At 35.6% G+C, this 57,671-nt stretch carries 41 protein-coding genes, 1 tRNA gene and 1 pseudogene (2 of these 43 running past the window's edge); 30 read left to right on the top strand and 13 right to left on the bottom strand.

Annotation, left to right across the window (positions count from 1 at the left end; translation table 11 throughout):
* From cas6 to MHB44_RS15945, 10 genes are all read left to right on the top strand, one after another.
* Nucleotides 1–215: the end of a CRISPR system precrRNA processing endoribonuclease RAMP protein Cas6 gene (gene cas6, locus MHB44_RS15990; protein ID WP_341299989.1), read on the top strand. Its footprint begins 691 nt before the window's first position; 215 of the gene's 906 nt are visible here — the last part of the coding sequence; the start codon falls outside the window, past its left edge; the stop codon is at nt 213–215.
* A gap of 13 nt (nt 216–228) precedes the next feature.
* Nucleotides 229–1,044, top strand: a complete 816-nt coding sequence (locus MHB44_RS15985) for a DUF6602 domain-containing protein (protein WP_341299988.1) — start codon at nt 229–231, stop codon at nt 1,042–1,044.
* Nucleotides 1,041–3,407, top strand: a complete 2,367-nt coding sequence (locus tag MHB44_RS15980) for a DUF6602 domain-containing protein (RefSeq protein WP_341299987.1) — start codon at nt 1,041–1,043, stop codon at nt 3,405–3,407. Before MHB44_RS15985 ends, MHB44_RS15980 begins: the two co-directional genes overlap by 4 nt.
* Nucleotides 3,373–5,445 (top strand): RAMP superfamily CRISPR-associated protein, encoded by a 2,073-nt coding sequence (locus tag MHB44_RS15975; protein ID WP_341299986.1) that lies wholly within the window; start codon nt 3,373–3,375, stop codon nt 5,443–5,445. Before MHB44_RS15980 ends, MHB44_RS15975 begins: the two co-directional genes overlap by 35 nt.
* Entirely contained in the window at nt 5,432–6,706 is a 1,275-nt protein-coding gene (locus tag MHB44_RS15970; RefSeq protein ID WP_341299985.1) for an RAMP superfamily CRISPR-associated protein, read from the top strand. The genes MHB44_RS15975 and MHB44_RS15970 overlap by 14 nt, the downstream gene beginning before the upstream one ends.
* Complete coding sequence (gene csx19 / locus MHB44_RS15965) at nt 6,703–7,257, top strand: CRISPR-associated protein Csx19 (protein WP_341299984.1); 555 nt, start codon at nt 6,703–6,705, stop codon at nt 7,255–7,257. The genes MHB44_RS15970 and csx19 overlap by 4 nt, the downstream gene beginning before the upstream one ends.
* A complete protein-coding gene (locus tag MHB44_RS15960) occupies nt 7,247–8,947 on the top strand; it encodes a TIGR03986 family CRISPR-associated RAMP protein (protein ID WP_341299983.1) in 1,701 nt (566 codons plus the stop codon). The genes csx19 and MHB44_RS15960 overlap by 11 nt, the downstream gene beginning before the upstream one ends.
* Before the next feature lie 178 nt (nt 8,948–9,125).
* On the top strand, nt 9,126–10,586 hold the full coding sequence (locus MHB44_RS15955) for a YdiU family protein (protein ID WP_341299982.1): 1,461 nt from the start codon (nt 9,126–9,128) through the stop codon (nt 10,584–10,586).
* Between the two features lie 95 nt (nt 10,587–10,681).
* Entirely contained in the window at nt 10,682–10,831 is a 150-nt protein-coding gene (locus tag MHB44_RS15950; protein WP_083448608.1) for a DUF2639 domain-containing protein, read from the top strand.
* Nucleotides 10,832–10,882: 51 nt separating this feature from the next.
* Entirely contained in the window at nt 10,883–11,539 is a 657-nt protein-coding gene (locus tag MHB44_RS15945; RefSeq protein WP_341299981.1) for a DUF2071 domain-containing protein, read from the top strand.
* Here the strand turns inward: MHB44_RS15945 and MHB44_RS15940 are convergent.
* The gene (locus tag MHB44_RS15940; RefSeq protein ID WP_341299980.1) at nt 11,536–12,282 is read right to left on the bottom strand and encodes an SDR family oxidoreductase; all 747 of its coding nucleotides are present in this window, start codon (nt 12,280–12,282) and stop codon (nt 11,536–11,538) included. The two genes, MHB44_RS15945 and MHB44_RS15940, sit on opposite strands and share 4 nt — an antisense overlap.
* Before the next feature lie 243 nt (nt 12,283–12,525).
* On the opposite strand from MHB44_RS15940, the gene MHB44_RS15935 reads away from it, so the two are divergent.
* The 5 genes from MHB44_RS15935 to MHB44_RS15915 all read left to right on the top strand — a co-directional run bounded on the left by MHB44_RS15935 (nt 12,526) and on the right by MHB44_RS15915 (nt 15,071).
* Nucleotides 12,526–12,599, top strand: a tRNA-Arg gene (locus MHB44_RS15935).
* 319 nt (nt 12,600–12,918) lie between these two features.
* On the top strand, nt 12,919–13,515 hold the full coding sequence (locus MHB44_RS15930) for a hypothetical protein (RefSeq protein ID WP_341299979.1): 597 nt from the start codon (nt 12,919–12,921) through the stop codon (nt 13,513–13,515).
* Between the two features lie 204 nt (nt 13,516–13,719).
* Nucleotides 13,720–14,337 (top strand): hypothetical protein, encoded by a 618-nt coding sequence (locus tag MHB44_RS15925; RefSeq protein ID WP_341299978.1) that lies wholly within the window; start codon nt 13,720–13,722, stop codon nt 14,335–14,337.
* Between the two features lie 307 nt (nt 14,338–14,644).
* Nucleotides 14,645–14,860, top strand: a complete 216-nt coding sequence (locus tag MHB44_RS15920) for a hypothetical protein (RefSeq protein WP_341299977.1) — start codon at nt 14,645–14,647, stop codon at nt 14,858–14,860.
* A gap of 64 nt (nt 14,861–14,924) precedes the next feature.
* Entirely contained in the window at nt 14,925–15,071 is a 147-nt protein-coding gene (locus MHB44_RS15915) for a hypothetical protein (protein ID WP_341299976.1), read from the top strand.
* Between the two features lie 684 nt (nt 15,072–15,755).
* Here the strand turns inward: MHB44_RS15915 and MHB44_RS15910 are convergent.
* The 4 genes from MHB44_RS15910 to MHB44_RS15895 all read right to left on the bottom strand — a co-directional run bounded on the left by MHB44_RS15910 (nt 15,756) and on the right by MHB44_RS15895 (nt 20,725).
* The gene (locus MHB44_RS15910; RefSeq protein ID WP_341299975.1) at nt 15,756–17,507 is read right to left on the bottom strand and encodes an ABC transporter ATP-binding protein; all 1,752 of its coding nucleotides are present in this window, start codon (nt 17,505–17,507) and stop codon (nt 15,756–15,758) included.
* Nucleotides 17,500–19,287 carry an ABC transporter ATP-binding protein gene (locus MHB44_RS15905; protein WP_341302986.1) on the bottom strand — a complete coding sequence of 596 codons (1,788 nt, stop codon included), beginning with the start codon at nt 19,285–19,287 and terminating at the stop codon, nt 17,500–17,502. Before MHB44_RS15905 ends, MHB44_RS15910 begins: the two co-directional genes overlap by 8 nt.
* 255 nt (nt 19,288–19,542) lie before the next feature.
* Nucleotides 19,543–20,394: an ABC transporter ATP-binding protein gene (locus tag MHB44_RS15900; RefSeq protein WP_341299974.1), complete on the bottom strand. Its 852-nt coding sequence runs from the start codon at nt 20,392–20,394 to the stop codon at nt 19,543–19,545.
* On the bottom strand, nt 20,345–20,725 hold the full coding sequence (locus MHB44_RS15895) for an ATP-binding cassette domain-containing protein (RefSeq protein ID WP_341299973.1): 381 nt from the start codon (nt 20,723–20,725) through the stop codon (nt 20,345–20,347). The genes MHB44_RS15900 and MHB44_RS15895 overlap by 50 nt, the downstream gene beginning before the upstream one ends.
* Nucleotides 20,726–21,382: 657 nt before the next feature.
* Here MHB44_RS15895 and MHB44_RS15890 point away from each other — a divergent pair.
* The 12 genes from MHB44_RS15890 to MHB44_RS15835 all read left to right on the top strand — a co-directional run bounded on the left by MHB44_RS15890 (nt 21,383) and on the right by MHB44_RS15835 (nt 48,113).
* Entirely contained in the window at nt 21,383–22,120 is a 738-nt protein-coding gene (locus MHB44_RS15890) for a VOC family protein (RefSeq protein WP_341299972.1), read from the top strand.
* An 8-nt stretch (nt 22,121–22,128) separates the two neighbouring features.
* The gene (locus MHB44_RS15885) at nt 22,129–26,463 is read left to right on the top strand and encodes an amino acid adenylation domain-containing protein (RefSeq protein ID WP_341299971.1); all 4,335 of its coding nucleotides are present in this window, start codon (nt 22,129–22,131) and stop codon (nt 26,461–26,463) included.
* Nucleotides 26,456–27,544 (top strand): saccharopine dehydrogenase NADP-binding domain-containing protein, encoded by a 1,089-nt coding sequence (locus MHB44_RS15880; RefSeq protein WP_341299970.1) that lies wholly within the window; start codon nt 26,456–26,458, stop codon nt 27,542–27,544. The genes MHB44_RS15885 and MHB44_RS15880 overlap by 8 nt, the downstream gene beginning before the upstream one ends.
* A 1-nt stretch (nt 27,545) precedes the next feature.
* Entirely contained in the window at nt 27,546–28,598 is a 1,053-nt protein-coding gene (locus MHB44_RS15875; RefSeq protein WP_341299969.1) for a methyltransferase, read from the top strand.
* On the top strand, nt 28,546–30,165 hold the full coding sequence (locus MHB44_RS15870; RefSeq protein WP_341299968.1) for an AMP-binding protein: 1,620 nt from the start codon (nt 28,546–28,548) through the stop codon (nt 30,163–30,165). The genes MHB44_RS15875 and MHB44_RS15870 overlap by 53 nt, the downstream gene beginning before the upstream one ends.
* Nucleotides 30,166–30,176: 11 nt before the next feature.
* Nucleotides 30,177–39,089, top strand: coding sequence for an amino acid adenylation domain-containing protein (locus MHB44_RS15865; RefSeq protein ID WP_341299967.1), 8,913 nt, complete (start codon nt 30,177–30,179; stop codon nt 39,087–39,089).
* A gap of 153 nt (nt 39,090–39,242) precedes the next feature.
* Nucleotides 39,243–41,435 (top strand): bifunctional Gfo/Idh/MocA family oxidoreductase/class I SAM-dependent methyltransferase, encoded by a 2,193-nt coding sequence (locus MHB44_RS15860; protein WP_341299966.1) that lies wholly within the window; start codon nt 39,243–39,245, stop codon nt 41,433–41,435.
* Complete coding sequence (locus MHB44_RS15855; protein ID WP_341299965.1) at nt 41,435–42,187, top strand: alpha/beta fold hydrolase; 753 nt, start codon at nt 41,435–41,437, stop codon at nt 42,185–42,187. The genes MHB44_RS15860 and MHB44_RS15855 overlap by 1 nt, the downstream gene beginning before the upstream one ends.
* Before the next feature lie 17 nt (nt 42,188–42,204).
* Entirely contained in the window at nt 42,205–42,789 is a 585-nt protein-coding gene (locus MHB44_RS15850; RefSeq protein WP_341299964.1) for a 4'-phosphopantetheinyl transferase superfamily protein, read from the top strand.
* 10 nt (nt 42,790–42,799) lie between these two features.
* Nucleotides 42,800–43,939: an isochorismate synthase gene (locus MHB44_RS15845; protein WP_341299963.1), complete on the top strand. Its 1,140-nt coding sequence runs from the start codon at nt 42,800–42,802 to the stop codon at nt 43,937–43,939.
* 855 nt (nt 43,940–44,794) lie between these two features.
* Nucleotides 44,795–47,065 (top strand): M28 family peptidase, encoded by a 2,271-nt coding sequence (locus MHB44_RS15840; protein WP_341299962.1) that lies wholly within the window; start codon nt 44,795–44,797, stop codon nt 47,063–47,065.
* A 592-nt stretch (nt 47,066–47,657) separates the two neighbouring features.
* Nucleotides 47,658–48,113, top strand: coding sequence for a helix-turn-helix transcriptional regulator (locus MHB44_RS15835; protein WP_341299961.1), 456 nt, complete (start codon nt 47,658–47,660; stop codon nt 48,111–48,113).
* 45 nt (nt 48,114–48,158) lie between these two features.
* On the opposite strand, the gene MHB44_RS15830 is transcribed toward MHB44_RS15835, so the two are convergent.
* Nucleotides 48,159–49,280 (bottom strand): hypothetical protein, encoded by a 1,122-nt coding sequence (locus tag MHB44_RS15830; RefSeq protein WP_341299960.1) that lies wholly within the window; start codon nt 49,278–49,280, stop codon nt 48,159–48,161.
* Between the two features lie 126 nt (nt 49,281–49,406).
* Entirely contained in the window at nt 49,407–50,411 is a 1,005-nt protein-coding gene (locus MHB44_RS15825) for a hypothetical protein (RefSeq protein ID WP_341299959.1), read from the bottom strand.
* Between the two features lie 144 nt (nt 50,412–50,555).
* On the opposite strand from MHB44_RS15825, the gene MHB44_RS15820 reads away from it, so the two are divergent.
* From MHB44_RS15820 to MHB44_RS15810, 3 genes are all read left to right on the top strand, one after another.
* A complete protein-coding gene (locus MHB44_RS15820) occupies nt 50,556–50,972 on the top strand; it encodes a YugN family protein (RefSeq protein WP_341299958.1) in 417 nt (138 codons plus the stop codon).
* Nucleotides 50,973–51,123: 151 nt separating this feature from the next.
* Nucleotides 51,124–51,288 carry a hypothetical protein gene (locus MHB44_RS15815; RefSeq protein WP_341299957.1) on the top strand — a complete coding sequence of 55 codons (165 nt, stop codon included), beginning with the start codon at nt 51,124–51,126 and terminating at the stop codon, nt 51,286–51,288.
* A 184-nt stretch (nt 51,289–51,472) separates the two neighbouring features.
* The gene (locus tag MHB44_RS15810; protein ID WP_341299956.1) at nt 51,473–51,892 is read left to right on the top strand and encodes a universal stress protein; all 420 of its coding nucleotides are present in this window, start codon (nt 51,473–51,475) and stop codon (nt 51,890–51,892) included.
* 57 nt (nt 51,893–51,949) lie between these two features.
* Here MHB44_RS15810 and MHB44_RS15805 read toward each other — a convergent pair whose 3' ends face one another.
* The 6 genes and pseudogenes from MHB44_RS15805 to MHB44_RS15780 all read right to left on the bottom strand — a co-directional run.
* On the bottom strand, nt 51,950–52,807 hold the full coding sequence (locus tag MHB44_RS15805; protein ID WP_341299955.1) for a DUF6612 family protein: 858 nt from the start codon (nt 52,805–52,807) through the stop codon (nt 51,950–51,952).
* Between the two features lie 187 nt (nt 52,808–52,994).
* Complete coding sequence (gene qoxD / locus MHB44_RS15800) at nt 52,995–53,279, bottom strand: cytochrome aa3 quinol oxidase subunit IV (RefSeq protein ID WP_340806777.1); 285 nt, start codon at nt 53,277–53,279, stop codon at nt 52,995–52,997.
* Nucleotides 53,279–53,878 (bottom strand): cytochrome aa3 quinol oxidase subunit III, encoded by a 600-nt coding sequence (qoxC, locus tag MHB44_RS15795; RefSeq protein WP_004226587.1) that lies wholly within the window; start codon nt 53,876–53,878, stop codon nt 53,279–53,281. The genes qoxD and qoxC overlap by 1 nt, the downstream gene beginning before the upstream one ends.
* A 1-nt stretch (nt 53,879) precedes the next feature.
* Nucleotides 53,880–55,823: pseudogene (gene qoxB, locus MHB44_RS15790) on the bottom strand (cytochrome aa3 quinol oxidase subunit I).
* 50 nt (nt 55,824–55,873) lie between these two features.
* Nucleotides 55,874–56,773: a cytochrome aa3 quinol oxidase subunit II gene (gene qoxA / locus MHB44_RS15785; protein WP_341299954.1), complete on the bottom strand. Its 900-nt coding sequence runs from the start codon at nt 56,771–56,773 to the stop codon at nt 55,874–55,876.
* An 816-nt stretch (nt 56,774–57,589) separates the two neighbouring features.
* Nucleotides 57,590–57,671, bottom strand: the 3' end of a protein-coding gene (locus MHB44_RS15780) for a DUF2785 domain-containing protein (protein WP_341299953.1). Its footprint extends 761 nt past the window's final position; 82 of the gene's 843 nt are visible here — the last part of the coding sequence; the start codon falls outside the window, past its right edge — the gene reads right to left on this strand; it ends in the stop codon at nt 57,590–57,592.

The raw sequence follows: 57,671 nt of genomic DNA, 5'->3' as shown, positions 1-57,671 counted from the left end.
TCAAAACAAACAAAGCAAAGTGGCAGACGGATGCGTTTAGACGATATTCGATGAATCAAACCAATAATGAATTAATATTAGAGACGATTACGGGCTGGGCTTGTTATGAGGGAGATATTACGCCGTTCACACCATTATTACAGGCTGGACAATTACTACATATTGGCAGAAATCCGACACATGGCTTCGGGCAATATACGATTGATTACAATTAGCAGGAGGCTGACTATGAATAATGAAAATGCAAAGACAATTACGAAACTATCAGAAAATTATATAAACTTGGAGCAAAGTATCATCGCGCAGCTAGATATTGAGAAAGACAATCGCGAGAATATTTGGTTACCTGTTTTTAGGCGAATTGTACCAACAAAATATAATCTTGAAACCAATGTGTATATTATTGATTCGCATAAAATAATTTCGCCAAAAGTGAGCATCGCCATTTATGACGAGCAATATACGCCTTATATATTCAACTATGGCTCACTTAAATTTATACCGATTGAGGCTGTTTTTGCAGTAGTGCTCTGCGAAAAAGAATCTACTAATCCTCATGATTGGCTAGAATGTATTCAAATATTAAAAACCGATATGAATGCGTATGTGCGTATTCAAACAAAGGTACTTGATACTTTTAAAGAGTCGCAAACACAAACGGCTACTCGTCCTATAACGATATTATGTACGACAAACGATACAAGGCAATATGAGAAATTTGATATTGTTTTAGGGGTAAAAAAGACTGATAGGTTAGAAAAGGTAATTGCTAAAGAAGATGAGCAGCTTACTTATTGGTATAAAGAATTGAATCATTTTAAAAATGAAGAGTATGTACTAGATAAGACAATTGTTACAGAGCGAAAATTAAAAGACCTAAATGTATATAAAAATGGCAAAGATGGCGATTTAAATGTCCTTTTGTCTTTAACATTCCAGCTAAATCAGCTACTTATGCTAATTAATAATCCAATGTTTTTCCCGCATCAATCTTATGTTGAAGCCTTTCGAGAAGTATTAAAGGGGGGAGGTGGCAGCAGATGACGCAAGAGAAAAATGTTGAACGAATGAGGGAGTTGGCTCAGCATTATCAAAAGATTACGCAATCCATTGCGAGTCAATTGGCACTTGAAACACCAAATCATCATGTAACATCTGGCACAAGCCGAGAAAATGTGTGGCTGAATGTTTTTCGCCAGCTAATTCCGAAAAAATATGCGATTGCACAAGGAGTTTTTATAATCGACTCATTCGGTCAAATTTCAGCAGAAGTTGATATTGCTATTTATGATGAACAGTACACGCCATACATCTTTAATTATGGGAATATTTTGTTTATACCGATAGAAGCGGTGGCGATTGTTGTACAAAGTAAAAGTGATAAATTGGATAAAACGAAATTAATTGAATGGGTTAAAACGATTCAGCAATTGAAAACAGAGATGAATGCCTATGCTAGAACTACTATAAGTTTACTTGATACAAAGATAAATCCTTTAAATGCGCAAACGGCTACTCGTCCTATTATTATTTTATGTACAACACATGACCTACGGGAAACGAAACAATATTTAAATAAGTATTTTGATATGACATTATATCTTGATGGAAAAAAGAAACTTAAAAAAAGAATGAAACCATCAATTACTACATTAGATGGCTGGTATAAAGAACTGAATCATTACGGGCATGAACGCTATGGGGCGGATTATTTGAAGCTAGAAAAATTAGCGCAAAAGGACATTCCGACTAGGGAGTATGTTGATAATCCATTCTACTGCAATGTGCTATTTTCATTGAAGTTTGAATTAAATCAGTTGCTTATGTTAATAAACAACCCGATGTTTTTCCCGCATGCCTCCTATGCCAAAATGTTCAACAACAACATTAAATTTCAACGAAAGGTTGAAGAAATAGAGATGAAAATGGAAAATGAATATTTATTAGCTGTTTATGATATTACAGGTATTCAAGAATATATTTTTGCTTCCAATCGTTTGAAGGAAAATATGGGAGCTTCATTTATTGTTGGTAACATGGTGAAAAAGCATTTTGTCAATACATTAAAAGAATGTGCTGGCAAAGACGGCGTATTGACAGATTGGAAAAAAAATAAGAATAAAGCATTAGAATTTTCTTTATTTAAGAAAGGCTGTAAGGCGGAAGCCGAAATTGTTTACACTGGTGGGGGAAATGCGCTCGTTGTTTATCGTGATTGGGCGCTTTACAACAAAGTAAATCAGAAATTTGCTTTAAAGGTGTTAGAAGAAAGTGCTTCTTTAACGATGGTAACAGAGGCTATCCCTTTTTCACTAGAAAACACGACTTCATATGCAGATCTATATGAAAAATTAATGGCGAAGCTGAATAAAACAAAGTCAAAAATTGTACACACAAAATTAAATCAAACATTACCCGTTTTTGCGCAGGAGCCATTTAAAGGCGAGCCCATTACGAAGAAAATAAAACAATATGAGTTCCTGTCTACTGAGCAGTGGTTGAAAAGAGAAGCTAGTAAAGTGGAATTCTTCGCTGATATTTCGGACAAATTTGCAACAAAAACATCAGATTTAAAGCGTCAAGCTGGGGAAGATAGCTATACAGCAATTGTTCATATTGATGGGAATAGTATGGGGGAATGGCTGAAGAAAAGCTTGGAGAAAAAGACAGTGCAGGATGGAATGCAACAGCACCGCACAAGCTCGCTGAAAATCACAAATTATTTCCGCACCATTTTTGAGGATACGGTTACGGTAAAAGAAATGCAGGTAGAAGATACCATCCCGTTACGTCCATTGATTTTAGATGGCGATGATATTACATTTATTTGCCGAGCAGATTGGGGCATTGAGTTTACGAAAAACTTTTTTGAGAAATTAAAAAAGAACGGTGAGGACACAGGAATTTATGCTTGTGCAGGTATTGCATTCGTGCATAGCCACTTCCCATTCCAGCTAGCCTATGAGATTGCGGAGCAGTGCTGTCAACGAGCGAAAAAACGATACTATGATTCTAATAGCAAAAAGGGCTCCTACCTTGATTTCTACATTGTGCGAGGTAGCTATGTTCAGACGATGGACGAGCAGCTTGCGGCACGTAAAGAGTTAGTAGGTGAAGCATATGACTTTGATGAGTTAGAGAGGCTATTAGAGTTAATTACGAACTTAACAGAAAAATGGCCACGTTCCCGTTTAATGAAGCTTTATGAGGCATTTTTAGTGAGTAATGAGGCGGTAAAGCTCGCCCTATTGGAGGCTGCATCTCGCGGGTTTTTACTACCAGAAGAGTATAAGGAATTAAATGAAGATTCGAAAAAAATAATTTTCAACGCTTTACAACTTATAGAATTCGTTCGAAAGGAAGGGGTAACGAATGAAACAGTACAAGCTTTTGATTACATTGGATAGTGATTTAAGCCCTGGCAGTGGTGACAGTATTTCAGGCTTGATTGACCATGAAATCACACATGAGCATGGCATCCCTATTATTCCAGCGAAGCGCCTAAAAGGGGCGCTTCGCCATATGGCAAAGGAATTTTTCGATTGGGGATATACAACAAATGAAGCCATTGAGCGTTTATTTGGCAAAATTGGTGAAGAAAAAAGTAGCGGCTTTAAAATATATGATGCAGTACTATATCAAATCCCAAAAGGTTATTTTGAAAGTAATGAAAAAATAACAATTGAAAATTACAATTGCCTTTTACAAGGATTGCAGCAGAAAAATCCAAATGATTTACTAGCACTTTGGACGATGGTCTATACGAAAACAGCGATTCATAACGATAGCGGGCAGGCAAAGACAGGTTCACTCCGCTCCTTGCGCGTTATTAATCGCGGGCTCGTGTTTAAAAGCACTATTACACTTGAAAATGAAGGAGATGCAAAGCTTTTAGAGGATTGTGTGAAGGCACTGCGCCATTTAGGATATGGTCGCACAAGGGGATTAGGAGAAGTGACGTGTCAGCTCCTTTCTGTGAAGCAGAAGAATGCTCCAATTAATTCAGCTAAAGTAGCAGCAGAACAGCCCTTCCGTATTACATTGAAGCAGCCTGTGCTACTTGCAGGAAATGAAGGGCTCTATGGTAGCTGTACGGATTTTATCCCGGGCAGCGCTTTATTAGGCGTTTTTGCAAGTCTTTATATTCACAAACATCAACTACAGGATAATGCACATAAAGATGAAACATTCGCTCGTTTATTTTTGAGAGGCGCTGTATCGTTTGGCTATGCGTATCCTGAGATTGAAAATAAAGTATTTACACCGTGCCCGTTACATATACAGCGTGAGAAACATGGAAGTTTTGCATATGGTGATGGCTTTGAGCAAATACCTCTTGTTCGTAAAATCAATCAAATGGCATTTATTGATGATGATACATTGCTTTTGCATGAGCCTAAAAAGGAAATGCGTATGCACCATGCAAGGCCAGCAAACCGCCGTATCGGTAGGGCATTAAATGATGCGGAAGAAGCAAACAATAATCAAATAATAGGTGACAACAAAGGACAGTTTTATTATTATACCGCTTTAAGTCGCGGACAAAGTTTTGTTGGTACGCTTCGTGGAGAGCAAGAGGATATTAAATTACTAATGGAGCTGCTTGCAGAGCGTGACAACACTATTCAGCTAGGGCGCTCAAGAACTGCTGAATACGGAGAAGCGACGATGACAGCACTGCCTCAATCATTTGTTTTAACAAAAAAGTATAAAGCAGCGAAAAATGAGAAAAAAGTAGCTATTTACTTTGAAACTCCACTCGCTTTTCAGGATGAAACAGGACGCTATGTGTTAGAGCCGCAATTATTAATCGAAGAAATGGAAAGAAAACTCGGTGTGAGTTTCACAATCGAAAAGTCATTTTTTAAGCAAACAACTTTAAAGGGCTACAATGCTAAATGGCGTTTACCAAAGCAGGAAAAAGTGGCATTTGATGCAGGAACAGTATTAATTGTTTCTACCCAAGAAAATATAGATTGGACTACGGTTGAGAAAACATTATGGGGAAGTGACTTAGCACAAGGCTGTGGTAAGGTGCAAGTACTGACTTATGAAGGCTTAGCTAAGCAATTCCCTGTAAAAAATGAGCAATGGCAGCTTCAGAAAATTGCAATGGAGCATGATGAGGCGCTATCTCAGATTGAAGTAGCACTTTGCACACGTCACCAGAAAGAACTTGATAAAAAAGCTGCAATAGATGCAGCAAAAAAATTCATGAAAAAACCAGAGATTAAAGCAATTGGACAAACAAAGCTTCATCAGCTAACAGAGTTTTTCATTTCAGAAAAGCCAAAGTATAAAAAAGAAAGATTTATAAAAAAAGGAGAAGCTCTAGCCAATGTATTTAAGGAGCTTGAAAAAGAGGTCGTTAATAAATCCTCTGATTTTAAAAAGATATTTTTCCATACTTTAAAACTGGAGGTACGAGCAAATGGCAACGAATAAAGTAGTACAACGAACTTATATTCAAATAACAGGAACATTAGGCTCGCCTCTTTTAGCTGGGTCTGGTTTAGATGAGCAAACAAAAATGGACGTGACACGTAATCATCTTGGTAAACCTTTTATGACGGGTAGTGCGCTTGCAGGGGCATTACGCCAGCAGATGCTTCGTTTTTATTCAGATAATAAGGAGCAAATTGAATCATTATTTGGTGTAGATATTTTTCAAAGTCGTTTATATGTGTCGGATATAGAACTGGATACAGAAGATATAGGTATACGTGATGGTGTGAAACTAGAGGATGAAAATAAAGTCGCTGCAAAAACGGGGAAATTTGATATGGAAATTGTGGAGCGTGATACACCTTATATGATTCGATTAGAGTATATTACACGTGAAGCATCTGAGAATAGTTATGTGGCTGACGAGCAAATCATCAAGCAAATAATTGCGGCACTAGCCAATGGACACATAACAATAGGTGGTAAAAGCAATCGTGGCTTTGGAAAGCTAAATGTTAGCTCGGTAAAAAGAAAGCAATTTCATTATAGTGAGAAGGAAGCAATAACAGAATGGTTAAATTGGTCATGGGAAGCTATTGGTGGGGAACCAGAGTGGACAGATTATCAATCAGTTAAAAAGTGTGCAATCTGTTACTTTGAACTACCATTACAAGTTGCACAAACATTGCTAATTCGAAATTATCGAACAGAGGCAGATGTAGACTATGGCTATTTAAAAAATAATAATAACCCCGTGATTCCAGGAGCAACATGGGCTGGAGCTTTTCGCCATCGTTTAATGCAAATTTTCAAAACTGAATTCCCTGATTTTGCAACAGATAGAATCATAGAGGAATTATTTGGCACAAAGCATAGTAAAAATAGACAAGGCAAAGCTTCAAGGCTTATATTCGAGGAATCTGTTGTGAAAAATGCCAGTGATGTGAAAATTACACGTAATGCGATTGACCGCTTTTCAGGCGCTACGATTCAAGGTGCTTTATTTACAGGAGAACAAGTTGTCAAAGGTGAAACGAGCCTTGTAATTCGCTGGCACAAAGTAGATGATGAGATGAAATTATGTGATAAAGCTATTTTAGGTATGTTGCAATGGGTGAGCAATGATTTAGCAAGCGGATTATTAGCCGTTGGTGGTGAAACAGCAGTTGGCCGAGGTGTATTTGAAGCAGAGCAACAAACAAATAAAAAGGCCTGTCAAGCTGCTGTAGATGCGATTATAAAAAGGGGGACTGTAAAATGAAGCATAGAACAATAAAATCTCAAATGGATACAGGACGTATTCCACAGGAGGAGCTTTTATCTTTCATTTGTGCCCAAAAAAACGGCGATATTTATATAATGGCAGACGATGCGGTATATTTTGGGCAGTTGGATAATGGAAAAATTAAACTATATAATGATGCACAATTTGAAGAAAGCTATGTACAAGAGGTACGTGTTTTTGATGAAAGCAAAGAGTTAAAGCTTATTCGGAGAAACAGCGAATTTCTATGGCGCACACGCAAGGATAGTCAAGGTAATGGGATGATATACTTTGATGATACACATAAGCTTTGGGGAAGGGTTGCTAAGTCTGATGGGAAGTGGAGTGTTCTACAGGAAGGACGCGGTATGAAGATAGCGATACCAAGAGAGTTTAAAGAAAAGGAGCATGTAGTATTAGTTTTCCGAAAATATCTTGCTTTTCAGGATTGGGATTTAACCATAGAGCAACCTTTTTGCTATAGCATAGTGGACGAGCGACTTGTTAAATACGAAAAGATGGAAGAGGTGAGTGTAAATGAACAGTGAACGTTTTATTAATCCTTATAATTTTGTACCCCTTGTAGGGAAATGTCAGAAAGAAAAGAGGAATAAAGGGAATTTAACAGGGAAAATTACCTGTACATTAGAAACGAAAACACCTTTGTTTATTCCGACAGCTAATGAGGAAAGTAGTGATTTTTTTCATTATGATGATGAAAAAATACCTGTAATTCCTGGTTCAGAGTTGCGTGGTACAATCCGAAGTGTATTTGAAGCTGCATTTAATGGGTGTTTGTCACAGGTGAACACAGAATATTTCCACAGAAGATCAAAAGATATAAAGTATCCCGGTATTATAAGAAAGACAGAGGCTGGTTGGGAATTGCAGAAGTGTAAAAAGGGGAAAATAGATAATAAGCCAGGAATTCAAGAGGGGATGCCTGCATTTTATAATGTTCTTCAAAAGAAAAAAACATCATTTACTATTGAAAGTAAGGAAAGACAACGGTATAGAAACAAAGGGTTTATCCATATAGGAGAACAGGGGCCAGATGGCATTGCTAAATTCATATTTGCTCCTATTGGAAAAGCTATAAAGGTAGAATGCTTAGAAATTGAACGTTTAGAACAAATATTGTTGCTATATAATAATAATGATGAACATAGCGGCTATCATGAATATATGAAGCTTTTTAAAAAGATTAAAGATCAACAGTCGCCCTTAGATAAGGATTTAGTTTTACCAGTATATTACTATGAAAATAACGGAGTAGTTGGGTATTTAGCGCCAGCCGCAATTTCACAAGAAGTATTTATGAAAACGTTACAAACTATTTTAGGCGTACAAGGTAGCTATAGCCCTTGTGAGTGTTCGACAAAAATATGTCCAGTATGTAATCTATTTGGTTTTGTAAGTAAGGCGGATGCGCGAGCTTCTCGTGTACGCTTTGGTGATGCTATGATTACAACAAATCCCCCATTTTACGAAAGCACAATAAGATTGCCTGCCTTAGGCGCACCGAAACCTGGCGCAGTTGAATTTTATACAGAAGTACCCGCAAATATTCGAGAAAATTATTGGACATATGATTATTATAAAATTGGGAAAAAACGAATATCTCTAAAACCTGGCGAAATAAAAATAAGAGGTCGAAAGTTTTATTGGCATCATGAAGTAGACGATGATTTATTGAAGCCTATAAATCCAAAAGAGGAAATTCCAGAGATGGAGTGTAATGTAAAGCCATTAAAGAAAAATCATAAATTTGTTTTCACTGTTTTCTTTGAACAATTAACAGAAGATGAGTTAAGGCAGCTTTGTTGGGTATTGGATTTTGGTGGCTCGGAATCTCATGCACATAAAATAGGGAAAGCTAAGCCATTAGGTTTTGGTAGTGCTCAAATTAAGATTGATAAAATAATGACACGTACTATTGATAAAAAATCAGGACAATGGACATTGAATGAATATAAACATCATCTTTATACAGTTGAAACAAATGATGAAATGAAAATTTTGCTTGATATTATGCAGTATCCAGCAAAAGTTCAAGGGAAGGTCCAATACCCTAAGGTATCAAGTAAGGGGCAAGGAGTCAATGACGCAGCTTCACATAAATGGTTTACTAAAAATATGGAGGGTAATCGTTTTAAGCAGGTGTTACCAACGATAAAAGAAGAACTAGAGCCAACAAGTGTTAGTAAATGGCTACAAGTGAAACCTACCAACAAATAATGGTCAATATAATTTATCCTGTATTCCGCACCTCAATCTGTAGACAAATGATTGGGTGCGTTTTTTATATTTATGGTAAAGTATAGTATAAAAATTTTCTCTATTTATGAAGAGAGTGGATTGAAAGCCTAGCTATGATTCATAATAAGCTAAATAAAATAACAATAAAGGAGAAACGATGGAAAAGACAATTGGTTGGAATTTTGATAATGATTATGTTCGTTTGCCCAGTATTTTTTATTCTAAGGTTCCGTTACAGCCTGTACGTTCACCAAAGCTGATACTGCTGAATGAGGCACTTGCAGCATCGCTAGGATTAGATAGTCAAGCATTGCACACGGAGGAAGCGGTTGCTCAATTGGCAGGCAATCAAATGCCTGAAGGGGCTGAGCCGATTGCACAGGCCTATGCAGGGCATCAATTTGGTCATTTTACAATGCTTGGGGATGGGCGAGCTCTGTTATATGGCGAACATATGACACCTCAGCATCAACGGTATGATATTGCATTAAAAGGTTCAGGGCGCACAGCATATTCTCGTGGTGGCGATGGACGAGCCTCGTTAGGACCAATGCTGCGAGAATATATTATTAGTGAGGCGATGTTTGCATTAGGGATTCCCACTGCGCGAAGCTTGGCAGTTGTCACAACAGGTGAAACCGTTATTCGCGAAACCGAATTACAGGGAGCCATTGTTACACGCATTGCAAGCAGTCATTTACGAGTGGGCACCTTCGAATATGCGGCACAATGGGGAACAGATAAAGAGCTGCAACTACTGGCAGATTATGCACTGGAACGTCATTTCTCTCATAACGATAATAGCCAAAATCGTTATCTTTATTTACTACAAGCAGTCATTAACCGACAAGCCTCATTAATTGCAAAATGGCAATCAGTTGGCTTTATTCATGGTGTTATGAATACAGATAATATGACCATTAGTGGGGAAACGATTGATTATGGACCTTGTGCGTTTATGGATACCTATGATCCAGCAACCGTGTTTAGCTCGATTGATCGACAAGGTCGTTATGCTTATGGTAATCAACCAAACATTGGTGGCTGGAATTTAACTCGCTTAGCCGAAGCTTTATTGCCGTTAATCCATGACAATCAAGAGGAGGCGATTCAGCTTGCACAGGATGCATTACAGCAATACCCACAGCTCTATTATCAAAATTGGCTAACGGGAATGCGGGCAAAGCTTGGCTTTTTTGATAAAGATCAGGAGGATGCTCAGCTTGTCGAAGACCTTCTTCAGCTTATGGCACAATATAAAGCCGATTATACCAATACATTTATCGCATTAACGGTGGAGCAGGCTGACGAATCCGAGTTATGGAATGCACCTGCATTTAAAGAATGGCATCAAAAATGGCTTGCCCGTTTAGCAAAACAGCAGCAAACAAAGGAAATGTCCCAACAATTAATGCAACAACATAATCCCGCTGTTATTCCACGTAATCATCGAGTAGAAGAGGCATTAGAGGCTGCTGTTGAGCGTGGGGACTATAGTTTAATTGATAAACTACTGAATGTTCTTGCACAGCCCTTTGCCTATACAAAGGAGCAACGAGACTATGCTTCGCTGCCAGAGCCATCGCATCAACCATATCGCACTTTTTGTGGCACATAAAAACGAGGGGAATAAATCCTCTCGTTTTTTAGTGTCCCTCTAGCAGCCAAAAGCATATTCTATGTTATGAATATAGCTAAAGGGGAATGGAGAAGATGCATAAATATTCAAAAGGATGGTTTGTAAAAGAGCTACGTGCACATGGAATTTTAGTACATCCTCAATTAAAAAGTCATCTAGGCTTATTTAAGGAGTCCGAATTACGCAATTTATATTATCGCTATGTGGAAGTGCAGGCAAAATAGTTTGAATAACTCCTTTCTTGGAAAAACTAGACGATAGAAAGGAGTTATACTATGTGGATTGGGACGCAAACATGGCAAGATGTATTATTTTTACATTGGCCAATAGTACCTGAAATATTGGCGGAACATATTCCGCAAGAGTTAAAGCTAGACATTTATAAAGATAATGCTTGGCTTAGTGCTGTTCTTTTTAAAGTCAAAGGGCAGCGGCTGCGATTTCTTCCACCGTTTCCTGGAATTAGCTCCTATTTACAATTAAATGTTCGAACATATGTGGAGTATAACGGCAGGAAAGGGATTTATTTTTTTCATTTAGATATTACAAATCAGCTTCTTGTAAAACTAGCTACAATGGGTAGTTTACCATATCGTTATACAGAAATATTTTTACAACAGGGTTTATATACAAGCCGCTATAAAACATTTGATGAAAGATTAAGGGTTATTTATAAGCCAGCAGATAATACTAATTTAGTGTTCGATCAATGGCTAGTGGAACGTTATCATTCATGGGCAAAATGGGGCAATGCTTTATTTCGTATTGATATTCAACATGCCCCATGGCAGCTACAGCAAGCCTATGCTACGATCCAAAGCAACACGCTAGCACCTTTTCTTAAAAATACATTTCAGCATACACAACCCATCGCTCATTATGCAAAACAGCAAGTAGCAAAGGTTTTTCTACCAGTTATTGAACATACTTAATCCTCATAGATCATTTTCTTTGTCATACCCCCATCAACTGTCAAATTGATGCCTGTGACAAAATTATTGTTAGGGTTTGTTAAATAGAAACAAGCCTGGGCAATATCTTCAGGAACACCGACTCGTCCTGATAAATGCTGGGTATGATCGATTGGACGAAGCGCCTTATAATCTCCTGTTTCAATCCATCCTGGTGAAATACAATTTACAGTGATGCGATCAGGACCCAATGACCGTGCTAAAGCATGAGTCAATGCGACAATCCCGCCTTTTGTGGCTGCATAGGCTTCTGTATAAGGCTCAGACATTTCAGCTCGCGTAGAGGCAAGCGAAACAATTGCACCACCTCTTATATTATTTCTCATTACTTTCGCTGCTTCCCTTGCACAGAAAAAGGCACTTGTTAAATTTGTTTGTAAGAGATAATTCCATTCCCCAAATGTCACATCATAAGGAGATTTATGCTGAAATTTGCCAGCATTATTAATGAGTATATTAATTGTTCCAAATTGCTCAACAGTGTGTTGCATTAAATAAACAATATCCTGTTCCTTTGTGACATCCGTTTTCACAAATAAAGCAGAGAGACCTTGCGCTAGCATTTCCTCTTCTAGTTGCTGTCCTAAATCATCATTGATATCAGCAATAACAACGTTCGCGCTATTTTGCGCATAAGCCAGCACAATGCCTTTACCAATCCCTTGAGCCCCACCTGTGACAATCACAACCGAATCCTTAAACATCCATATACCTCCAAGTGTTGTAGTGCCAATATTTTAACAAATATTTGCTTGTTCCTACTATCTAAAAGAACAAAGAAATGGCATAATAACGTTGTGGCAACCTATTATTAATCATCAGGAGGCAAACCCTGCCTTCAGAGTAAAATTAATGTTGACATTCTGCTCCAAAGTACATATAATAAATATTGTCCTTCATATGGGACATCTAAAATAAAGCATCCAAAAGTATTATAATAATATTATGTCTCAGTAGCTCAGCTGGATAGAGCAACGGCCTTCTAAGCCGTCGGTCGGGGGTTCGAATCCCTCCTGGGACGCTATGCTTAGCCTTACAGCCACAATGGTTGTAAGGCTTTTTTCATTTATGCATAATTCATTAATTGGTGTCCAAATTAAAATTTTGATAAATAATGTGATTGGATCTATCTTCAATTCAGTGAAACTAGTAGATGTGTGTAGGGATATTTATAAATGAAATTTATATATAATATTTTGTTACAGTTATTTAGTTTTGTTTTTATTACATTTTTTAGAATTTTGTTTATACTATATGACACTGAAAATGATTATTTTGTATTGAGTGAAATTTCCTAATTATGATATCATGTAGATTAATACATATTTGGAGGAAACATTATGGGTAAGAATAAGATAAAGTTATTATTTCTGGGTTTATGTTATGTTTTGATTTTATCAGCATGTAATCAGAAAGAAGAAAATGTTGAAAATTCAGGTGAGAATGAACAAGAAAAAGTAGAAACTTTAATTCAGGAGGAAAAAGAAAAAGTAGATACATCAAATCAAGATGATGTAGTTGAAAGTGACGAGGAAATTTCCAATAATAATGAAGATATTGCTGAAGACAGTCACTTAAATACATCTTTGACATTGATTTTAGAAGATGTTATTCCTAGAGACCCAAGTATTGATAATAATGTATATGGATATGAACTAAATTTTATTTTAAAATATATTAACCATACAGATAAAGATATTAAAGGATTTTTAGCAGAAACATATTTTTATGATATATTTGATGAATTGGTATATACATTAGATTTCAAATATGAGTGGAATGTTATTCCTGCAAATGGTTCTACAAATTTCAATACTGCTGTTGATTTAAATCAATTCAAAGATGCAGATATGCGGTTTTATAATTTGCCATTTGAGAATATGACATTTAAATACAAAATTAAATCCATAATCTTTACGGATGGAACAAGTATATAAAAAGTAAAGCCTTACAACAAGTTTTGTAAGGCTCAGATTGTAGACAAGAGGCTGGGACATAACTAGCTTCAATTAGTAAGAAATCTGAATTGGAATGAATACTAATTCGGAGTTCTTTATGTTTACGTTTTTTCTGGATACCTTTTTATAAGAAATATTGAAAACTATAATAGCCTATTGTGAGATACCAAGAAAGGAAAAAGTATGACAACGATTTATGAACAGCTGAAAGAGGTGTTAGCGGGACGTGAGGGCGATATAGTAAAAACAACGGATATAAAGGCATTGCTGGAGAAAAAATATGGTGTGAATAAGGCGAGTGTGCTGTTGTCGGATTATTGTTACAACCGCTACAATGAAGGGATTTTGTTTACAAGGCATTTATTTCAATATAACGACCGCAATGTATATAAATATTTGGGAGAGAATGCATTGTATACTGGGCTTATTTTTCAAAAGAAGAAAGGTCAAGCAAATGAGTGTATAGTAGGCGAGTGGATTAATAGTGTGAAATATATGAAATGTGATGGGCTTAGTAAAGCACAAATCACCCAACTGTATACTCACTATAATGAGATTTGGCGTTATGAATTGCATCATTTAATGGGACGGATTGGGGAACTTTTATGTGTGCTTCAAACAGATGGGCAGTTAGCATTAAATGCAAATGAGCGTGGTTATGATGTTGTCAGCGCAAATGGCCGTAAAATTAGTGTGAAAGCTACAGCTCAAACAAATGGCTTTATCGCAATTAATCTAATACATTTCATTTATGTGATGATTTATTTATTGTTCAATATAAAAACGATATGTTCCAAGTGATGTTTTTTGGAGAGAAAGAAAAAATTATTGATAGCTGTCGCATTTATGAAAATATATATATGAGCTTGATATATCTAAAATTACAAAGTTATCATTAACATAAGTAATGATGTAAGCAGAGTAGCACACTTATATTATTGAAACTATATATTTGTTGATAATGGGGCTAAGCAGATGCTTAGCTCTTTTTTGTCTGTTATAGCAAGAAATCTTAGCTATTTGATGGGAGCAAAATAAACTTTCTTCCACTTTTTTCGTCTGATTTAGTTAGAAGGCTTACTTGTAAGAAGATAGAGAGGGAAATAGTGTGAAAACGTTTTATCATTGTTTAATCATGTGGGTACCTTTTGGATTATTATTTTCCATTGCAGTATTTGAATTAGAAATAGTAGAAGGAAATAAAATTAGGACACATGAATATATGGGACTTCATGAGTTGAGAGCGATTTATTTGTTTTTTATGGGTTCTTTAGTCTTTATTGCATATCCCATTTCATTTTTTGCCATTAACATTTATCGTTAGTAAATTTATCAAATCTTTATGGTTTAAAGTAGTTACCTTTACTTTTTTCAGCGGAGCACTGGGCGTGATTGTTTTTAAACTAATATATGATTCTCGTTTAATTGAAGAATTTAATTTAAATATGGCAACCTCGATGATTATTTTTAGTATTGTAGATTTATTGTATGCTTTGGTAGAAGATGCTGTTAAGCAAAATATAAAATTTGTTTAAATGAATAGTTTTTTTATTTAAAGGTGGCTTCGATATATTTTTTACTAATTATTCCAAAAATATTGAACGACTTAAATTATTAATAACAATTGAGCATATAGCAAATTCTAGACAAACTATGGTTAATATTGAAAAAGGAAATTTTAATATTTCAAGAAAAAAACTCCAATTGTACAATCGAATTAAAGCTGGTCAATTGATTTCGCATAAAAAAGGGATTCAAATGGATAATAAAAATTTAACCCAAATAACATGAATTTGTAAATATTGATGCTATGGCTATTCTGTCAATATATTAGAAATAAACAAGAGAATTATTCTTGAATACACTTCAAATAGAATCATCAGTATTTTTCCTGAATAGAGATTGATGTTTAGAATGTTGTACTTCAGGTAGTAGAAAGGGTAATGATAATATTAAATATTCAAGATGTTATTCTGCATCGATATTCAATTCTTTTGGTAGATAAAATTTTGGCGTTAGATGGAGCAAAAGAGCAGTAGGTATAATAATAAACCATTTTTTCATAGGCATTTTCCTAACGATCCCGTTATGCTAGGTGTATTAATTATTAAGGCATTGACACAGGTGGAATGCTGACGAAATATTGATAGGTAATATTTATTACTAAAAAGCATTAGCAGAATAAACCATAGCATAGGTTCATTTTGCTAATGCTAAAATTAAGTTGTTAGCTCCCAATTCTCGGCTGCTTGTCGGATATTGATAAAGTGACGATAGACCCCGTTTTCTTTTAACAATGAGTCATGTGTTCCTTTTTGGGCAATTTTTCCGTCTTCCAGAACGATAATTTGATCGGCTTTTTGGATCGTTGCTAAACGATGAGCGATGATAATGGTTGTTTTCCCTTGCGTTAATTTTTCAAGTGCAGTTTGAATAAGTGTTTCGTTTTCAGGATCAAGACTTGCTGTTGCCTCATCCAGTATAATAATGGGGGCATTTTTCAAAATGGCACGGGCAATAGAGATTCGCTGTTTCTCGCCACCAGATAGTGAAGAGCCGCCATCACTGAGAACCGTGTTATAGCCATATTCAAGTGACATAATAAAGTCGTGACATTGTGCCTTTTTCGCAGCTTCAATCACTTCGTCTTTCGAAGCATTTGGGTTACCAAAAAGAATATTATTATAAATCGTATCATTGAATAAATAGACCTTTTGGAATACCATGCTAATGGATGATAAAAGACTGTTTAACTGTATCGTATTAATGTTAATACCATCAATCAAAATAGCCCCTTTATGGACATCATAAAAACGGGCAGTCAAATTGCAAAGAGTGGTTTTTCCTGAGCCTGATGGTCCAACAATGGCTGTTGTTGTCCCCTCTGGAATGGTGAATGATACATCTTGAATAATAGGTCTATTATCATATGAGAAGGAGACCTGATCAAACTGAATAGTATGATGCTGAAGCTGAATATCTTTACCTTCTTCGTCAATGAAGGTTGTATTTTCAATGGATTCCAGCTTATCTAGGGTACGATTGATCGTCTCTAAGACATGTGTAGCATCACTAATAGGCTCAACACTGTCAAACATCACAAATGAAAATAGGATAATCAAGAACATATCAGCAAGCACCATTTCTTCATTGGTCACGAAGTAAGCAGCAACAAATACTAGCAGTACAGAAGCAAGTTTTAAAGCCATTCGATGTCCGACATTGAAAGCACCAAAACCTTTTTGAATATTGATATTGACTTGCTTGCTATTCTGGAAGGCTTCTTGAATATTGCGAGCTGCAATGCCTTCTTGATTAAAATTTTTAATCACGGCCATCCCACGTAAATATTCTAATGTCGCACTGACAAGCTGGTGCTGGCTTTTTTGATGGTAACTAGCATTTTTTCTACTATGATGTTGAAGAAGTTTAAGAAAGATCGTAGAGGCAACAATACCACCAATAGCTACGAAAGCCAGCATTGGCTGATAAAAGAACAGGAAGAGAATCATCGTAAATGTCATAATGTAGCCATTGACAACTACATCAACCATTTTGATGCCCATCATTTCAAAAAATGATAAGTCGGTTGTCACAGCACTATTAATGTCACCAATCCGATGCTTATGAAAAAATCCAAGAGAGACCCTTTTTAAGGTATGCCCCATTTTGATTCGATGGTCAGCTGTTATTTCATAGCCAATGCTTTCCTGGACGATTGCCTTTAAATAGGAAAAGATAAATCGACCAACAATAGATAGCACTAAAAATAATAGTAATAACCAAATTATGTTTACTTCTAATGTTTTTATACCATAATAGTCGTCCAGCATTAGCTGTAAGCCATGAGCGGTGATAACGATTGGTAGAGCAATACAGACAGATTGAAAAAAAGAGAAAACAAAACCTAGATATAAACGCCTTTTGTATGGACCAATCCATTGTGTAATTCTTTGTAAGATTTTAACCATTTGACGATACCTCCTGCGAATTATCCGATTCAGCTAGGCGTTCATTTTTCTTTGAACTAATATGTGCCTGCCATAATTTTTGATAAAGATTATTCGTGGCGAGCAGTTCAGCATGGCTACCAATATGATGAATGCGCCCATCTTTTAACACAACAATTTGATCGGCATGCTTAATGGTCGATAGTCTGTGTGCAATAACAATCAATGTTTTAGCTTTCGCTAGTTCATTAAAAGCCTTCTGAATTTCTGCTTCATTTTCAGGATCTGTAAAAGCTGTCGCTTCATCAAGGATAATAATCGGTGCATCCTTTAAGATGGCACGAGCAATCGCAATGCGTTGCTTTTCACCACCCGATAATTTATTGCCAGCTTCACCAGAATCAGTATGATAGCCATTTTCTAATCGAGAAATAAAGGTATCGCATCTTGCTAGACGTGCTGCTCTATATACATCTTCATCACTGGCATGTGGATTACCCATTCGAATATTTTCTAAAAGACTTGTTTTAAATAAAAAATTATCCTGAGCAACATAGCTAATTTGTTTAGACAGGGTATTAGGGTGAATATCTTTAATATTTATACCACCAATGGTAATACTTCCATCTGTCACATCCCAAAAGCGTGCCAGTAGTTTGGCAATGGTCGATTTACCACTTCCTGAAGGTCCAACAAGTGCTGTGTAACTTCTTTCAGGAATCATCAATGAAAGATTGTCAATGACTTTATGCTGGTTATCATAACTAAATGAAATATTATTCATCTCAATCGTATAATTTGTTGGTGTTACAGCCTCTTGAACGGCAATTGGTAGTGACTCGAGCTGTAAATATGCTTTTGTATCCTCAATGGCAAATTCAATAGCCTTGAAGTCATTGACAAAAACAGTAAACTTCATAAGTGGATAAATAAGCCCCATAGATAAAATAAGACAAATCATTAATTGTGCGGGGTTAATGGCATTATTATAATAAAGCCATAAACCAATTGGTAATGTCCCAACAAGCGTAGAGGGTAAAATTGCGTTCCCTAATGTCATCCATGGCCATGTACTACGAAACCATTTCATTGTATAATTTTTAAAATCTGTAATAGCCATAGAAAACTTTTTATAAGATTCATTTGTTTGATTAAATGTTTTAATGACCTCTATACCTTCTACATACTCTACAATAACACTGTTCATATGATTACTAGCATCCATATACTGCTGATATTGCGCGTTAAAATTTTTCATCATAAAGGCATAGACGATAAAAGCAATTGGTACTGTTACAAGTGAGGCAAGTGCTAGTCGATAATCAATCGTTAGCATATAGATGAAGACACCAATTGGTAATAATAGATTGGAAATACCTTCAGGAATAATATGGGCTAGTGGCAATTCCAATGTTTCAACGCGATCAATGACAACGTTTTTGATTTTTCCAACTGGTTGATTAAGAATATGACCGAGTGGTGCTCGTATTAATCTTTCAGCTAGCTGTAAACGTATTTCCTCCAGAATATTATAAGCAGCCCGATGTGAGAAATAGCTTGATATCGCATGAAATACTGTTTGAGCAAAATAACCGATTGTTGCTATCGTAATCCAAAAAATGATACTCTGCATTGTTTGTACATCATCAATTAAAGAAGTGAGTATTTGATAGACGGCTACATATGGAACTAATCCACCAAGTACACTAATAATCGCTAATAGCACAGATAATGTAAGAGGTATTTTGGAACTCCCTGCAAATTGAATAATTGACTTTATCCAGTGTTCTTTTCTTTCAATATGTTCCAAGTTTTCACATCCTTTATTTATTAAATATCATTATGTTCTTGATCGTGCCCTGAGCTAATTCAAACGTTCCATCACAACAAAGTGAAATCAGCTCAGGGTCATGGGTAATTATAAAGACTTGTTTATGCTGGTTCCGCAACATATTGACACAATACGCAACCTGTTTCATATGATGATAATCAAGTCCGCTCGTTGGCTCATCCATAATAACTAATTGTGTATCTGCGGCAATCGCAGAAAGAATGGCTATCCGTTGTTTTTCACCACCAGATAGAGACATTGGGTGAGCATTTTTAAATTGAATGACATCCAATAGGAAAGTAATTCAAGTGCCCTATCTTTATTAGGCTTAGGCATAGAAAGGAGAATTTCTGTTAAAACACTCTCCGTAAATAATTGATGATGTACATCTTGCATAACAATACTACTTATTTTTAAGCATTGCTTTTTCTTAAAAGAAACATTGTTGATGTGTAGTGTAGGGGAAGCTTTCTTATTGATGCCAGTTAAAGATTTAGCAAATGTTGATTTACCTGCACCATTATGACCAGTGATTGCAAATATTGCTGGAAATGGAAGGTCTAATTTTTCTATACATAATTGAAAATCATGATGAGTATACATGAGTGCGTCAACCTTAAAATGTGAATTTGTCTTTAGGGGGCAGGTTTGTTGAGGCATCAGTTCTTCAAGATGAATTGCTCGAAGGCCAAGCTGATAAAGTGCCTCATTTGACATATTGAGCATCTCTTGTTGTGAAAAAATATGTTTGATTGTACCTTCTTCCATCAATACAAATCTGTCTGCAAGCATCTTTAAGTAATGCAGTCGATGCTCAGAAATAATAATCGTTTTACCTTGAGCTTTCCAACGTACAATCATTTCGCTGAGCTGTGCCGTTGCCTCTTGATCCAAATTAGCAGATGGTTCATCAAGGATGATAACAGGAGGATCATGAATCGCGACAGATGCACAGGCTATCCTTTGTTTTTCTCCTCCTGAAAGGTGAAACAAATTTTTTTGTAGGAGGGGATATAACCCAAACTGTTCAACAATTTTTGCTTTTCGACTGAGTATCTCTTCTATCTGGTATCCCAAAGTTTTCGACTGTAAAAACAAGCTCACTATCTGTGTCAATGTTATAAAATTGCGTTTTAGGATTTTGAAAGACAGAGCCAGTGAGCTTGGCAATTTCGTATATTTTTAAAAATTGAAGATCTTGATTATCCAAAAAAATAGCCTCTTTCAGTTGTCCATCTATGTAATGAGGGATAAGCCCATTCAATAATTTTGTAAGCGTTGTTTTGCCACAACTGGATTTACCACATAGCACGATCACCTCACCTTGAGGAATAGTTAAGTTTATATTTTGCAAGGCCATTCTTGTTTGATGATTGTATAAAAAGGATACATTTTTGAGCTGTATCATAAAAGCGCCTCAAACGAAACGCAGCATATGATAGAGACATAGAAAATGAACTTGATTTAAGTTTGATAAAAAGAATATCAGCAAACAATCCACACACCATCCCAGTAAGTAGCGGATAAATGCCATTTCCACCCATTGACATCATAATTAATCCACAAATAATACCGCTTAATGTAATCATGCCAAATCTCTCAGTTTTTGCTAAAAACAAAATAAAGAGAACACCACCAACAATACCAACTAAAACAGGTAACAATGCATTAAAAATAGGTATGTAGCCTAACAATGAGACTGTAAATAGAAGGGCAAAAAAATGCCTGTGTAAATACCGACTGTCATAAAATCTTCTGTACGTAAACTTTCTTTTTTTGCATAATAATAACTCCTTTCAAAATAAATTAACAGATTATTTACTTTTTTGAATATTTTAGGTTAATCTAAAAAGAGTATAGTTGATAATGAATATCAATGTCAATTAGATAGTGAAAGAAAATTTTATTTCCGAAAATAACCAATAAAGAGTATTGCGTTTATATTTAGAATAATTTAGAATATAAGACATCATCGATAATGATATTCATTCTCAATTAATTATAGAATAATTTTATTGGTATTGTTAAGCAAATATTAAAATATTTTTGAAAGTGTGGAATTTACTTGTTAAAAATCAGTCATATTCAATGTAGAGTAACCAATATTAAAAAGGCTGTTAATGATTTTAAAAAAGCTGGGTTTCAGGTTGAATGGGGGAGGAACCCCAAAAATTCTCTTAATGCATTTATATGGTTTGAACAAGGTCCTTTTGTTGAATTATTTGAAATGAAGCGATTTATGTCACCTATTAGTATTCCATTAGGAATTATCTATGGGAAATCAATGCAAGAACGTTGGAAGAAATGGATGGTTCAGCATGAAGGTCTAATTGACTTTGCTTTAGAAGGATATAAAGAAGAAATTGCTAAGCAAGATAACTTAGACTCCGTAAGAAGAGAAATAAATAATCTAGGCATTAAAACATCTAAAGTGCTAAATGGTAGGAGGAAGAAGCCGACAGGAGAAATTATAACATACGGATTTTTCTCTTTATCACCTATTGAGCTACCCTTTGTTGTTTCTGCTTATAGTACGCCTCAAAGACCTAAATCTATTCACCATACAAATGGGGCTAAGCATATTCATTCGATGTCAATTAGTTGCACCAAACATACAGCAGAGGTACTGAGCACTATTTTGAAAGATGATGTGAAATTGCATATTGATGTGGCTAATAATTTCAAAATTAATAATGTTGTAATTGAAGGATTAACGGAAAAGGTTGACACTCAATTACTACATGGCGCGAGCTTAATAAACAAGGATTACATATTACATGAAAAAGGTGAGGGTGCGAAGTGAGCCAAAATATGAAGCATTTAAGAGATGAAATATACAAATTAAAGGCACAAGGAATCGTATTATGGACTAGCAACGGTAAGTTAAATTTTAAAGCTGATAAGGATAAGCTATCCGAAGATATTATGTCGTTTCTTAAAACTTATAAAGAGCAATTGATAAATGTATTGGAGCATGAGGAGCAAGATAATACGTTTCCATTAACACCTATTCAATCAGCTTATTTAGTAGGCAGTATGGATAGTTTTGAATATGGAGGTGTATCAAGTCATATTTATATGGAACTTGAATATGATCAACTAGATAAAACGAAGACTGAGCATGTGTGGATGGCACTAATAGAACGTCATGAAATGCTAAGGACTACAATGAATCATAATGGATATCAAAGTGTATTAGACGAAATGCCAAAAATAGAAATACGCTATGAAGACTTAACAACAAATGGTGTTGATGATTATCAGCGTCTCGATGCAATTAGACAGGAATTAGGGAGTAAAACCTATTCATCAGATCGTTGGCCGTTGTTTGATATTGCGTTGAGTAAAAGAATGCACGGGACAACAATGCATGTGTCTTTTGATTTTTTAATTGTTGATTGGGCAAGCATTTGGATATTAATAAAAGAGTTTGAGACGATTTATTTTAAAGAAAACGTAATATTACCGAATAATGATTTTACCTTTAAAGAATATGTGAAGTTAGTAGATGAGATGAGACATCAAAAGAAATATAAAGAGGATCAAGCCTATTGGTATAACAGAGTAATAGATCTTCCAGCAGCACCTACATTGCCTAAATTGTCATTATTACATGATGAAAAATCTTTTGAACGCTATTTTATTCAATTGAATAAAAATGATTGGGATACATTAAAACGTTCTATTGCTAATAGGGGCATAACTGCTACAAGTGTGTTGTTCACCTTATATAGTCAGTGTTTAGCCAAATGGAGCATAAATAAGCATTTTATCATTAACCTTATTCTGTTAAATAGATATCCTGTCCATCCAAATGTCAATCGCGTTGTTGGTGATTTTACATCTATTAATTTAACCGAAGTTGACTTTAGAAATAAAGAAACAACTTTTTTTAATAATGTGAATAATATACAACAACAAATGTTTCGTGATTTAGACCACAGTAATTTTTCAGGTATAGAGGTGTTGAGAGAGATTACAAGACAAAAGGGACAAGCACATGCTTTTATGCCCTTTGTTTTCACAAGTGCTATCAATTTAATTGATTCACATGGATTAATAGGGAAAATGAATGAATATGGCATTAGCCAAACACCACAAGTGTTTATTGATTGTCAGGTAATGGATGATGACAATGGCTTACGTGTGAACTGGGATGTAAGAAAAGGCGTTTTTCCTGCCAATTTAATTCAAGATATGTTTTCATCATTTGAAGCTGCTTTATTAAGGCTAGTACATGACGATGAGGCATGGGAATCGTCATCGCTAGTGACGTTGCCAGATGCACAAATTCAACTTAGAGCAAGCGTAAATAATACGATCAATAATAGTGTAGTGAACCGTTTGTTACATCAAGGATTTTTTGAACAGGCATTACAACAACCTAATAGTATAGCAGTTATAGAGGGAGAACATCATTATTCATATCAAGCCCTACGCAGTATGGTATTTAAATTAGGAACATTGCTTCAGAAGTATCAGGTCAAAGCAGGTGATAGGATAGCCATTATTTCTGATAAATCCGTATATCAAGTTACGAGTGTATTAGCAATACTATCATTGGGAGCCGTCTATGTGCCAATTGACAAGGCACAGCCAATTAGTCGAATAAAAAAAATAATCGATCAAAGTCAAGTAACCACTGTTTTAGTTGATGAACCTGATCCGATATATAACATTTTGCAGCAGCAACTAATTATAGCTAACCAATTAGTAGAGATTGAGGAGGCATCATACGAAGTTTATGACGGAGATGCTGACAAGCTTGCCTATATTATTTTTACCTCTGGTTCAACAGGAGAACCAAAAGGTGTAGCGATGTCTCATGCAGGAGCAATGAATACAATTGAAGATATCAATAGGAGATTTTGTATTACCAATAGCGATCGTGTTTTAGCATTATCAAAGCTTAATTTTGATCTTTCTGTTTATGACATTTTTGGTTTATTAAGTGCTGGTGGTACGATTGTCTATCCTGAACAAGGACATCTGTATGATGCTAATTATTGGTTAACGTGTATTAAAACAAAGAAGATTACAATGTGGAATACAGTACCTGCACTGATGAAACTGCTTTTAAGTGCAGATGGAATAGAGCAATTAAACATTAAATCGATGAAAACTATTTTATTATCAGGGGATTGGGTACCACCAAAAATGGTCAAACATTGTGCAAGTATTTTTCCTGAAAGTGTCATCATTGCTTTAGGTGGTGCGACGGAAGCGGGTATTTGGTCAAACTATCACCTCTGTTGTAAAGAAGATTTTGATAGAGAGACAATTCCTTATGGTTTTCCATTGGCTAATCAGCACTATAATATTTTGGATGAAAATAATGAAGATTGTCCGAATTGGGTTTGTGGGGAATTGTATATTGGTGGTAAAAGTCTTGCACAGGGCTACTATAATAATCCTGAAATAACAAAGGAGCGTTTTATTACTAATGGTAAACAAGAAAGATTATATCGTACAGGTGACTACGGCAGATATATGGATAATGGGGAAATTGAATTTATAGGACGCCTCGACAATCAAGTGAAATTACGAGGGAATCTTGTGAATTTAGGAGAAATCGAATCATTATTGAATAAACATGAAAAAATTGATATTTCATGTGCTGTTGTACTAAATGAGCAACAACTTTATGCGGTTGTTAAATTATTGGATAAGGGTAGTCAAATAAATATTTATGGTGAGGATTTCATTGATTATCTTACTAGTTTATTACCTAAATATATGGTGCCAGTCAAAATATTTATTCTATCGGATATTCCATTAAATTCTAATGCAAAATTAGACCGACAATATATAAAAAATCAGGTACAACAACTAGTTGTGGAAAGTGCGAATGTTGTGGTGGAAATTGAAGAGGTTGAAACGCAAAATCAATTGGAAGAGGCACTCAGTCATTTTGCACAGGAGATACTTCATGTAGAACATGTTCAAGTAAGCAAAAATTTATACGATTATGGAGCGGATTCCTTAACATTATCGCAATTAGCGGGAAAAATAACAAAATATATTGAGAATGATAATCAATTTCGTGGCTTGACATTTGATTTTATTCTTAGACAACTGTTAAATGAACCAATTATTGAATTTGTTGCACAGAGGTTAGTGCAATCTACAGTGAAAGAAGGTAATGAGGCACACCAATCCATTAAATTGAACCATTTACAATCAATTGGCTTAGTAAAAGAAGAGTCGCCTTTACATGGTGAACCTTTACGTATTGTTGTCCATGCTGGGTTAGGAACGATGAATGCTTTTAAATATTTAAATAAACATTTAGTCGAGCAGGCTGTAGGTACAGTAGTTAGTATATCTGTTCAAGATATTCATCAATATTTAGCAATTGATCCTTCAGTATTAATTGAGCATTTAGCAGATGATTATGTTTCACAAATAGTAGAAAGAGAACCCGCTCAAATTCAATTAATTGGCTATTGTATGGGTGGACTTATAGCTCTTGAAATGGCAAGAAGGTTACTGGACAAAGGAATAGAGATTATAGACTTTACCTTAATTGATAGTGCTCCTGTTTTATATGATATTGAGGATTCAATTCCATTAGAACTAATTTTTATCACAAACTTCTATATTACTGTTGAAGATGTATATGAAGGTGCTACAAATCAAGAATTGATGGATGCTATTATCTATGTTTTTTATCAAAATAATGAAAGTCTAAGTGCGGCAAATCTTGAGGAGCTAAAAAATGAAGCAAAATATGAAGCAATCTACCAATTTATTAGAAAGCTATCACAGCTAAGTAGAGAACAGCGGTTTAAAGATTATCGCGCAGCTATTGAACGAAAAACAAGAGAAATTATCCCAGATGAGATGCTAGAAGGATATTACAATATTTATTTACAAAGTTTTAAGGGGTCAAACATACGACCGATGGCTTACTTTGGCGATATTCGTTATTTAGTTGCTAAGGAGGATATGGACTTTATCTTCACAAATAAACAGGATACGTTAACATTTTGGAAGGAATTATGTATTGGGCATTTTGAGGAAATACCAATTGAAGGAAATCATATTACATGTATAGAGGATAATGAGAATGCCTATAAAGTTGCTGAAATGCTACTAGAGCCCATCAATCATCAATTAATTAGGAGCATTCATCACCATGAATAGAAAGTCTATTGGAATTGTTGGTGCAACAGGACAAGTAGGTTCAGGAGTTGTTGAGACATTATTAGAAAATAATTCTTACCAATTATTACTAGGTAGTAGAAAAATAGAAAAGTTAGTTGAGAAATATGGCAATGAATCAGAAGCTATCCAATATAAAGCAGTTGATGTTTTTGACAAAAAAAGCCTTATTTCCTTTTGCTATAATTGCGATTTAATGATTAACACTGCTGGGCCTTCCTCTATTGTACTTGATCGAGTAGCAGATGCTTGTATGGAAACGAACACAAATTATCTTGATGTGTCTGGCGATAAAACGATGAAAACAGCGATAAAAGATGCGATGACAAAGCGAAATAGTTCAATAACTCTAGCCATTTCAGCTGGCGTCTATCCTGGATTGACCGAAATGTTTCTTGCATTCTTGATGCAAAATAATCATGAATCTATTGATGATATACGCTGTTATTTTGCAGGTAAAGGAAATTTCTCTGAAACGGGAGCCTACGACATTATATCAAGCCTAGAAAAAGATGAGGGACACGGGATGGCTTATTACTGTAATGGAGCGATTAAGAAGATGACCTCAGGAATAGGCAGTCAAATTATATTACCGCCACCGTTTAATGAAGTATACACTTTACCAGTTATAAGTGAGGAGTATATGGAATGCTTAAACGATTTTAAGATTACAAATGCTTACTTTTATAATACCTTTGCAACGCAAAAAATGTTAACAGATTTTATTACGATTAAGGCAATGCAGTTATTTAAGACAGAAGAGGAAAAGAGAGCTTCTGCTAATCGTTTGATGAAAACCTATAGTACAAAGGATAAAAGCCAAGGATTCATTATATATGTTGTTTGGGATGAAAATGGAGTAAAAAGGAAAAAGTGGTTACAAAGTAGTACAAACTGGAATTATTGTTCTGGTGTAGTAGCAGCTTGTGTGGCCATGCAAATGTTAGATATTGATTTTACAAAGAAAAAAGGGTGCTACTTTGCACAATCAATAATCGATAGTAAAGAGCTTTTTAATCAACTACTGAGAACAGGATATATCTCAATGATAGAGGAGAATTAATGTGGATGTAGAGAAAATGAAGATCATTCATATGATACAAGGCTATTCACAATCGTATGTTGTATATAGCTCTGTAGAATTAGGCATATTTAACACATTATTTACAGAAAGTATGACAAATCAGCAACTTGCTAAAAGGTTAAAGCTCTCTGATCCATTATTAGAACGTTTGATGAAGGTTCTTAGGGCAATGGATTTCGTGAATAAAGAGAAGGACAGGTATTATTTAACTTCTCTTGGTAAGAAGCTATCACGCTATAGTGAGCAATCAATGGAATCTATGATTTTATTTAACGGAAGGATATGTATGAAGGCATGGGGGTTTTTTCTTGAAGGGATAAAAAGCAATAAATCGCCTATTGAACTAATGGAGGATGAAGCTTTTTTTGAGATAAATGCAGGGAGTGATCATAGATTAAGTACATTTAACCAAATGATGCGGCACTCAAGTACCCAGCTAGATTTAGCAATACTATTCCAAACAAGAAATAGAGCTGAGGTTAAACAAATTATTGATATAGGAGGTGGTGCAGGAGATGTAATCGTACAACTTTTAGAGGGTTTCCCTTTAGCAAAGGGAATTATCCTTGACAAGGGTTATATAAAAGAAGAAGCAGAACAAACGATTCATAGACATGGTTTAGAAGAGCGATGTCAGTTTGTAGAAGGAGATTTCTTTTTACCGCTTGAACATCAATCAGATATTTATATATTATCGAGAATTCTTCATGATTGGGATGATTATAAAGTTAGCTTAATACTAAAAAACATTGCAGAGGCTATGACGGATACAAATGTATTGTTTATTGTAGAAAAATTGTTGCCTGAAAGAGTAACTAAGCAAACGCTTCCAGCTTTTTTAGGAGATATGCATATTTGGGCTATGTGTAATGGCAAGGAAAGAACTGAAAAGCAGTATGAGGAACTCCTCCGCCAACACGATTTATATATTGTCAGAAAGCATTTACTAGATGAGGATGTCATATTGGAGGTTAGAAAAGATGGACAACATACAGACAGTAGATATAGTTACGAAATTTGTGGAGCATTATGAAAAAGCTGGTTACCTTGAACAGTTATCCTTAGCAGATGCATTAAAAAATTGGGCTGATATGTATAAAGGCAAAGTTGCGCTAGTAGATCAAACTGGAACGGTAACATATGAGAAATTGTATCGTTCTGCAAATTTCTTAGCGCAGGGCTTATTAGCTAAAGGCATTAAAAAGGGAGACAATGTACTCGTACAATTACCAAATACTATGTATTTTATAAAGGCATGCTTTGCATTATTTATTATAGGCGCGAGACCTATTTTGTTATTGCCGACGCATCGAGAAAAAGATATCGCGAATGTAGCTAGTTTAACGGAACCAGTAGCCATGATTATTCCATCATCATTTCTTGGCTACGATTATAAATTAATGGCTATGAGCGTAGCAAAGGAACAGTCAAGTATTGTTTCGATTATTACAGATGAACCAAATGATGTATTTATTTCTTTACAAGAAATAGAGGCTGAGTCGTTTACACAAAATAGCGACTTGATGAAACATCAATCTTCTTATAAAGATATTGCTCTATTTTTGCTTTCAGGTGGCACGACAGGTACACCTAAAGTTATTCCCAGATTGCACACGGCGTACTTATATAACGCAAAAGCTGCTGCGGATCATTGTCAAGTGACGCAAGAAAGTACGTATCTTGCTGTGTTATCAATTGCACATGATTATCCACTATGCTCACCAGGGGTAATAGGCACTTTCAGCAAAGGTGGTAAAGTTGTACTTAGTTCAACTAGCACATTCGATGAGGTTCTTGGCTGGATAGAAAGAGAGCGTGTCACGTTTACGTCAATTGTGCCTGTTATTGCAAATTTATGGGTAGAATCTTTAGCTTTAGAAGAACATGCTGATTTATCTTCAATAGAATATATTTTATTGGGCGCGGCTAAGTTAGAAAAAAAATTGGCTCTTCAATTGATGACACAATTCCAGTGCCAGTTAATACAAGGGTATGGGCTTGGTGAAGGAATTACATGCTTTACTTCACCAAATGATGACATTGATACGATTATATCATGTCAAGGTCAACCAATTTCTCAAGGAGATAAATTTAAAATCGTTGATGAGGATGGACATGAGGTTCCTCAAGGCCAAGCAGGGGAATTAATTCAAAAAGGACCTTATACATTCCTAGGTTACTATAAATCGCCTGATATGAATAAGAAAAGCTTTACAGCAGATGGTTATTTTAAGACAGGGGATAAGGCAAGAGTAACAAGTAAAGGAAATATTCAAATTCTCGGAAGAGTGAAGGAACAAATTAATCGCGCTGGGGAAAATGTCATACCTAGTGAGGTAGAGAGCTATATTCGTGAACATACTGAAATCATAGATGTTTCCGTTGCTGGTGTTTCTGATGCGGAATTAGGTGAGCGAATATGCGCATTTGTTGTTAAAAAGAACAAGGAACTAACCTTGACTGAGCTGTGTAAATTTTTGACGAAAGTTGGTGTAGCTCATTATAAACTTCCTGACCAATTAATTTATGTAGATGCTATACCTTATATTAATGTAGGTAAGTCTGACAAGAAAAAATTAATTGCACAATATATAGAGTAGGAGGAATTTCAATGAAGCAGGCAGAGGGCTTACTAAAATGGCAAACATTTAAAGATACAGTATGTAGTATGTTGAATCATGGTGGAGAAATAGCAGAGGATGAAAATTTGTTACATATGGGATTATCATCCATTCAAATAATGAAATTAATCAACTTAAGTAAAAAACTAGGCTATCGTTTGACCTTTGAGCAATTGGTGAAAAACCCTTACTTAAAGGAGTGGCAACCATTATTTATGAACGAAGCATTCATACAAGAACAGATGGCATGTAGGGTTGAAATAGAGGATGTAGACATGTATCAGCCTTTCCCATTAACAGAAGTTCAGCATGCTTATTGGATAGGACGATATGATGGCCAGTACCTGGGTAATGTAGGCTGTCATGGATATTTAGAGGTTAATGTTCAACATATAGATACTGAAAGACTCGCTTCTGCTTGGAAGAAGCTGCAAGAGCACCACCCTATGCTGAGATCTATTTTTACCGCAGATGGAAAACAGTATATTTTAAAAAAATCACAGGTAAGGCCTTTAATTATTCATGATTATCGAACAGCAAATAATCATCAAATTCAAGAGCATTTAGAAGAGATGCGACATCAAACCTCTCATAGGTTATTAAAAATTGAAGAAGGCCAAGTCGCAGAATTACAAATTACTTTATTGCCAGACAATAAGGGTCGCTTATTTTTCGATATTGATCTTTTAGTGGCAGATGTTCAAAGCTATCAAATACTATTAAGAGATTTAGTGGCGATATATAATCGAAATGTGCAGCCTCAAGCACCTCTTGGATGGAATTTTGCTACATATTTGGTAGAAAAAGATGAAGAGCAAAAAAATGAAAGAAACGAGGCAAAGGCTTATTGGACAAAAAGATTGGCAACCTTGCCAACTAAGCCTTTATTGCCTGTTGCCAATAAGTCAGAAATAAGGCCTCTATTTAATCGACGTTCTTTCTTTTTAAGTGCAGAGTTATGGAAAAAACTACAGCATCTTTCTTCTAAATCAGGTGTTACACCAGCGATGGTATTGCTAACCATCTATAGTCTTGTTCTAAATAAATGGAGTGAAAATGATCATTTTTTAATCAATATTCCCTTATTTAATCGACAATCATCTGATAAATTTAATATTGAAGAAGTAGTAGCAGATTTTACAACACTGCTTTTATTAGAGGTAGATTTAAAGGAGCCAAGACCATTTTTACAGGATATACAAGCAATTCAGGCGCAATTTCATCAAGATATGCAATATACATCCTATTCAGGTATTGATGTTCAACGAGATTTTATTCGTCAGCATGGCAGTGAACAACAAATTGCACCAGTTGTTTTTTCTTGTAATATAGGTACACCTTTATTGAATGAAGAGTTTACCGAAGTGTTTGGTGATATACACTATATGATTTCTCAAACACCACAAGTTTGGCTAGATTTTCAAGTATTTGAACAAGACAATGGTTTATTACTAATTTGGGATAGTTTAGATGATATTTTTAAGCCTCATATATTGGATGATATGTTTGCAAGCTTTAAACAAACCGTTGAATATATATGCCATACCGAGGATTGGTCAAGTCCTTTACTTGTTCCTATAACAGATCAACTAAACGTAAGAAACAATGTGCTAACACAATTAGAAATTGAGCCTACTTGTTTACATGCTCCGTTCTTTGAACATGCTCAAAGATCTCCTAATGATGTAGCATTGATTTTTCCTGCAGCTAACATGTTATGTACATATGGCTTATTACAGGAAAAAGCCCTTAGTATTGCACAATATTTGAAAAATAATGGTATTAAAAAAGGGGATGCTGTAGGAATACTAATGGAACGAGGCATCCAGCAAATTGCTACAATCTTAGGCATTTTAGCGGCGGGGGCAGTATATGTTCCAATTAGTCTAAAGCAACCATTGTCACGAAGAAGCAAAATTTATCAGGCAGCCGATATATGTGTTGTTGTAACGGATCAGCCACAATTGGAGAATGGCAGTGGTATTTCCTTTTTATCTGTTACTGATGCCGAACAATGTTGTCAAAGTGTTGAAATTTCATATGATCCAGCTTCAACTGCATATATCATTTTCACCTCAGGTTCAACGGGTGTACCAAAAGGTGTAGAAATGACCCATGAAGCTGCATGGAACACAATTTATGCTGTGAATCAATTACAGCAAATTGACGCTTCAGATAGCGTGTTGGCCGTGTCAGCAACTGAATTTGATTTATCTGTCTATGATATGTTTGGCTTACTAGCTGTAGGCGGTAAACTCATTTTACTTAATGAACATGAGGTTCGAACTGCTGATAAGTGGGTCAAGTACGTGGAGGAATTTAATATTACAGTATGGAATTCCGCCCCTATTTTATTTGAGATGTTATGTGCTGAATTAGAACATGAAGGAAAGATTCTTTCATCCGTTAGGTATGTTTATCTTTCTGGGGATTGGATTAAGCCGGATTTAGTCAAGCAAATGCAGATCAAAACACCTAATAGCACCCTTATCGCGATGGGCGGAGCTACTGAAGGTGGTATTTGGTCCAATTATTATCAAATAACAAATGATGAAGCGTGTGAGCTATCTAGCATACCATACGGATACCCGTTACCAAATCAAGCATATCGAGTAGTAAATGAAAGAGGAGAAGACTGTCCAAATCAAGTAGCTGGTGAATTATGGATTGGTGGTAAAAGTATTGCAGTAGGCTATAAAGGGAATGAGCAACAAACCAAAAGCCAGTTTGTTTATATAGATGGTGAAAAATGGTATAAAACAGGAGATTTTGGTAAGTATTCAGAAGATGGCATTTTAGAATTTTTAGGTCGTAAAGATGAACAAATTAAAGTCAATGGACATCGCATTGAGCTAGGTGAAATCGAAAGAAGCTTAAAGGGAAATAAGGGTATTAAAGATGCAGTTGTCTTAGCAAATCAACAGAAAAATGCGAATACTCTTCATGCGTTTATTACGGCTGATAGTTTTGGTGATATTTTTGATATTCATTCAACCTCATCTGACATACCAAAGCTTATACAAAATGTAATGGAAGTTATTTCTGAAAGCTTTAGTGTCGATGCTCGAAGCTGCTCAAAAACCATACAGCACTTTCGTACAGAGATCGAACAATTAACTTGCTATGGTATAACGTTCATCCTACAACAAGCTGGTTTCCCTATGAAACAAGGAGATGTTTATCATTTACAACAACTACTGGAAGAAAATAATATAGATGCTAGGTATTATGCACTTTTCCATCAATGGTTTGGATTCCTGCATCAGCTTCAGCTAGTAACTACAGCAGATATGGTAATCTATGAAAATACATGTGACCTGTCTGATTGCAAGATGCCATTATTAGAAAATTATCCAAGAATAAAACAATTTGGCACTGCTTTTATAGGGAGTGGGCAAGCCATTATTCAGGGAGAAGTGGCGCCAGCAACTCTATTATTTTCAGAAGACACATTAACACCAATGGAAGTAATTTCTGAGGAGCCAGGTGCTAAGGAAAGTAATCAGGTGCTGGCAACTATTATTCACATGCTAAGTAGTGCCAAAAATAAATGGAAGCGTCCCCTGCAAATTTTAGAATTAGGTGCAAGAGGTAGCTCGCTTACAAAAGCAATTGTGAAGCAACTAACAGGGATTAACTATCACTATACGATTACAGATACCTCCATGTATTTTAAAAACAAGTTTGAAAAAATACTTTCAGACACTATTGAATATAAAACTTTAGATATCGACATAGACCCTATTTTGCAGGGATATCAACGTAATCATTATGACATCATTATTGCCAACAATGCATTGCATAGAGTGAAAAACTTACCAAAAGCTATGCGATTGATGGAACAACTATTAGATGCAGATGGGCTGATGGTTGTTACAGAAAATACACAAAATAATAGTTTACAGTTAATTACGACAGGTTTTGAAGAACAAGGCTTTACACAATTTGAAGATAATCGAAAAGATGTTTGTCAGCCGCTATTATCGGATGAGCAATGGCTAGATGTTTTCAGTGAATCAGCTTATGCGAATGTGAAAGTAATTAACCATCCGCAACTATATGCGCATCATATTTTTCTGGCACAACCATCACCAGTAAAGATTCAACTAAATCAAAAACAATTAGAGAGCTACTTAAGAGAGCAATTGCCTGATTATATGATTCCTAAAAATGTAACAATGTTACTTGAAATGCCTGTTACAAATAACGGGAAATTGGATCGTAAGTTATTAAGAACAAGCATCAATACAGGTGTTCATGAGCAGGTGGAGCCTACACGTTCAATGAATGCTTTAGAACAAAAAATCGCAAATATTTGGCAAGATGTTTTAGACAAATCGCCTATTTCACTAGAAGATAATTTTTACCAACTTGGTGGAGATTCATTAATTGCGACACAGCTTAATAGTCAATTACAAAAAAATTTAAATATACCAATTTCATTGGAAACAATTTTTAAATATCCTATATTTGGTGATTTTGCGAATTATGTATCTGGACATTTGCAGATTGTAGAAACAAGTAATGCGGATAGTAAATTGACTTCATTTGCCGCTATCCAATGTGATACAGACCATTTATATGATCCATTCCCATTGACGGATATTCAGCAGTCATATTGGCTAGGAAGAAGCGGTGTGTATGATTTAAGTGATGTTTCTGCTCATTGTTATTTTGAGCTTGAGTGTGACGAATTGGATATGGCGACAGTTACAGCTGCGTGGAATCAATTAATTCAACGTCATGATATTATGAGGGCTGTTGTATTAGACAATGGACTTTCTCAAAAGATTATAAAGGAAGTACCCTATTATCAAATTAAGATCAATGTTTACAAATATCAAGATCAAGTAGCTTTTGAAAAAGGGGTGTTATCTACAAGAAACAAGATGTCACAACGCCAATTTGATGTCAGTAAATGGCCCTTGTTTGCCATTGAAGCAAGCTTAAGTCATGATCAAAAAACCCGATTACATGTCAGTTTTGATAATACGGTATTTGATGGTTATAGCATTTTTCTATTATTTGATGAATGGTACAAGCTATATAATGCACCAGCTCTAACCCTACCAATGATTAATATTAGCTTTAGAGATTATGCGATTGCGCTCGCTGATTTAAAAAAATCTTCTCAGTATAAAAAAGATATGGACTACTGGGAGGCACGCATTCAAAAGTTGCCACCTGCACCTGAATTGCCGATAGAAAAGCAGCCACATGACATTGCTGAACAAAAGTTTACTCGATATCAAGCTATGTTATCGAAGGACAAATGGACAGCCATAAAGCAAATGGCATATCAACTTAAATTGACGCCTTCAAATGTTATTATGACTGCCTATGCAGAAGTTTTAGGACGCTATAGTAGACATCAACATTTTACATTAAACTTAACACATTTTAATCGATTGCCCTTACATGAAGATGTAGATAAATTAGTTGGTGACTTTACATCATTAGTATTGGTTGAAATAGATCATCGCCATGAAAGCAATTTTATTATGCGATGTCAAGATACGCAAAGACAATTATTACAGGACCTTGAACATACATTGGTGAGTGGTGTAGAGGTAGAAAGAATGTTGAGGAAAGGAAAGAACACGCAGTTTAATGATATTGTCATGCCTATTGTTTTTACAAGTGGTATTGGTGTAAATAAGGATCACTTGGAGGATATATCATATTTAGGGAAAATTGTTTATGGAGCCTCTCAAACACCTCAAGTTTGGTTAGATCACCAAGTATTTGAACAAGATGGTGAACTTATCCTATCGTGGGATGGTATTGAAGCATTATTCCCTACAGGTCTGTTGAACGAAATGTTTCATGCCTATATTCAATTATTAGATAAACTTAGTCAAGGTATTGAGGCGTGGCAGCAATCATCTTTCTTAATTGTTTTACCAGATGCTAAACAGAGAGAAGCGATTCATCAAGCAGCTATTATCCCGTTATCAGAAGAAACATTAGTTAGTTTGATAGAAAAACAATGTATAGAGAATAGGAAGAATACAGCTATTATTGCTCCTTCAGCTACCATTTCCTATGAGGAATTGGATACAATGTCTAAAAATATAGCTTATTCAGTAAGCCCAGGACAAGCACAGGTCATTGTCGTGTTAATCGAGAAAGATTGGCAGCAAATCGTTGCAGCGCTAGGTATTATGAGAGCAGGGATAGCCTACTTGCCAGTAGATATAGATACACCAATGGAACGATTACATCAAATCATTCAGCAAGCACAGGTCGACAGTGTAATGACAACCCAGTCTTTGGCTAGTCGTTATAGTAACTTAGGAATGAATATATATATTGTGGAAGAGCTTATTGCGACTAATAAAGATAAGCCATCGATATTTAGAGATGTAAAACCAGTTGATTTAGCCTATATTATTTTCACTTCAGGTTCCACAGGTAAACCTAAAGGTGTTGAAATCACCCATCGCAGTGTTGTGAATACAATTTTAGATATTAATAAGCGTTTTGACGTAACAGATTCTGATAGAAGTATTGCCTTATCGAATTTTACCTTTGACTTATCCATTTATGATATCTTTGGCTTGTTATCTGTCGGAGGAGCAGTTGTTATACCAGAAATTCAGAGGTTGAAGGACCCCGAACATTGGTTAGATATGTTGCATAAACATCACATTACGATATGGAATACTGTGCCAACCTTTATGGAGATGTTAGTTGATTACCATAAAACAGCTCGTACGATTGCTGAAAGAGGTCATGATTTAAAAGCAGTGCTATTAAGTGGTGATTGGATTCCATTAACTCTACCAGAAAAAATAAAGAATATTTTTGAAGGGGCAAATGTAATTAGTTTAGGTGGTGCAACAGAATGTTCTATTTGGTCTAACTACTATATTATCAATACAGTACAAGAGAGCTGGAAGAGCATTCCTTATGGCAAATCACTATCACATCAACAATTGTATGTATTAAATAAAAACTATGAAGATTGCCCTGTCTGGGTGAAAGGGGACTTATATATTGGTGGTATTGGTTTATCCGTAGGGTATTGTCACGATCCTGAAAGAACCAAAGCACACTATATCCACCATCCAATAACAGGTGAACGTATCTATAAAACAGGGGATCTAGCTAGATTTCTTCCTGATGGCAATATTGAGTTTTTAGGCCGTGAAGATCAGCAAGTTAAAATCAATGGTCATCGAGTAGAATTAGGTGATATTGAAGCGAATTTATGTAAATTCCCTATCATACAACAGGCGGTTGTCACGATGCAAGAGCAAAAGCTCATTGGCCATCTGAAGCTTTATGAACATATTCAGCATGAGCTTATTCAAACGATTGCAACAGATATAAACCTAGTGAAAAGCATCGAGATTATTAAAAAGGAACTAGCGCATTCAACCGCAAATTTGCGAATAAATCAGCTTGCAGATTATACACAGTCGATTGAATGGCTTAGTGTCGGTACGATGTTTTTAGATTTATATGCTTTAACTATTTTTAAAGCAGAAGGGCAAGTATTTATAAAAGAGGATATTATGAGGTCCGTTGCAAATGTGTACGCATCTCTGATGGAGCATTGGCTAGATTATCTTGTTCACTATGGTTTTGTGGAAAAGAGGGCTTCTAGTTATATTGTCAACTTCAGTGAGAATGGTGCTTTAAACTATATAAATCATCAGTTAAATGACTTTAATCTTGATGAAATGAAGCAAACACTTCAACAATTGAGAGAACAACTTATAACATCTCGATCTGCCCGTCTTGCTATTTTAAAAGGAGAGCAATCAGCAAAAGCTTATTTATTGGATTCACAGGGGTTTTTAACGCCAGAACAATTAGGACAGTATAATTTATGGAGTCGGCATACCGAAAAATTAGTTGAGCATATGCTAGCAACATTAGCTAAATCTGATACAAATCAGGCTTTGAATGTCTTAGAACTTGGCACAAGAACAGGACATGGCACGGATAATTTCGCCAAGGTATTTAAGAATGCTGGACAGTACACCTATTGTGACGAATCAAGCGACTTTATAAATTGGAAAAAGGCATCAACGACACAAGAACATATAAAGTTTAAACAATTTGATGTCAATATCCCACCAGATAATCAACAATGTGTGCTGCATGATTATGATATTATCATTGCCGAAAATACATTGCATAGAAGTCATCATTTGAATAACACCATGGCTTATTTAAAACGTCTATTAAAGCCGGGTGGTCTTATTATCCTAACTGAAAATGTAAAGAATAATGCCCTTTTATTAATTACTGTAGCATTTTTTGAAGAAGGCTATCATCAGCTTAGAGATTTTAGATGTACAGAAAAATTGCCTTTACTCAATCGAGAAGCCTGGCAAAGCTTAATGAAGGATGAGGGCTATACATGTTTATTGGAGTGGCCGCAAAGTGACTCGAAATGGTTAGGGGAACACATTATGATAGCAGGAGGACCAGCACAAATCAAATCACTATCTGTTGAGCAGTTTGCAGAAGAGGTGAAAAATACTATTCCTAAGTATATGTGTCCAGATCATTATTTCGTTCATGAAAGATTTCCAATAACGGCTAATGGCAAGCTTGACCGTAAGCAACTAGCACAATATCAGACTTTCCACCAGCCTGATATCGTTGAGCAAGGAAGACTAGCAGTTACATTAGAGGAGCAGGCTATTGTGAAGGTTTGGAATGAAATATTGGAGACAGAATATAGAAGTATAAAAGATAATTTCTTTGAACAGGGTGGCGATTCTTTAAAAGCAATCCGCTTTATTAATAAACTCGATGAACAAGGCTATGTTTTAACATTAGAAAAATTATTTTTACACCCTACCATTGAAGGGCTAGCTCTGAATCTCGAAGAAAAGAAGGACGAACAAGATAAAGAAGAGGCACAAGTGACAGGCTCACTTTAGTAAAAAGAAAAGGGAGCTGCGAGCATAATTATTCTATTCAGTTTAGGCAAACAATGAATTTCTATTGAATATATTATGCTCACAAAGGCTCCATTTTAAGTGAAATAAACTTGGTATATTGCTTTTAGCAATGAGTGAAGGGATGATAAGCAATTGACACGAAAGTTACGTGTACTTGTATGTGGTACAAGGTTTGGTCAATTTTATTTAGAAGCTATTAAAAACGCCCAGCACTTTGAACTAGCTGGCATTCTGGCACAAGGAAGTCAAAGATCACAGCTATGTGCTAGCGTGTATGAAACTGACTTATATACAGATATAGAAAATATACCTAAAGATATTGATATTGCTTGTATTGTTGTGCCTACTAGTATTATGGGTGGCTCTGGTACAGAGCTAGCTATTGAGTTAATGAAGAGAGGCATTCATGTCTTAGTCGAGCAGCCAGTCCATTATCAAAACTTAATAGAGTGCTACCGTATTGCGAGACAATATCGTGTAAAGTTTGTTGTAGGTGATTTATATGTAAATTTACCTTATGTAAGGAAGTTTATTGATATTGCCAAAAAAATTATGGAAAAAGAGGAGTTAATATATCTTAATGTGGATATGGCAACTCAAGTTTCGTTTCCTTTAGCCCATATATTAACAAAATTATTTGGCAATCTACAGCCCTGGAGTATTAAAGATCACATTTCAGGCAATACGCCGTTTCAAATGCTTTCTCTCATAATAAAAGGTGTTCCGACAACGATTCGAGCACAAAATCAGGTAGAGGTAGCTGTTTCTGATAGCTATATGCATTTAATGCATCAAATAACAGTAGGATTCGATAGTGGTAAACTAACTTTGTTTGATACCAATGGACCAGTTGTGTGGACACCTAGAATGCAAATGCCTGATACTACTTTGATTCCAAAAGATTTGATACAGGAGATGTCATATTCATTAACAACGCCAGTGAATGAAATGTTTGAGCCAAACAGCAGCTTAACCTATAAAGAGATTTTAACAACAATTTGGCCATCCACTATCTTAAAAGATCTTAAAAGGTTAGGAAACTTGATTATCAATAATAGTCAATCAAGTGCGATGATGAGAGAAGGGCAATATATTATCCAAGCAGCACAACTGTGGAGTGATATTACAAGTTCACTAGGATACCCTAATGACTACAAAAGAAAGGCACAACCGTTTTTAAATATTGGGGATGTAAAAGCACAACTCCATAAAGAAATATCTATTGAAGCTCGCTATGAGCAATTAACAGTGGAGAGCGTTAAACAAGCTGTAGCGAAATTTAATGAGGTATGTTTAAAAACTATTTTATTAGAATTTCAGAAAAAAAATATTTTAACTCTAAAAGGGAAAGTCTACTCAGTGGACGATATTCAGCATTCAATTCAAGTAGCTGAAAATTTAAAATTTATCCCTCAGAGATGGCTAATTGCACTTGCAAATCATGGCTATATTATTAGTGCTAATGCTGGCTACATGTTGAATTATCCACTTCTAACTACTGATGAGGTCAAACAGGATTGGCTAGAGCTTAAATCACTTTGGGCAGATCAATTAGTACCAGAAAAAGTAATGGACTATTTTTATAGCCATGCACAAATACTAGATGGTTTATTAAGCGGACAGCAGTCTGCTGTGCAGCTTCTATTTCAATATGGCGAGATGGACATCGCAACAGCATTGTACAAGGAAACGATAATTGCCCATTATCTTAATCATGAAGTAGCCAATACTGTCTCAGCACACATTGCTATGAAAGACCATGTGCATGTATTGGAAATTGGTGCTGGAACAGGCGCTACCTCTACCGTGGTTATTGATCATATTATCAAGCAGCAACTGCAGAAAAATATAAAGTGCTATTTGTTTAGTGATATTTCTAATTATTTTATTAATGAAGCTAAAAAAACATTTCAAAACATAAACTGGCTGGACTATATGAAATTAGATATAGAAAATGATACGGATATCGCTTATATTGAGAATGATTCTCAAGATATTATTATAGCAGCAGGGGTTTTAAATAATGTAAAAAATACGCGGGAAGTCTTATCAAGGCTTAAATTACTATTAAAAAATGATGGTATCGTCCTTATAACAGAAGCGGATGGAGAAGCATTGCAAATGTTAATTTCACAAGTATTTATGATGAAGCCTGCTAGTGACATAAGAAAAGAAACATCATCTACTTTTTTAACTACCTCTCAATGGTTGGAAATATTTAATGAGGTAGGATTAGAATGTATATCTATTCAACCAGATAAGGCACATAAGCTCTATCCATTAGGGCAACGATTATTTGCGCTAGAAAAAAGGAGGGAGCTGTAATGGATATGAAGATTTGGTTTCCATTCTCATGTAATCACCAAGCTGATGTCAACTTATTTTGCTTTCATCATGCTGGTGGATCAGCCTCTAATTATAGGGAATGGATATCAGGATATAGGCATTTAAATATATATAGTGTAGAACTACCAGGCAAAGGAACCAGGAGAATGGAAGAACCGATTTTAAACATTGCTGCATTAGGTGCAAAAGTAGCGCAGGCCATTGAAAGTATTTCAAAAGACAAGAAGGTCGTATTATTTGGCCATAGCATGGGGGCTGCCATTGCATTTGAAGTAGCTCACTATCTTGAAAATTATACAGATGTACAGCTTCAACTATTGGTAGCTGCAAGTCGCCAAGCTCCACATTGTAAAGGCAAGGATAAATATCATTCAACGATGGCAGATCATTATTTAATACAGGAATTACATCGCTTGGGTGGTACACCACAATGCCTATTAAACAATCAAGAGTTTCTTAACTTTGTCATACCTTCTATAAAAAATGATTATATCTTGCATGAGTCTTTTTCCTATACGGGACAGAAGCTGAATATCCCCGTTATTGCTCATTATGGTGATGAAGATCCTGACCTTGCAGATACAGATATGTCGTGTTGGAGGGAAGTTACGAATAATAGCTTTTCATTTGAAAATTTTCAAGGCAGTCACTTTTACTTGTACGAATTAGGAGATATGTATGTAAAGGTGATAGAGGATACGATCCTCCATTATAGCGTCAGTACACTATGATAAGCTTCAATCAACCTATGAATGTCTATTTATACAAGATAAGTGATGCCGATAATAAGTATTCTAATTTGTTTAAACGCTATATTCTATTGAAGGAAACTGGATTACAAGATATTCAATTTGAATATGGTCCATATGGAAAGCCATATGTAAATAGCTCAGGCTATACGAATCTTCACTTTAATATATCTCATTCTGGCGATTATTTTGTAGGTGCAGTCTCTTTAGATTGCTTTATCGGTATTGATATTGAACAGATAAAACCAGTTGAGTTTGATTGTATCGAATATTTTATGAGTGAACAAGAGATCATACAGTTTCATGGGTTTCCATTAAAGGAAGATAAGCTAGATTATTTTTATACCATTTGGACTTTAAAAGAAGCTTATTCCAAAATGATAGGTATGGGATTAAATATGAATCTAACAAAAGTAAACTTCTTACTCGAAAATCAGCAATTTCAATCAATTTTAGGCGATGTATTTTGTCATTCCATGATCGTTGATAATAATTACCGTTTGTCACTCATTAGTAGTAAAAAAAAGAACATACGTGTAGTGAATATCACAGAAAATCTATTAATAAAAGAAGCAGATAAGTGAGTTGAAAACGATGATGAAAACAAAACTTTCTGAAATCCTTCAGAATTTTCAAAAACAGGATACCCTATTTAAAACACCTGAACAACTATTATTATGTAAAGGAAGCTGCAAAAGGTTTAGGATAGAATACAACGACCCTTCAAAGTTCAAAGATGAAATGATAAAACTTCAGCAACAATATAAGACACAAATGATGATTGCAGCAATTCCATTTGATGGACGTACAAAGGCAACCATTATTGTACCAGAAAAACTTGAGCGTTATGATAAGTGTCGCTTGATTATGGACTTGCAAGTAACCACTCATCCCTTAATGATAGAACAGAGTCAGACTATCCCTGATAAAGAGCAATTTAGTGAGATGGTTCGAAAGGCAATCAATTTTATTAATGATCAGCATTTTAATAAGGTAGTTTTAGCTAGAACATTAAACTTCCACTTGAAGGACAATCCGCCAATATCTTCATGGTTAACAAATTTACTATATAAAAATAATCAGGGCTATATTTTTTCAATGGGTACAGATGATTGCCAAACACTTATTGGAGCAAGTCCCGAGTTACTTGTAAAAAAGGATGGAGCTATGGTAACGATTAATCCCTTAGCTGGTTCACGAAAACAAACTTTTAATAAGATAAAGGATGCTTATTTAGAGAAAGAACTACTTAACTCTGATAAGGATTTGTATGAACATAAAATTGTTGTGGACTATATGTGTGAGAAATTGCACCCTTATTTAAGCGATATAGAGTTTAATCAAAGACCTGAGATTCTTTATACAGATACAATGATCCATTTATCCACAGTTATTAAAGGGAAGCTGACAAATAATACGATGGATGCATTGGATTTAGCCCAATTGTTACATCCCACCCCAGCAATATGCGGGGAACCGCAAAAGCAATCCTTACATTTTATACAGGAAATAGAGCCATTTAACAGAGGCTTTTATACAGGGTTAGTTGGCTATATGGATAGTAATGGCGATGGGGAATGGGTAATCGCTATTCGTTGTGCAGCAATAGAGGAGACAGAGGTTACATTGTTTGCAGGGGCTGGAATAGTGAACAACTCAGTGCCAAATAGTGAATACAACGAGATCTCTGCGAAATTAACAACAATGTTAGATGCAATGGAATTAAAAGAATAATTGAAATACTATTGAATAAAGATAATTCCTACATTTCCAATGCCAGCGTTGTGATAGTGAATGAATTCAATGAATAGCACATCAAGTATTAACTTTACAAAGAAATATGCGTTGAGTAGTTATATATTAAAAATGTCTGAAATATTGATCTCTCAATATTTCGGATGTTTTTTAATTTCAGGAAAATTATAAACTTTTATTTGAACTTTAATATAGTAAGATGATGATAAATTTCTATGAAAGTGGAGGGGCTAGTCAAGGAAGGTATATATAAAACATTTTTTAATGCGCTTGCTGGAAGGTTAAGTAGTCTAAATTTGTTTGTGTTTGCTCTCAAATCTTTTAGGGATATGTGGGAATAAAGAATACAAAATTAAAAAGCACGAGAAATAACTTTAGTGATATGTACTATCATCAATATTTTCTCTATTTCCATAAATAAAAGGTATACAAATTACAAGCACGACACTAAACATCAATATCCATATATTCACTTTTTTGTGTTTCACAATAGCTCTCCTTCTGTAGTGAATCCTAATAATGGCTACTTATTGATAGTGAAATGATAACAAAAGATAAATGCCCTAGGATCATATTTTTACCAATTACATTTCATAACCTCTCCCAAAAAAAACCCCTAATTTAACCAATCTCTAGTCATTTGATTAAGAGGTTTCCCCAATATATAAATAAAAAACATTGTATAAATGATGTTTTTGATGTAAAATTATCCATATTTGGATAGGTTGCTTTCATCCAATAAATAACAACAAGGATGGCTTAGCGTGTGATGGATAGTTTTAAAGGGATATTAGATAAAGTTTACACGGGTAAGCAGATGGGGGTAGCTGATAAATGAGAACAATAATAAGGGTAGTGCTAGCGGTCTTAGTTATTTTTGCAGGCTTTTCAAGTACCTTTACAGCAAACGCAATGGAAGGTAGTGTGGATGCAAATGACATGATGTCCACTGTCGAGGTTTTGTCCTCCTATCCACGAGGACATGATAATGAAGAAAAGGAGCTTGCAAGGCAATTCATTATAGACACATTTGAACAATATGGTCTTACGGTGACAACGCAGGCGTTTGAAGCAGAACATTTCAATTGGGATTTAGCTGAAAAAGGGGAAGAGCCTTTCACCAAATATTCAGCAACCAATATTATTGGAACGATTTCGCCGAATACAGCGGTAAAAACAAATGATATTCTGATTATTGGTGCGCACTATGATAGTATCAGAAATATACCAGCAGCCAATGACAATGCTTCTGGTGTTGCAGTTATGCTTGAGCTTGTGCGTTTATTACATAATGTACCTACTGATACGGAAATACGTTTTATCGCCTTTGACGCAGAAGAGGACGGCTTGCTTGGCTCGATGCATTATGTGGATCAGTTAGGAGCCGATAGTGATAGAGTGATTGGGATGCTCAATTTCGATATGCTAGCGGCAAAAAAAGAGCAGAATGTGAAAATTTATTCGGCTGATGGGGAAGCAAGTTTTTTATCTGATTTACTAAAGAGCAATGACAATTATAAAAATATTCAAGTTGTTGAGTATAACAGTGGTGGGACAAGTGACCATGCTGCTTTTGCTCCAAAGCTTATTCCAAATTTATTCTTTTCCCACCCAGCTGTACATGGGGAGTATCATAATGAGAATGACACGATAGAACATGTCAGCCCTGATATGCTTGCTTATGCGGCAGATGCGGGTCAGGTGATTGCTAGGGAAATTATGAGCGATCAAACGCCATCCTATCAGGCCATATCACGACCTATCTTTGATCATACGGTATATCCAATCTCTAGTACGATAAGAATACCGCATAGCTCGAAAAAAGAGATAGAGGAAGCAACGGGTATCCGATTCAGTCAAGTTCCATCTGAAGATCGCAACACGAAGTATCAGGCAATGGTACAAATGTTTAATATCTCGGAACCACTTACATTAACTGCAACGAGTCAGTGGGGATGGCTTAGTTCACTCACTATAGATTTCCAACAAACAGGTATTTCATTTGAAGAATTAGGCGCGATTTTAGATAAGGAGTTTGGTAAGTCTGTCAACGAGAGATGGCATAATATTTACGGAAATTCCTATCGTATTGAGTATGATGAGCAGGAAAATATTTTTACATTGTATATAGAGCCTTATTATGATGAGGTAGAGGAAGGCTATACGCTTATCAACGGTGAGCTTGTTCGTATGGAATCATCGTATGGAGCTGATCAAACGCGTATTTTCAAAAAAGACGGTGAGATTATTAAAGAGGAAATCCCTAATAAGCCCTCTGCTACATTGCCTGTGACAGATCATGCAAAGCAGGCATGGGAGAAGGTAAAGTCACAGCTTTCAGTCAAAGAACTAACAGAAATTAGCTTTATTCAGATTGGCTCAGATGGGATAGGTGGCGATCTAACAATTGGGATGCAAAATAATATTGACGACGATGAGGCGACAGAGGTTATAGTTGGAGAGGAAGATTTGCAGGAGGGGAGCGAGTATGGTTTATACAAGACTATAAAGGGTGTACATCTTTATCTTGACTATATTGATCTCACAAATCCGTTAGGCAAAAGCTATACTGATAAGGATATGCAGGCTAATATGACGATGGCAAGAGCGATGAAAGCTCAACTATTCCCATATGAGCTTCGCAAAAATTATTATGAGGGTATTAAAAGAGCTGACTTTTCTATGCTTGCTGCTAGACTTCTTTTCCAGAAAACAGATTGGGAGCCAGATATGATGGAGCCTACGCCATTTGAGGATACATCAGATGAGTATATCGTTGCCATAAATAAGCTTGGCATTATAGAGGGTAAGAGTGATACGCTATTTGCTCCAAATGAAACGATTACCCACGAGGAGGCTGCGGTAATTCTTTATAATATCTATAAGTATTTAGATTTAAAGGATATCTCAGGGGACGGCAATCCTCTGATTTATCAGGATGACAGTGACATCTCCGCTTGGGCAAAGGACAGTGTCTATGCTATGCAACTTGCAGAGATTATGACTGGTACGGAACAAGGCCTATTTTTACCAAAGAACAATTATACATTGGAGCAAGCAATTATTTCGATGTTAAAGTTGTATGAGAATGAAGAAGCACAATAAAACAGATAATGGGGCAGCTAAATGTTAGTGTTTAGCTGTCCTATTTTATTGATATTGCAAAGAAAGGAAGCAGTCCCATATAGAAAATACTTTATAAATGAATAATGTTTTGATTTATAGCGAATATTAACATTGGTGAAAAATTCATATTTATTAGGCTTAACAATAGCCTTGCTGTAGTATGATTATGAGTGATTTATCATATATATTAAAAGTAGCTATTAATCACTTTTTGCCATAAGCGTCTCACATAAAATTGCCCATCCATTTCACTATGTCGATGCTCTGCCACGAAACACATCTGGAAAAATTTCGAAATATCAATTGCGTGATAAATTTGCGGTGAAGGGATAGCGTAAATTGCGGATAATGATCGCTAACATATCCAGCACTTGAAAAATAAAATAATTATAGGAGATAATTTGTACATTATTGACTTGTACAAGTTATCTCTTTTTTATTTAGCGAAATTTCGGCAAACACTGTATTTATAGAGGGCAACGACAGGTTGCTCCTTGATGCACCTATAACTATCTTTACTTTTTTTATTCACTCTCCGCATAATGAATAGTAAGAAAGGGCGATGAACAACATGATTTTTAGCGAACGATTAAAACAAGAAAGAGAGAAAAGAGGCTGGTCACAAACGGAGCTTGCTGAAAAAATTCAAGTTAGTCGTCAGGCTGTTTCAAAATGGGAAACGGGCAAGAACTATCCCAGTATTGAAGTTATTATTGATTTAAGTGATTTATTTGGTATTACGATCGATGAACTATTAAGGAGTGATGAAGAATTGAAGGCGAAGGTTATTCAAGATAGTAAACAGTTGGCCTATCCAAAATGGAAGGTATTTTTTGATAGTGTATTTTTATTAGGGGCTTTAATGCTAGTAGTTAAGTTAGGCATTCTTGCGTTAAATCATTTTGCAGGGACAAATATTACGATTTTAGAGGGATTACCAAAAGCTGTGCCTAATTTTTTACCATTAGCTTTGATGCTAATTGGGGGCATTGCTGCGGATCAGTTAAAAAATAAACATGTGGATTAGTTATAGAAAGGCTGCTTCTAAATTTTTAGAAGCAGCCCCTTTAAATTATTTAGTTGATTCTGGTAGTAAGTCCTTGCCGTTTAGTGTTAGTTTAGAGGCAGAAATAAGAATGGCTCTATTTGCTTCGTAATAAGGTTCTAAGATATTATAAAATGCCGTCCATTTTTCATCAGCTTTTTCATCTTCACCACTTCGACTAAGAGCAATTGCTTCTTCATAATATTGCTGTAGCTTTACGTAATCGTCTTCACGAATATCAAATTCCATATCAGCTATATATTCTTCAAAAGGAACAGGCTTTATATGGGCATTCAGAGTTTGATAGAATTGCTCCCATAGCTTTGTGGATAATTCCTCGTTCTTAGCTGTATCTGCTTTTAGCGCTTCTTCATAGATAACTTTCAAATTTGCAAGCTCTTCTTCTGGTACCTCTATTTCAAGATCAGTCATATATTCTTCAAATGTGAGTGGTGGATATAGCTCATCGAAATAAGGCGCAAGAATTGTATAGAAGGTATCCAGAATTTCGCTTGCTTCCTCTGTTTTATCTTCTTTTGCAAGCTTAATGTATTCCTTATAAAGTGTTTCAAGCTGCTTTCGATCCTGTTCTTTGATGACAACATTTTTTTCAGTAAATTCAGCCTCGTTAATAAATTCTTCAAAAGACTCAGGTTCCCAATTTGCGAGCTCGTAAGGTGTTACGATGCGATCGATTTGCTCCCAGGCCTTTTCCATCTCTTCATAATTATCTTCTTTAGCTGCTTTTTTTAGGTCATGAAAGAGCTTTTCTAGCTGCACTAATTCTTCGGCTGTTACGCCTTCAGGTAAGGACTTTTTATATACATCAAATGTAAGAAAGTCTAAATAATCTTCCACGATGCTACCCTCAACCGTAATTTCCTGACCTTCTGCTAATGACCATTGCTTAATTTGTTTGTCAGAGAATTTGTATAAGCCGATAAAATAATTTTTTCCATCTGTTCCCTTCAGCATAATGCTTTCTTCATCAAAATATTGAATCGTTCCTGTAATGGTTTGTTCTAATTGTATAATGGCATTATTTGTTGTTTCTACGGGTGCTGCACCAACGTAGATGGGTGTTAAAACGGTCATTCCTAGTGTAAGTGCTGAAGCGGCTATCCATGTTTTTGTAAACGGCTTTTTCATTGTCATCAATTCTCCTTTTAGATCAACTAGTGTTACCAATTATTAGACGTTTTACCAATCGAAAAGGTTTTATCTTTTTAGAGAAATTTTAACTTTTTATCCTCCTCTAAAGCAGATTTTATCTTGTTACATTTCATCCTGGAAATAAATTTTATAGAACTTTCGATTGGTTGCTTCATCATAGCCTACCTCGATCAGCTCATCGATTTGCTCAATATGCTGAATATTTACTTGAATTTCAATATGGGCATCCAGTTTAATTTTACGTTTATACTTCTTTTCGGCCTTTTCAAGTGCACTCTCCGAAATAATGGTTTCATAAGGTTTAACTGTGTTTATAATAATATCCTTTTGGGTTGCGTCTGCCTGCTCAAACACCGTCTCAATATAATGGTCTACCTGAAACTCCTCTTCCTGTCTAAAATAGTCCAATGTTTTATTTAACAGCCCTAGCTTCTCTGTGTTTGTATAATGCTCTTCTTTTAAAATATATTTCTTACACTCAACTAAGGCTAAATTTGTTTTATAAAAATGCTCATCTGCTGCTTTTATTTTTAAAAAACGCTCTTGCCAATAAACAATATCCTCTTTACGTTTTGTTTTGATAAAAACAGCAGGAGGCTGCTCTAGTCCCATATCAATAATAATGGCTGCATTATTGATTTTTTTAACATTAATGCCATCGATACCATTGACTGTCATTGTATGATGGTCGTTTTGCACATCTAAAAATGTTTCTTTTTCATCAATTTTGACAATGGCGATTACTTTTTTAGCTTCATCCACTAATAAACAATCGTCAAACAATCCAATAAATAACTCACCACTTTTTATATTGGGATGCTGGGACACACTATGTAAGTGTTTAGCAATATTTTGAGATTGTTCAAGAAAGCTATTTTCCTGTGCAAAAATTGCCTGTACATAAGTAAAAACCTCATTAAGAGCAATATTTGTTTCATGGAAAAATTCGTACTGCTGCTCCATATCTATTTTATGAAAGGCCAGCTGTGTAAAGGCTGCTTCTAACATTACCTCAGGCTGTGTAAATGCCTCTTCCCCTAAAATAAGTGACTCACTTATAAAGTGCATTCCATATTGTGTTAATTTACTTTCACTAACTTCTAGCATAAAATTCACCTTCTAATTATTCATCGTAGCTAGTATACCATATCTTATTTTAGAGGATATTTTCGTGGAATAAGTGGCTAATAGAACGTGTTTGTAATGCCTCTATTTAGGATAGACTTTTAGCAAGTAAAAGGAGGATGCACAATGTTACAATTTGAGTCAAAAATTATTGGCAAAGAAATTGGTTTTGGTTATTTGCGAGATAAAATTATCAATCAAGGTTTTACGATTGGTGGAAATTGGGAGTATGATAAAGGGAGCTTCGACTCCGTATTGTGGAAGGAAGAGGGAGAAACGATTTATTTACGTGTACCCTTTATCGTGACAGCAGGGGAGCTTGATAATGAAGATGCACAAATTCGTTTTCAAAAGCCGTTTGTGATTAAGCATGTTGTGAATATTGGTTTAGATTATGATGAGGGGTCATTATTAGATGCAACTGGAGCAAGCCAATTTCAGACACCACTTGAGAAGGATGGGTATATTCATGATAAAAGTAAATGGATTCAAGCTGGAGAACAGGCTGTTGAAGAAAAGGTATTACCTTATTTCCTGCACTAGTATAGATAAATATCAATAGTCATTGGGATATTTATATGTCTTTTATCCTTTGTAGCTTTGGGAACATATAATCAAAAATAGAAATAGAATTGCTGTAATAAATTTCTAATCATATAATAGTGGTAATAGATCATGTTTACGAGGTGAGTTTATGGATAAAGCAGCTATAGACGATTTTCAACACTCCTATCAAAAGGTACAGCAAGAACGACTCATCAATCGAAAAGAAGCTTATATCGAGGTGTTAGAAAAAACAAAGGCATCAGGCGAAATAATTATGTTTGAAAGTATAAAAATTAGTAAAAGGGGCGTCTAGGATGGCGCCTTTTTTATGTTTAGTGATAAAACATGTTATGCTTTTTTACTTTTAGCAATGGTTGTATATGCTGGAGGCATATCTACAAAAGAAGCATATATTGAACAGGAAGGATGAGAAACTATATCGAATATCGTTATGGTATAATTATTTGGAAAGGTATGAAAAATAGGGGAGGACTAACGTGGCAAATTATCTTAAAATCGCAGTAGCAATTGATTTTTCAGAGCAATCACTGAAGGCTTTTGAAAGAGCAAGTCAATTAGCCATTCAGTATCATGCTACATTACAAGTAGTCAGCGTCATTGATACAAAATCATTTGGTGCGGCTACAGCTTATGATTTAAAATACGCAGAGGCATTAAAAAAGGAAAATAGCAGTAAAATTGAAAAATTGGCAAAGGATGCGCTACAGGCAGGTGTGAAAGAGGTAGAGTCAGTGGTAGAAGCAGGCTTACCTAAAGCAATCTTAACACAACTACCAAATGTTGATTTAATTGTTTGTGGGGCAACGGGGTTAAATCGAATGGAAAAAATGCTGTTAGGGTCGGTTGCAGAAAAGGTAGCTCGTCATGCACCATGTGATGTTTTAATTGTACGTTAGATTAAGCAAAAAAGAACCTGCTTGTACGCTAAGGTAGCGACAGGCAGGTTCTTTTACTTATTCAATTGTTTGAGCGTTATCGATAACTTCTTGAGGGATATCAATTGTTTTCAGGTGATCGAATTCGGTGTATGTGATAACTGATTTTGTATTCATGGTTAATTCTTGACCTTCAACATTCATTTTTAAATCAAATTTCATATCCATTTTGTTTGTATCAAATGTATCTTTGTCAATGTATAGAACATAGTTGATTTGATCAATTGTTAGTCCATCTAGTGGATTTTCACCTAGTTCCATACCTTGCATTGATTTTTCAATTTCTTCATCAATTAATGCTTTAAATTTATCGCCTTCTGCATCTAATGTTAACACATATTCATCATCTGTTTGTTCAAATGAAAAGTCATTAATAAATGATTTTAGCTGCTCTAATTGCTCCTTTGCATCTGCAGAGGAAGCTGTTTGCTCTAAAATATCATCAAAGTTATCATCAGGAAGCTTTAACCAGCTATCAGATGCTGTATCTTTCATGAAGAATCCTGTACCTTGTTTCATATACATTTCTATTGGTAAGTCTGTTGTTTCTCCACCTTCACCAAACATATTAGGCATCGTCATCGTACCTGATATATGCATTTCAAGCGGATCAACGATAAAGTCCATATCCATTTTTGTGCTAGAAGAAAGCTCCATCGTTTCCTCACCAGAGCCAAACTTTGTTGCTTGTGTCATGTCCATAGAGGCACTTGCACTTTTAATGTTTGACTGACGTTCCACTGCCTTATCGTATACTTGTTCTAATGTAAGGTCACTTGTTTTTGTTGTATCTTTTTTAGGCGTAGCGCTAGAATTACAAGCGGCGAGTGTCAATGCTAGTGTTCCAACTGCTAATACTTTGATAAATTTCTTCATTCGCTTCAGCTCCTATTTTCGATAATAACTACTATCTTACTCTTTAGTATACATGGAAAAAAAGGAAAAGTTTCGTTATTCAAAGAAAATCATCGTATTGTACTAGTTGATAAGGGTCAAAGGAATCAAATAAAAGCTGTCATCAAAATACCATTTAGCACGGTATTTTGACACAGCTTTTTGTTTCTTAATGATAGCCCCAGATCATGGCAAACAATGTACCAATGATTGTTACAACACCTACGAATACTGAGTATAAAATCGTTGTATATAACGTTTTCTTATCTTCAGATTCACCAATATGCATAAATAATACTAATTGTACAGTTGCCTGTGCAAGGGCAGTGACAAGTAAAATAGCGAATGCCATTTTATAACTCATATCAAAGGTTACGACGGCTAAAGCGACAAGTGTCAGTAATAATGAGAAGCCGAAGCCCATGACGTGTTGTTTTGGGAATAATTCCTTCATCAGCTAATCAGTCCTTTCAAGTAGACGAAGCTGAAGATGAAAATCCAAACAACGTCTAGGAAATGCCAGTACAGTGAGAAGATAAACGCTTTATTAGCCGTTTGTGGGTTTAAGCCACGTTTTGCTACTTGGATTAAAATAGCTACGCCCCAGAAGAAACCGAATGTTACGTGGGCACCGTGCGTTCCAAGTAAAGTCATTAAGGACGATAAGAATGCGCTTGTTTGAATCGTCGCACCTTCGTGTACATAAGTGACAAATTCATCAATCTCAATAGCTAAGAAGCCAAGACCTAGTAAAAGAGTGATGATAAAGAATGTCATCATCGCTTTTTTACGACCGATACGCATTGCATGAACACCAAGACCAATTGTGAAACTACTTGTTAGTAATAAGAATGTTTCCCATAGAACTGGCGTTAATTCGAAAATTTCGGCACCATTTGGTCCACTACCTGTACGTGTATGAAGTGTGAAATACACTGTAAATAATGTGGCAAATAACACGATTTCGGCGCCAAGGAAAATCCAGAAACCAAAGATTTTTAGACGGTTTTCCTCTGTACTATATTCTAATGGAAGTGAAGAATCGATTTTCATATTATTTATCACCTCTCAAGCTTTTCTCAGTTGCCATTACTTCCTCAACTGAAATGTAACGACCATGATCTTTTTCGAATGAACGATGGATCATGAAGCCAAATACACCAAGCATACTGATGATGGCTGGAATCCATAGATTGAATACAGCGAAGAATGCTGCAAGGAAGAAGAATCCACTCATCCAGAATGGTGTGCCTGTATTATTTGGCATATGAATTTTTTCGATTGTACCTGCTGTAATATCGCGACCTTCTTTTTTCGCGAACCAGAACTCATCTAAGCGAGTAACGGTAGGCACTACGGCAAAGTTGTATTCTGGTACTGGAGAATGAGTAGCCCATTCAAGTGTACGACCATCCCATACATCAGCCTTTTCATTGCGAGGCATATGCTTCCAGCTGTAGTAAATATTGTAGACGATTAATGCAAAGCCGACTGCAAGTCCTAGAGCACCGACGAACGATAACATGTTCAATGGACCGTATCCAGTAGACTCAGAATACGTGTACATACGACGAGCATATCCATCTAAACCTAAAATGAATAGTGGGAAGAACGTTACGTTGAAGCTGATAGCAATGAACCAGAAACCAGCTTTCCCTAATTTTTCATTGAGACGGAAACCGAACATTTTTGGCCACCAGTAGTGGTAACCTGCAAGCACACCAAATACTGTACCTGGAATCAATACATAGTGGAAGTGGGCAACTAGGAACATCGTATTATGATATTGATAGTCGGCACTTGCCATCGCAAGCATAACCCCTGTAACCCCACCAATAGTGAAGATAGGAATAAAGCCAAGTGCATAAAGCATCGGTGTTGTAAATTGAATTTTCCCGTGCCTCATAGTGAGTAGCCAGTTAAATATTTTAACCCCAGTAGGAACTGCGATTGCCATTGTTGTAATAGAGAAAACACTGTTAACCATTACACCGTGACCCATTGTATAGAAGTGGTGGGCCCAAACTACGAATGATAGTAAGGAAATGACAACCATACTCATCACCATTGATTTGTAACCGTATAAGTTTTTACGTGCAAATGTCGCAATAATTTCTGAGAAAATACCGAAAGCAGGTAGGATAACGATATAAACCTCAGGATGTCCCCAAACCCAGAATAGGTTTGCCCAAAGCATATCCATACCACCGTCTTGCATCGCAAAGAATTTTGTGCCGAATTGACGGTCAAACATCATCAGTGCAAGCGCTACAGTTAATACTGGGAACGCGAATACGATAATAATGTTTGTAATTAAAATAGACCAAGAAAACATTGGCATTTTCATTAATGTCATACCAGGAGCACGCATTTTAATGATCGTCGTGATAAAGTTAACACCTGTCATTAAAGTACCAATACCTGATAATTAAAGTGCTAAAGAATAATAGTTATTCCCTACAGTCGGACTAAATTCCGTACTTGCAAGAGGGAAGTAGGCTGTCCAACCAGCGTCTGGTGAACCACCGATAATGAATGATAAGTTTAATAAACCAGCACCTGCTGCAAATAGCCAGAAGCTGACAGCATTTAGACGTGGGAAAGCAACGTCACGTGCACCGATTTGAAGTGGAATGACAATGTTCATTAAGCCGATAACAAATGGCATTGCCATAAATAGAATCATTAATAATCCGTGTGTTGTGAAAATTTCATTATAGTGTTGTGCATCAAGAAGGCCGTTATCTGGAACGGCTGTTTGTGCACGCATTAATAGTGCATCGATACCACCGCGGAATAGCATTAATAAAGCTACTGCGATATACATAATCCCGATTTTTTTATGGTCAACAGTTGATAGCCAGTTTTTGTAGAAATAGCCCCATTTTTTGAAATAAGTAAGGCCTGCTACAATAACCACTGCACCAACTACAATACTAATAGCTGCCGCTAAAATCATCGGTTCTTGCATTGGATGGAATAATTCTTCCATACTCATTGGATGCGCTCCTTTCAGCATTCAAAATTAATAATAATATACGTTCAATATTAATGACCTGAATGTTCATGGTCCATGTTTTCATCAGACATATCATCATGTTCCATGCCGTCCATATTCATGTGTTTCCCATGTTCCATTGGTGCAGGTCTAAAATCTAAGTGTGTAGATGAGAAGCTTTGGCGACCAACATGCTCTGCCTCTAAAAGCTCATCAAATTTTTCCTCTGTTAATGGCGCCTCTTTTGCTTTGACATCAGCAACCCATTGATCGAAGTCCTCTTGTGTCATAGACTGTGCTTCAAATTCCATTTCGGCAAAGCCACGTCCATTAAAGTTAGAGTTACGTCCCATAAATGAACCAACCTCATCTGCTGCAAGGTGAATGGTTGTTAACATATCACTCATGGCATACTTTTGACCTGCTAATTGAGGAATCCAGAAACTTGTAATTGGACCAAAGGAGTAAAGCTTAAACTCAATTGGACGATCTACTGGAAGGTTGACATAGTTAACTGTTTCAACACCTTCCTCAGGATAACTAAAGTGCCATTTCCAGTTTGAGGATGATGCATAAATAACTAAAGGCTCCTTATCGTCATAACCTGCTGGCTGTGCTTCTACAGTAGATGTTGTTTTAACAGTGACAATCGCTAAAAACGCTACGATAATAATTGGAATGACTGTCCAAGTAATTTCAAGCAGATGGCTTCCTTCTTCATGAGGAGGCTCATAATCTGCAGATGCTTTTGATGCACGATATTTTGTAAGCATAAAGGCTAAAAGCACATACACGACTAGTAATATAAAGGCCATCGTAATAATGGATAAGATAATTGTGTTTGATAATGTTTCAGCATTAGGCCCTTTTGGATTGAACACTGTTAATGGTTCACATCCAGCAAGAAGAGCACTTAATGCTACAAACAGTAAACTTAATTTTTTCTTCATGTTTGACTCCTTTCTATAAAGAACGGCTATTCATAAAATTCATGTGTTTTTTGTCAGTGTCACATTTACAAATAGTAGATACTGAGGTCACCTCTTTTATCTTGGGGTATCAATCAACAACAGAAAAATTTCCAATGGCATGGCTCATGCTGAAACATACAAACTACTGTTGATTGATCTGATGCAAGCGTTAGCATCTGTGCAATCGTTTTAAATACATACTTGCCTAGTTATGATTGTCACAATGTATCGTTGTTTGCACATTGGATTATACGCCCTGTTTTTAAGAAAAAACATTATTTTGTTATAAAAATGATAGTAAAGTGGAGTTGAATTTGAACATTTTTTGAACAGAAAACATTATTTTAATATTAACATTTTGAAGTTTGGTTTATTAAACACTGTAAAAACGTTGAAAACACTGGATTTTTGATGTTTACCTAAGTAAATAAATTTTTTTGTGAAAAATCCATTTCACATTTTGGACGCTGTTTTGTAATAAAGTCAGGGATTTACAGGGTGTGGGTTTATTTTTTATTTGCCTTTTTTTAAAAAAGGGAGTAGAGGCTATAATATCTTGAGGAAATAATAGGATGGATTTTTACTGACAAAAATAGAGAGGGAAGAAGAAGTTAGGAGGGGTTATTATTATTTTGAAATAATAATAAAATTTCTTGTGTATCCAAAAAAAACCATTTTATGTTTTGTCTGAAAAATAAAAAGCAAACTAAGAGTTGACCTAGTTTGCTAGTGAGGTAGAAAAAAGTATGCAAAATAAGAAGGATACGCATTAAATTAGCTTTTTTTAATGCTTTGTTAGGAACCAAGCTTTAACCATTTCGCTACTTGTCCATAAATCATGTTTTGAAGCTGAGGGGCTTTATTATTCATTTTTAAA

It is taken from the genome of Lysinibacillus sp. FSL H8-0500 (assembly GCF_038051955.1).
GTDB lineage: Bacteria > Bacillota > Bacilli > Bacillales_A > Planococcaceae > Lysinibacillus > Lysinibacillus macroides.
Note: the sequence above shows the minus strand (reverse complement) of the source record. Positions and strands in the feature narration are given on the sequence as shown.

Bases quoted from the DNA above. Each gene is read 5' to 3' on its own strand.
- MHB44_RS15985 (WP_341299988.1), top strand. From the start codon at position 229: ATGAATAATGAAAATGCAAAGACAATTACGAAACTATCAGAAAATTAT.
- MHB44_RS15980 (WP_341299987.1), top strand. From the start codon at position 1,041: ATGACGCAAGAGAAAAATGTTGAACGAATGAGGGAGTTGGCTCAGCAT.
- MHB44_RS15975 (WP_341299986.1), top strand. From the start codon at position 3,373: ATGAAACAGTACAAGCTTTTGATTACATTGGATAGTGATTTAAGCCCT.
- MHB44_RS15970 (WP_341299985.1), top strand. From the start codon at position 5,432: ATGGCAACGAATAAAGTAGTACAACGAACTTATATTCAAATAACAGGA.
- csx19 (WP_341299984.1), top strand. From the start codon at position 6,703: ATGAAGCATAGAACAATAAAATCTCAAATGGATACAGGACGTATTCCA.
- MHB44_RS15960 (WP_341299983.1), top strand. From the start codon at position 7,247: ATGAACAGTGAACGTTTTATTAATCCTTATAATTTTGTACCCCTTGTA.
- MHB44_RS15955 (WP_341299982.1), top strand. From the start codon at position 9,126: ATGGAAAAGACAATTGGTTGGAATTTTGATAATGATTATGTTCGTTTG.
- MHB44_RS15950 (WP_083448608.1), top strand. From the start codon at position 10,682: ATGCATAAATATTCAAAAGGATGGTTTGTAAAAGAGCTACGTGCACAT.
- MHB44_RS15945 (WP_341299981.1), top strand. From the start codon at position 10,883: ATGTGGATTGGGACGCAAACATGGCAAGATGTATTATTTTTACATTGG.
- MHB44_RS15940 (WP_341299980.1), bottom strand. From the start codon at position 12,282: ATGTTTAAGGATTCGGTTGTGATTGTCACAGGTGGGGCTCAAGGGATT.
- MHB44_RS15930 (WP_341299979.1), top strand. From the start codon at position 12,919: ATGGGTAAGAATAAGATAAAGTTATTATTTCTGGGTTTATGTTATGTT.
- MHB44_RS15925 (WP_341299978.1), top strand. From the start codon at position 13,720: ATGACAACGATTTATGAACAGCTGAAAGAGGTGTTAGCGGGACGTGAG.
- MHB44_RS15910 (WP_341299975.1), bottom strand. From the start codon at position 17,507: ATGGTTAAAATCTTACAAAGAATTACACAATGGATTGGTCCATACAAA.
- MHB44_RS15895 (WP_341299973.1), bottom strand. From the start codon at position 20,725: ATGATACAGCTCAAAAATGTATCCTTTTTATACAATCATCAAACAAGA.
- MHB44_RS15885 (WP_341299971.1), top strand. From the start codon at position 22,129: ATGAAGCATTTAAGAGATGAAATATACAAATTAAAGGCACAAGGAATC.
- MHB44_RS15880 (WP_341299970.1), top strand. From the start codon at position 26,456: ATGAATAGAAAGTCTATTGGAATTGTTGGTGCAACAGGACAAGTAGGT.
- MHB44_RS15870 (WP_341299968.1), top strand. From the start codon at position 28,546: ATGGACAACATACAGACAGTAGATATAGTTACGAAATTTGTGGAGCAT.
- MHB44_RS15865 (WP_341299967.1), top strand. From the start codon at position 30,177: ATGAAGCAGGCAGAGGGCTTACTAAAATGGCAAACATTTAAAGATACA.
- MHB44_RS15855 (WP_341299965.1), top strand. From the start codon at position 41,435: ATGGATATGAAGATTTGGTTTCCATTCTCATGTAATCACCAAGCTGAT.
- MHB44_RS15850 (WP_341299964.1), top strand. From the start codon at position 42,205: ATGAATGTCTATTTATACAAGATAAGTGATGCCGATAATAAGTATTCT.
- MHB44_RS15845 (WP_341299963.1), top strand. From the start codon at position 42,800: ATGATGAAAACAAAACTTTCTGAAATCCTTCAGAATTTTCAAAAACAG.
- MHB44_RS15840 (WP_341299962.1), top strand. From the start codon at position 44,795: ATGAGAACAATAATAAGGGTAGTGCTAGCGGTCTTAGTTATTTTTGCA.
- MHB44_RS15835 (WP_341299961.1), top strand. From the start codon at position 47,658: ATGATTTTTAGCGAACGATTAAAACAAGAAAGAGAGAAAAGAGGCTGG.
- MHB44_RS15830 (WP_341299960.1), bottom strand. From the start codon at position 49,280: ATGAAAAAGCCGTTTACAAAAACATGGATAGCCGCTTCAGCACTTACA.
- MHB44_RS15825 (WP_341299959.1), bottom strand. From the start codon at position 50,411: ATGCTAGAAGTTAGTGAAAGTAAATTAACACAATATGGAATGCACTTT.
- MHB44_RS15820 (WP_341299958.1), top strand. From the start codon at position 50,556: ATGTTACAATTTGAGTCAAAAATTATTGGCAAAGAAATTGGTTTTGGT.
- MHB44_RS15815 (WP_341299957.1), top strand. From the start codon at position 51,124: ATGGATAAAGCAGCTATAGACGATTTTCAACACTCCTATCAAAAGGTA.
- MHB44_RS15805 (WP_341299955.1), bottom strand. From the start codon at position 52,807: ATGAAGAAATTTATCAAAGTATTAGCAGTTGGAACACTAGCATTGACA.
- qoxD (WP_340806777.1), bottom strand. From the start codon at position 53,279: ATGAAGGAATTATTCCCAAAACAACACGTCATGGGCTTCGGCTTCTCA.
- qoxC (WP_004226587.1), bottom strand. From the start codon at position 53,878: ATGAAAATCGATTCTTCACTTCCATTAGAATATAGTACAGAGGAAAAC.
- qoxA (WP_341299954.1), bottom strand. From the start codon at position 56,773: ATGAAGAAAAAATTAAGTTTACTGTTTGTAGCATTAAGTGCTCTTCTT.